Source organism: Pedobacter glucosidilyticus (assembly GCF_002483235.1).
Lineage (GTDB): Bacteria > Bacteroidota > Bacteroidia > Sphingobacteriales > Sphingobacteriaceae > Pseudopedobacter > Pseudopedobacter glucosidilyticum_B.
The window spans coordinates 1-57,671 of record NZ_DLHN01000024.1 but is presented as its reverse complement, the minus strand read 5'-3'; the positions used below and the strand labels follow the sequence as shown (position 1 = coordinate 57,671).

The following is a 57,671-nucleotide window of genomic DNA, read 5'->3' as shown; positions in this document are numbered from 1 at the left end:
TTCTCCTTTATGGGTTAAACCAGGTTCTCTAAAATGGACTTGGTCATCAATACAGCCTGGTAATAAATATTTACCTTCGGCATTAATTTCTTTAGCTTCTGGAGCGCTCAGCTGACTTCCAATTTTTGCTATTTTACCGTCTTTAATAAGAACATCGGCAACGGTTTGCTTGCCTTCGTTTACAAGTGTTGCTGCTTTGATAAGGATTGAATTTGCCATGCTGCTAAGTTAATTAAAATCTAAAATCGTATTCTAATAAATCGTAGCTAGATTTGTATTTTGTATCTTTGCCGCTATGTCCAAAACATTCGAGGATTTTAATTTCAATAAACAGGTTCTTAACGCTATTGCTGATGCAGGTTATGAAACACCAACACCCATTCAAATAAAAGCGATTCCGCCTATTTTAAACGGACAAGATGTTTTAGGAATAGCGCAAACCGGGACAGGGAAAACCGCAGCTTATGTTTTGCCTATGATTATGAAATTAAAATATGCACAAGGAAATGATGTTAGAGCTTTAATTGTTGCGCCAACCAGAGAATTGGCTATACAGATAGAAGAGAATGTTAAACTTTATGCTAAATATACCGATTTAAGAATTGTTGCACTTTATGGCGGTTTAGGGCCTAAAACACAAATAGAGCAACTGGCAAAGGGTTTAGATATTTTGATTACTACACCTGGCAGATTTACAGATTTATACCTCGAGGGGCATATTGCAACAAAGAAGCTACAAATATTAGTTTTGGATGAAGCTGATAAGATGATGGATATGGGCTTTATGCCACAAATCAATAAAATCTTAGAAGTAGTGCCTCAGAAAAGACAAAATTTACTTTTTTCTGCCACCATGAGTGCTAAAGTAGAGAAACTGTCAGAAAACTTTTTGCTTTGGCCTACAAAAGTAGAAGTAAGCTTACAAGCAACACCAGCAGAAACTGTTACACAGGAACTTTACTTTGTGCCTAATTTTAAAACTAAAATTAACTTATTAAAGATTTTTGTAGAGGACGACCCTAGTGTAGAGAAGCTTATTATATTTTGTAAGAGCAGGGCTAATGCAGAAAATGTTTATAAATTTCTTTTAAGAAGATTTAATGATAGCCATGTAAAGGTTCTACATGCCAATAAAGGACAAAATACACGTATAAATTCTATTAATGCGTTTAAAAACGAAGAAGTTAGAATTTTAGTAGCTACGGATGTTGCTGCCCGAGGTATCGATGTTAGTAATGTTACGCATGTCATAAACTTTGATGTACCCGTGGTGATAGAAGATTATGTACACCGTATTGGCAGAACCGGCAGAGCGTTAAAGGTTGGTAAAGCTATTACCTTTTGTAATCCGGCAGAAGAGCTTTATATCCGTAAGGTGGAGAACCTCATCAGACAAACCATACCTGTTTATGATATTCCAGAGAAGGTTTATATTGAAGAAACACCTTATGAGGAGCGCCAAAGCATAGCAAGGGAAATCGATGATCAAAAGAAACGTGAAAATCCAGATTTTAAAGGTGCTTTTCATGAGAAGAAAACGCAAAACCAAAAAGCTAAATTTAAAGCTCAGCGAGCTAAGGCTACAGGTAAAAGACCTGTTTCATCAAGCAAAAAAAGGAAAAGATGAAGAATTTGAAGTTTACACCTTTAACCTTAGTCATTGCTTGCTGTATCACCTACTCATGCTATATGTTTTTAGGTTTTGATGCCTCTAAAAATGCAGGAATAGGCGTAAATTCAAAAGTTTTTTTTACACTATTACTAGCCGTTATTCTTTGGCTTACCGATTTACTTTTTAGAAGATTTGTTCTTGATAAAAGATGGCTTTGGTTGATACAAGGCTCTTTTATCATACTTATAATATTAATGATTTTAATTTTTCAAACGATATGAAGAAAGCAGAAATAAAACTAACGATAGAGCTTGATGATAATAATGTTCCTGAAAATATTACTTGGGAATCTAGTGATGCAGAAAACAAAGAAGCTTTGGCAGTAAAATCAATGATGTTGGCCTTGTGGGATCATAATTTCAAAAACAGCTTAAGAATTGATTTGTGGACGAAAGATATGCCTGTAGATGAAATGAAGAGATTCTTTTATGAGACTTTACAAACCATGGCTGATAGTTTTTTAAGAGCTACTGGAGAAAAAAATATTGTTGAAGATTTAAGAGATTACTGTGCCCATTTTGCAGAAAAAATGGAAATCATGGAGAAATAATCAAAGATAAAAAGCAGACTGGATTAATCCATGTCTGCTTTTTCTAAATACATATCCTCAATAGCTTCGGCGTATTTTTTCTCAATCACTTTACGCTTTGCTTTCATGGTTGGTGTCATCTCGCCTTCTTCAATACTAAAAGGGTTTCTTTTAATTTTAAAGTTTTTGATACGCTCAAACTTGGCTAACTCATTAGAGAAACGCTTAATATCATCTTCAATCCATTTATGAATAGTTTCATCTTCAATAAATAAATCTGCTTGCTCAAAAAAGCTGTTATTTAGATTAAAGGTTTCTTGCATAGTTTCTCTGGCAGGGGTGATGATAGCTGTAACGTATTCTTTTTTATCGCCAATGAGGAAAACACTTTCAATTTTAGGACTTTTCAAATAGGTGTTTTCAACCGGGGTTGGATAAATGTTTTTACCGAAAGCATTTACCAGCATATTCTTTAACCTATCTGTAATTTGTAGGTTGCCTTTGTAAAATCTCCCAATATCTCCGGTGTGGAACCAGCCTTCAATATCAATAACTGACGCAGTTTCTAAAGGTTTATTCCAATAGCCCTGCATTACGCAATGTCCTCTTACGCAAATTTCCCCTTCTTCGCTGGTATAGTCCTCCTTAAAGGTATCATGGGTTTGAATGGTTATAAATTCTTTAGTTTCTACATCTTGTATACCAACTTCTATCCCCGGAATTACCCTGCCAACGGTGCCATAAACCTGACGGTGGTATTCTGTAACAGACATTACTGGTGAGGTTTCTGTTAAGCCAAAGCCTTCCAAAATTTTGATACCTAGGTTTCCGAAAAACTCGCCTACATTTTTAGGTAAAGCGGCACCACCAGAAATCATAAATTTTAAACGTCCGCCTGTTTTTTCTTTTATCTTGCTGAAAACCAGTTTCTCGGCAATATTTTGTTTTAATGATAACAGCAATCCTGGGGTTTTACCTGCTTCTAATACCATACGATGTGCTTGTCCAACTTCCAAAGCCCATAAAAATATTTTGGCTTTTGTGCCTCCAGCTGCCGTTCCACTTTTAATAGCTTTATCATGTATTTTCTCTAACAATCTTGGTACGCAAGACATTACCGTTGGTTTTACTTCTCCCATATTGCTGGCTAGAAGTTCTAGACTTTGCGCAAAAGCTATTTGGCAACCTACCGTACAGCAAACATGATAAGTTGCTGTTCTTTCAAAAACATGAGATAGGGGTAAGAAGGATAAAAATAAATCTGTTTTATCAATAACAGGAATTTGCTCTAAACAAACTTTAACATTTTCAACAAAGTTAGCGTGGCTAAGCATAACTCCTTTAGGGGTACCGGTTGTGCCTGATGTATAAATTAATGCAGATAAATCAGTAGGTAAAACAGCTGCTCTGGCTAAAGTTATTTCGGCTTGATTTTTATTTACAGATAAGCGTCCTTCCTGTATAAGTTCATCGAAACTGATTACACCAGCTTGTAAGTCGGCTTTTTCAATAATTTTATGATAATCGTCAAAGTTAGCTACGATTCTAATTAAGGAAGGGCAGTTATTCGCAATTTTTATAATTTTCTTTAATAAGAAATGAGTTCCTACCAAAAGAGTTTTTATACCCGAATCATTAATAATATACTCTATTTCATGTTCTGTAAGCGTAGGATAGATAGAAGTATTTATAGCACCTAGTTGTTGTAAGCCTTGGTCGAAAAATACATATTCTGGGCAGTTTTCTAGGATAAAACCAAGCCTGTCTCCCTTCTTAATTCCCATTTCTAAGAGGTAAGAAGATACTGCATCAGCATTTTCTAAGGTTTTTTGGTAAGATATTTCTTCCCAATAATCCTTTACCTTTCTTTTAAGAAAGGTACGGTCAGCAGGATGAATTTTATCCACAACATTTCTTAATAAATGTGGTATAGTAGTTTTCTCTGTTATTAAATTCATTTTAATAAAGACTTTTTATAACGGGTTGTTTAAAGACAATATTATGTTATTTAAAGTAATAAAACAACAAAAGGCATCCTTTATAGAATGCCTTTTAATATTGTAATATCAATAATACTTTATACAGAGAAACTTTCGCCACATCCGCAGGTTCTGCTAGCGTTTGGATTGATAAAGTTAAATCCTTTGCCATTTAAACCATCAGAAAAATCAAGTTCGGTGCCAGCTAAGTAAAGAAAAGATTTCATGTCTAAAACAATCTTAACTCCTTTATCTTCAAAAGCTTGATCTCCTTTTTGAGTTTCGTTATCAAAATCCATATTATAAGATAAACCAGAACAACCGCCACCTTTAACAGAAACTCTTAAAAAATAAGAACTATCCAAGTTAGCTTCTGACATCAGCTCCTCTACTTTTTGCTTTGCTTTATCTGTTATTGTAACCATATTTTTAAGTATTGGGTATTAAGTAATGAGTACTGCGAAGTCTCATTACGCAATACGTTAAACGCAATACAAATTAATGATGTGATTTTTCCAACTCTAAAGCTGGTAAACCATTTTTAACTCTGTAATCATTGATTGCAGACTTGATTGCATCTTCTGCTAAAACTGAGCAGTGAATTTTTACCGGAGGTAAAGCAAGTTCTTCTACAATATCCATGTTATCAATAGTGATAGCATCATCAATAGATTTACCTTTTAACCACTCTGTAGCTAAAGAAGAAGAAGCAATTGCAGAACCACAACCAAAAGTTTTAAACTTTGCATCGGTAATGATATTGTTTTCATCAACTTCAATCTGTAAGCGCATAACGTCGCCACACTCTGGTGCACCAACTAAACCTGTACCCACATTTTTTTTACTTTTATCCAAAGTACCCACGTTTCTTGGGTTACTGTAGTGGTCGATTACTTTATCTGAATATGCCATTTTATTTAAGATTTAAGATTTACGACTTTCAATCTAGAGCCGTAAATCAGTGTTTACATTTTTATGTTAATCTAATTTTAGGTTTCATAAGTGAAAATCTAAAATCGTAATTCATTTATTCGTAATTAAGATTAATGTTCTGCCCATTCAATAGAATCTAAGTCTATTCCTTCTTTAAACATTTCCCAAAGCGGAGAAAGTTCTCTTAAGTGGTTAACAGCTTTCTTAGTATTTTCTATTGCAAAATCAACTTCTTCTTCTGTTGTAAAGCGTCCTAATCCAAATCTGATAGAAGAGTGTGCTAAATCATCAGATAAACCAAGATTTTTTAATACATAAGAAGGTTCTAAAGATGCTGATGTACAAGCAGAACCAGAAGAAACTGCCATATCTTTCATGGCCATCATCAAACCTTCTCCTTCAACGTATTTGAAAGAGATGTTGGTTGTGTGTGGCAATCTGTTTGCTTTGTTACCATTAACGTAAGACTCTTCTAATTCTAATAAACTATTTTCTAGTTTATCTCTTAAAGCAGAAAGTCTTTTAGCGTCTTGTTCCATTTCTAACTGGCAAAGTTCGCAAGCTTTACCAAAGCCCACAATACCAGGAACATTTAATGTACCAGAACGCATACCTCTTTCATGGCCACCGCCATCCATTTGAGATGTTACCTTAACTCTTGGATTTTTTCTTCTTACGTAGAGTGCACCAACACCTTTTGGGCCGTACATTTTATGACCTGTAAAAGCCATCAAATCAATACCATCTTCATTTACATTAACAGGTATTTTACCTACTGCTTGTGTAGCATCAGAAAAAAATAAGGCTCCGTGTTTGTGTGCTATAGCAGATATTTCTTTTATAGGTTGGATAACACCAATTTCGTTATTTCCGTACATCACAGAAACTAAGATGGTTTGCGGAGTCATGGCAGCCTCTAATTTTTGTAAGTCAACTAAACCATCAGACTCTACTTCAAGGTAAGTAACCTGAGCGCCTAGTTTTTCTAAATGTTTACAGGTATCTAAAACAGCTTTGTGTTCTGTTGTTAAAGTAATGATATGATTACCCTTATCTTTATACATTTCGTAAACGCCTTTGATGGCTAAGTTGTCAGACTCTGTAGCACCAGAAGTGAAAATGATTTCTTTTTCTGAGGCACCAATCAATTTTGCAACTTGTTCACGAGCATAATCAACAGCCTCTTCTGCAACCCAACCAAATGGATGGTTTCTGCTGGCAGCATTTCCAAATTTTTGAGTAAAATAAGGTAGCATCGCTTCTAGTACCCTAGGGTCCATCGGCGTTGTTGCATTATTATCTAGATATATAGGTGTAGTTAACATCTTGTGTATTATTTAGAATTATTTTAAATCAACAACAAAGATAAGAAAAAAGTTTTGGAGAGGGTATATATATTGTCTATATAGCTATAGGTAAATTAGTCATAAAAATGCAATTTTGAGTATGAAGAAATTAGACCACGTAGGTATTGCAGTACGGAATTTGAAAGATGCTATCCCGGTTTTTGAAGCTGTCATGAATACGAAAGTTTACAAAGAGGAAGATGTGCCAGAACAACAAGTGAGAACTGTTTTTTTACAAGCCGGAGAAAGTAAAATTGAACTCTTGGAAGCATTAAGTGATGAAAGTGCTATTGCTAAATTCATAAATAAGAAAGGGGAGGGGGTGCATCATTTGGCTTTTGAAGTTGATGATATTTTTGAAGAGATTAAAAGACTGCAAGCTTTAGGTTATGAACTGATTAATCCTGAACCCAGAAAAGGTGCTGATGATAAATGGATTGCCTTCTTACATCCTAAAAATACTAAGGGTGTTTTGATAGAAATTTGCCAGCAAATAGGGTAATTCAAAAAAAAGTAGAATTCATTTGATTTTTCAGATAATAAATTAATATATTTGCCCCTCTTAAAAATGGGACTGAAAGGAACTGAAATATAATGAAAAAAGATTTGCATCCATCAAACTACAGATTAGTTGTTTTTAAAGATATGTCTAACGAATATGCTTTCTTAACTAAATCTTGTATCAATACAAACGAAACCGTTAAATGGGAAGACGGTAATGAGTATCCTCTAGTAAAATTAGAGATTTCTCATACTTCACACCCTTTTTACACTGGTAAAATGAAGTTGGTAGATACTGCCGGACGTATTGATAAATTCAAAAATCGTTACGCAAAAAAATAATTTTATAAAAAAGATATTTTTTATAAAGTCCCGGCTAATTTGTCGGGACTTTTTTGTTTTTTTGCAGCATGGCAGTCATTCTATTTGATGATCAATCCAGGGAAAGTTTATTCCCTTTGACATTTACCCGCCCAGTAGCAGACCTTAGAATTGGTATACTCACCATTTCAAAAAAATGGGAGCATTATCTACAACAAGAATCATCTTACTTAACCAAAGATTATCTTCAGATCAAATATCCAACTCTAATTCAAGCACAAAATATTTTTATTAATGGTTCTGTTCTTCCAAATAAATCTTTGTTAGAAGCCATTGATGCTTTAAAAGAGGCAGAGCTTTTAGTAAAAGACCATGTTGTTATTGCTATTAAATTAGCTGATACTGATGCAAAAGCTTTTAATCTTCATGATTTAGGCAAATACGCTCGGGTAAATTTTGAAAGTACTTTTACTAAATTGGTTTATCCTGAGGATATTTTTAAATATAATGCCCAGGAAATCAGTGCTGATTTTGATTTGTTAACCAAAAACAGAACATCGGCTACTTTAAGTAGTACCAATACCATTATAGGTGAGCATATTTTTGTTGAAGAAGGTGTGGAAGCAGAATGCTCTTCATTTAATACTAAAAATGGGCCTATATATTTGGGTAAAAATGCGCAGGTTTGGGAAGGTACACATATAAGAGGTAGTTTTGCCCTTTGTCATGATTCTCAGGTAAAAATGGGAGGTAAAATATACGGAGGTACAACTATTGGTCCTTATTGTAGAGTTGGTGGAGAAATTAATAATGCTGTTATCTGGGGGCGCTCATCAAAAGGGCATGATGGTTATTTAGGAAATGCTGTTGTAGGAGAGTGGTGTAACATAGGTGCGGATTCTAATAACTCTAATCTCAAAAATAATTACGACGAGGTAAAACTATGGGATTATAACAGCCAAAGATTTAGAAAAACTGGTTTGCAATTTTGCGGCTTAATCATGGCAGACCATTCCAAATGCGGTATCAATACCATGTTTAATACAGGAACTGTAGTGGGTGTTAGTGCTAATGTATTTGGTGCGGGTTTCCCTAGAAACTTTGTGCCGGATTTTGCCTGGGGTGGTGCACATGGTTTTGAGGTTTATCAATTAAAAAAAATGTTTATTACCGCAGAGGAAGTTTTTAAAAGAAGAGATCACATCTTTAATGATGTTGAAAAGGATATATTAACACATATTTTCAATTATACAGAAGCATACAGAAGATTTTAACATGAGAAAAAAAATAGTTGCAGGAAACTGGAAAATGAATAAAGATTATACCGAAGGAATGAGTTTATTTTCTGAGGTAGTAAATATGGTAAATGACGAGGTACAAGGTCAGCAAGAGGTTGTTGTTTGCGCACCTTATATCCATTTACATAGCTTAGTAGCTTTAGGTAAGGGTAATCAAAAGGTTGCTGTTGGTGCTCAAAACTGTCATCAGGAAGAGTCTGGGGCTTATACAGGAGAAATTTCTGCTGGTATGCTTACATCTATAGGCGTTCAGTATGTGATTTTAGGTCACTCAGAACGCAGACAGTATTTTGGTGAGGATAATGCGCTTTTAGCTAAGAAGACTGATATCGCATTAAAGAACAACATAAAACCTATATTTTGTATAGGAGAGACTTTAGAAGAACGCGAGAGTGGTAAGCATTTCGATATCATTAAATCACAGTTAGCGGAAGCAACTTTCCATTTATCAGCAGCAGATTTTTCTAAATTAGTGATTGCTTACGAGCCTGTTTGGGCTATCGGTACAGGTGTTACAGCTTCTTCTGAACAAGCACAAGAAGTCCATGCTTTTATTAGAAAAGAAATAGCTGCTAAATATGGTGAAGCTATTGCAGAGGCAACCACCATTTTGTACGGTGGCAGTTGTAATCCTAAAAATGCGGCTGAATTATTCTCCCAAACAGATATTGATGGTGGTTTAATTGGAGGGGCATCATTAAAATCCAGAGATTTTTTAGATATCGTAAAAGTTTTCAATCAATAATCTTCATCTTAAAATTTCAAAACTTACAGTATATTTATCAATAGCTGTAAGTTTTTTTTTGCCATAAACTCATCATCATGAACTATTACGAATTGGTATTTACCCTTATTTCTGCCGAAGATTTTCATCAAGATTTACTGATTAATGAGCTTGCAGGAATAGGTTTTGATACTTTTGAAGAAACAGATTTAGGCTTTAAAGCTTACATAAAATCGGTAGATTTTAATAAAGAGCAAATAGATCAGGCTTTAAAGGCTTACCATGAAATGTTTACTTTTAATTATGAAATCAATCTTATTCCTCAGAAGAACTGGAATGAAGTGTGGGAAAGCAATTTTTCTCCGATAGAATTAAAAGATCAGATTTACATTAGAGCAACTTTTCATGAGCCTAAGCCGCATTTTGCTTATGAGATTGTGATAGACCCAAAAATGGCTTTTGGTACTGGGCATCATCAAACTACAGTTTTAATGTTAGAATGGTTATTAGAAACGGAGTTGAAAGATAAAACTGTTTTAGATATGGGTTGCGGTACGGGTATTTTGGCTATTCTGGCTTCTAAACTAGGTGCAAAAGAAGTAGACGCTATAGATTACGATGAATTGAGTTATGATAGTGCTTTAGAAAATGCTGTCTTAAATGATATTCAAAATCTTACGGCCATTTGTGGTTCTAAAGAGGTTATTCCAAACAAAACTTATGATGTTATTTTGGCTAACATCAATAGAAATATTCTGCTAGACCAAATAGAGCGCTATGCTACTGCGTTAAAAGCAGGTGGAGAGTTGTTTATGAGTGGTTTTTATCAGGAACCAGATTTAGAAATCATTGTTGACGAAGCTAGAAAGTATGATTTGAAATTTATTTCGCATAAGGAGTTAAATAATTGGGTTTCAGCTAAATTTATAAAATAAAAAATTTTGAGAGTACATTTTATCGCCATTGGGGGTGCTGCTATGCATAATTTGGCTATTGCACTACATTTAAAAGGATTTAAGGTTACAGGTTCTGATGATGTTGTTTTTGAACCATCAAAATCCAGATTAGCGAAACATGGTTTGTTACCCGTGGCAGAAGGTTGGCATGAAACGAATATTAGCGCTGATCTTGACGCTGTTATTTTAGGGATGCATGCTAAAGCAGATAATCCTGAACTTTTGAAAGCTCAGGCCTTAAACATTCCTATTTATTCTTATCCTGAATATATTTATGAGCAATCAAAACAGAAGAAGCGTATTGTAGTTGGTGGCAGTCATGGTAAAACAACCATAACCTCCATGATTCTTCATGTATTAAAGTACCATAAAAAAGATTTTGATTATCTGGTAGGTGCACAAATAGAAGGTTTTGATAATATGGTTGGTTTATCTGATGCTCCATTGATCATTATTGAGGGAGATGAGTATTTAGCATCACCTATTGATAGAAGACCAAAGTTTCATTTGTATAAAGCGCATGTGGGTATAATCAGCGGTGTAGCCTGGGATCATATCAATGTGTTTCCCACTTTTGAGAATTATAAGGAGCAGTTTACGAAGTTTATAGATACGATAGAGCCTGATGGAACCTTAATTTATTGTGAAGATGATGCAGCTCTTAAAGCTTTGGTAAATAATTATAGCAATATCAAATCTTTAAAAATTCTTCCTTATGTGGCGCATGAAGCTATCATAAAATTTGGGAAAACATTTCTGTTGGATAGTGAGAAAGAGCAGTTACCCTTAGAAATATTTGGTGCGCATAATTTAATGAATTTAAACGCGGCTAAATTAGCATGTTTAGAAGCTGGAATTAATGAAAAGGAATTTTATGAGGCCATAAAATCTTTTAAAGGAGCAGCTAGAAGATTAGAAAAGCTAGCAGAAAATGATGATGCAGTAATTTATAAAGATTTTGCCCATTCGCCATCTAAGCTTAAAGCTACTGTTGAGGCTGTAAAACAACAATATCCAGAAAGAAAATTAATTGCATGTATAGAATTACATACTTTTTCTAGTTTAAACAGAAACTTTTTAAATGAATATGCGTATACATTAAACCATGCGGATGAGGCAATAGTCTTAATAGATGACAAAGTGTTAAAACAAAAAGGTATGGAGGCTTTTACAGAACAAGAAATCTTTGATGCTTTTAAATCAAAAGATATAAAGTTTTTTAATCAGCCTGAAAAAATAAAAGCCTACTTGTTAACGTTTGAGTTAAGAGATGCTAATTTATTGTTAATGAGCTCAGGTAATTTTGGAGGTATTGATTTAGTTACATTAGCAAAAAAATTGCTATACAATTAATTTTTATATTATTTTTGACACCTGTCAAATTTTTAATAAATTTAAAGGTTAAAAAAGTTTTTTAGTAAGGTTAAAGATGAAGTTATTAGGAAAAAAAATCAGATTATTAAGACACCAAAAAGGGTGGAGCCAGGAAGATGTTTCTAAGCAATTAGATATTTCTATTCCTGCTTTTTCAAAAATTGAAACAGGAATTACAGATGTAAATTTATCAAGACTAGAGCAAATATCTGCTTTATTTGATATGACTGTGGTTCAGTTATTAACTTACAATGATCCGGAGCAGGAATTAAAGTACGCATCTGATCTTGAAATGATTACTAAAAAGCTGCAAGAAAGAGAATCGGAAGTTATCGATCTTCAGAAAAAAGTAATAGAGCTTTATGAGGAGATTAGAAATATGAAATCTTTTGCATAAAATTTATAGAGAGGGCAATTAAGCCCTCTCTGTTTTTTTATGGGAATTTAAATCTCATTGTGGCGTGTCTTTTACCAAATGTAGCTCCGGTAGCTTCATGGATAGCCAACATTTTATCGTTAAAATCTCCTACCCATGATAGTTCTAACTCATCATACTGGTTTAATGGTAAAACATATTCTTTCAATTTTATAAAAAGAGCTGATTCTAATCCATGTTTCTGGAATTTTTCTTTTGTTCCCATTACAATAGCTCTCATTCTGTTTACCCCTTTTGTTTTATAATAAAGAAATTTAAGTTTTTCTATGAGTCCTAATTTACCTTTAAGGGGCTTAATCATGAGATTAGCATCTGGTAAAATAACCACAAAAGAGGCTGGTTCATCATTAACATAAGCAAACCAAATCAGTTTAGGGTCCATAATTAATTTCATTTTATTGAAACTTTCCAGAACTGTTTCGTATTTGATGGGAGAAAAGTTAGGGAAATTTTTCCAGGCATCATTATAAATTTCCATAAAATCTGATGCAAACTTTTCAAAGTTTTTGGTATCTAAATGCTTAAAGCTGTAACCATCTTTTTTTGCAACCCAATTTGCAATTTTTGTAAAGCGCTCTGGAAAAGGTTTTTTTACGGCTAAATGATTGGTGATTTGTTCATAAATTGTTTTAAAACCATAATCTTCAAAATGCTTTTTGTAATATGGTTTATGGTAATTCATGCCATAAGATGGATGTGAGAATCCTTCTATCAATAAGCCCCAAAAATTATCATTTTCACCAAAATTGATAGGGCCATCCATAGCTTCCATGCCATTGTTTTTTAACCAATTTTGAGCAGTATCAAACAATAGTTTAAAAGCTTCTGGATTATCAATACATTCTATAAATCCTATACCTCCAGTTGCTTGTTCAAAAGTATAGGCTTTTTTATCATTTATAAAAGCTGCTATTCTGCCAATACAAGTTTGGTTATCATCATATAAAAGCCAACGGATAACTTTACCATGGTTATGGAAATTGTTTTTCTTAGCATCAAATACTGCTTCAATATCCTGGTCTAATGGGCAAACCCAATGTTCATCATCTTTGTAAATAGCCTTTGCAACGTTTAAAAACTGTTGTTTATCTTTTATAGAGCTTACCTCTTTTATTAGCATTATGAAATATTAAGCAGAAATAAAAAAAGCATTCCATATAGAAATGCTTATAGAAATATTTAATTAATGAGGATTAAAAATCGTCATCGTCATCAAAATCATTAAAATCGTCTATTCCTCCCAAATCATCTATAGGAAGGTCAAACTCATCTTCTTCTTCATCCATGAATTTGTTGTTTGCTTTAGCATCTTCAGGTTTTTCTATGCCTGGATTCTCACTGTTCTTTGATAATGGTTTTTTAGGAGTTTTCATGAATTTAAATTTTACTCTTAGCTCTATTAAAGTTAATAAGATTTTATAAATATTTAAACAATAATTTTTTTGTTTTTGTTGCCAAACTGTAGCTCAAAAATAGAAGGAAATTCTAATTCCAAAAAATCAAAAGCATAAATTATTCATTTTTTTCTCCTATTTCTGAGGATTCTGTACTTTCTAAATCTTTCAACTGTGGTAGGTCTAATACAGAGTTTATACCGAAATAGTCTAAGAAATAAGTACTTAGGTTGTACAACAGTGGTCTGCCCGGGCTATTAGCTTTGCCTGCTATGGTAATAAAATCTTTTTCTAATAATTTTTGGATGGTATAATCGCAGCTTACTCCTCTTATTTGTTCTATTTCTAGTTTGGTTATAGGTTGTCTGTAGGCGATGATTGCTAAGGTTTCTAAAGCTGCCTGACTTAGCTTTTTCTTAGAACGTTGTATATAAAGTTGTTGTAAAATTGGTTGCGTTTCTTTTTTTGTTAGAAATTGGTAACCACCGCCTGTTTTAGCTAGCTCAATAGCAGATTCTTCTTGAGCATATCTATTCTGAATATTATTGATATGAGTAAGTACTTCTGCATCGCTAATATCTTCTTGTAAAGTTATTTGCAAACAAGCCAAAATCTCTTCTAAGCGGATGCTGGTATCAGAGGCGAAAATAAGTGCTTCGATATATTTTTCTGTCATACTCATGGGCTACAAAGAAAAATAAAATTAATAGTTAATTTCTTGCTGAAGGAAATCTTTTTCCTCCGTTCTCCATTCATATAACTGATTTCTTAGTTGTGGCTCAAAACCAGCTTCTTTAATAGCTTCTTTAATGCCATTTGATGTAAACCTATGTGGAGCACCAGCAGCACTTACAACGTTTTCTTCTATCATGATAGAGCCAAAATCGTTAGCACCTGCATGTAAGCATAATTGAGCAACTTGTTTGCCTACGGTTAACCATGATGCTTGAATGTTTTTAATATTAGGCAGCATAATTCTGCATAAAGCTATCATTCTGATGTATTCATCGCCAGTAACATCATTGGTAATACCTCTGATTTTTTTAAGCAAGGTACCATCATCCTGAAAAGGCCATGGAATAAAAGCGGTAAAACCATAATGTCCTTCGGGTTTTTCTGCTTGCACTTCTCTTATCCAAACCAAATGTTCAAAACGTTCTTCTATCGTTTCTATGTGGCCAAACATCATGGTTGCAGATGTTGCAATGTTTAGTTTATGAGCGGCTCGCATCACATCCAGCCATTCTTGGCCACCACATTTACCTTTAGAGATTAAGCGTCTTACCCTATCATTTAAAATCTCTGCACCAGCACCCGGTAGAGAATCTAAGCCGGATTCTTTTAAAACTTTTAGCACATCATAATGGCTCATGCTTTCTAGTTTAGCAACATGGGCAATTTCTGGGGGACCTAAAGCATGTAATCTTAATGTAGGATACAGTTCTTTCAATTGCTTAAATAAATCAGCATAAAATTGTAAACCCAAATCAGGATGATGCCCTCCTTGAAGCAGTAACTGATCTCCGCCTAAGCGAAAAGTTTCCTCTATCTTTATTTTGTAGGTTTCTATATCGGTGATATAACTTTCCTCGTGGCCTGGTCTTCTAAAAAAGTTACAAAACTTACAATTGGCAATGCAAACATTGGTGGTGTTAACATTACGGTCTATTTGCCAGGTAACTTTGCCATGCGGAACTTGTTTTTTTCTTAGTTCGTTAGCTACATACATGAGCTCTGGAGTGCTTGCATGATGATATAAGTAAACCCCTTCCTGTAGCGATAAAAACTCAAAGTTTAACGCTCTGCTTAATAATTCAGCAACATTCATATACAAAAATACTTTATTCAGTTTGATTTGTTTTAGAAATCATTAAGTTTAAACTTTGTTGACTATGTCTTGACAACAAATCCACCAGATATACACAATTTTGCTGTTTGTTTATAAATTCTTTTATGATTCATTTTGAGCGATTTACTTTAGAAAACGGTTTAAAAGTTTTGGTACATGAAGACCATACCACACCTATGGCTGTTTTAAATATTTTATATGATGTAGGAGCTAGGGATGAGCATCCGGATAAAACGGGTTTTGCCCATTTATTTGAGCATTTGATGTTTGGCGGTTCTATTCATATACCTTCTTATGATGAGCCTTTGCAGCGTGTTGGAGGCGAAAACAACGCCTTTACCAGTAACGATATCACCAACTACTACATTACTTTGCCAGCTGTAAATTTAGAAACCGCTTTTTGGCTAGAATCAGATAGGATGCTGAGTTTGGCATTTTCTGAAAAAAGCTTAGAGGTGCAAAAAAATGTAGTTTGCGAGGAGTTTAAACAGCGTTATTTAAATCAACCTTATGGCGATGTTTGGTTGAAACTGCGTCCGTTGGTATATAAAAAACACTCGTACCAATGGCCAACGATAGGTAAAGAGCTATCTCATATAGAAAATGCAGAAATGGCTGATGTGAAAGCTTTTTTCAAAAAGCATTATAACCCACAAAATGCAATTTTGGTAGTAGGTGGTGCAGTTGATAAAGCAAAAGTTAAAGAGCTGGCAGAGAAATGGTTTGGGCCCATCCCAGCAGGAGAAAAATACTTGAGAAACTTGCCAGAAGAACCTAAGCAATTAGCAGAAGTTAAAGAAACTGTTTTTGCTGATGTTCCTTTAAATGCTATTTATAAAGTCTTTAAAATGCCGGGAAAAATGGATGAACGTTACCCTGCTATAGATTTAATTTCTGATATTTTATCGCAAGGAAAATCATCCAGATTATACCGTAATCTGGTTAAAGAACAACAGCTGTTTAGTGATGTTAACGCTTATAATTATGGAAGTTTGGATACGGGTATGTTCATTGTAGAGGGTAGATTAAACCCAGGTATCGGTGTAGAAACTGCTGATGAAGCTATCTGGGCAGAGTTAGAGCAACTTAAAAATCAATTAGTTAATGATGATGAATTAACTAAAGTGAAAAATAAGTTTGAGTCTACCTTAACTTTCTCTGAAATGAGTTTGTTAGACCGAGCCATGAATATTGCTTTTTATGAATTGATGGGAGATGCTTCACTTTTTAACGCCGAAGTTGATAAGTATTTAGGTGTTACTGCAGCACATATCCAAGAGCAAGCACAGCAATTGTTTACCAAAGAACAAGCCACTACGTTATATTATTTAGCTAAATAAAGCACCATGTTAGATAGAACCACAGCACCTCAGTTTAAAAATATTGAGGATATAAATTTTATACAAGCCAGCAAACATCAATTAGCTAATGAGATTCCTGTTTTCATCATCAATGCTGGTGAGCAAGAATTGGTAAGGATAGAGTTTATTTTTAAAAATGTTAATTGGGATATTCAAAAACCACTTTTATCATTAGCTGCTAATACCATGTTAAATGATGGTACCAGTAATTTAAGCGGAGCAGAGATTGCTAATAAAATAGATTATTATGGAGCGTTTTTTCAAACGGAATTTGGCTTAGACCGCTCTGCAGTTGTACTGTATTCTTTAAATAAGCATTTATCTAATACCTTACCGATTATTAAAGAAGTCTTAACAGATTCTGTTTATCCTGAAAAGGAAGTGAATACTTTTATCAATAACCAAAAGCAAAAGTTAAAAGTAAGCTTAGAAAAGAACGATTTTTTAGCAAGAAGACAGTTTAGCAAGGCTATTTTTGGCGATACCATTTATGGTTTTTCATCAAATTTGGAGGATTATGATGCTTTAAATCAAGCAGATTTAAGAGTGCATTTTGAGCAAATTTATCATCCTGCAAATTGCACCATATTGGTTTCTGGTAAAGTAAATGATGATATTTTAACACTTTTGGATAGCCTTTTTGGTGATTGGAAAAGCGAGATTACTTTTAAACCTAACACGGTTGAGTTTAAAGCTGCTGATGAGAAATATCATTATATAGAAAAAGCACAAGCTTTACAATCAGCTATAAGAATCGGGATACCTTCTATCAACAGAAAGCATAAAGATTTTCCGGCTTTGCAAGTGCTAAACACGGTTTTAGGAGGATATTTTGGTAGCAGATTGATGGCTAATATCAGAGAAGATAAAGGTTATACCTACGGAATAGGCTCTGCAAATGTATCGTTAGAACAAGCCGGATACTTTTTTATAGCTTCTGAGGTAGGTACTGATGTTTGTGCTGATACTTTGGTGCAAATAGAAAAGGAAATTAATATACTTAAAACCGAGTTGATAGGAGAGGAAGAACTAGCCTTGGTTAAAAATTATCTTTTAGGAAGTCTATTAGGCAGCTTAGAGAATGCTTTTTCACATGCTGATAAGTTTAAGAATATTTACTTCTTCAATCAGGATTACACGTATTACACCAATTATATCAATACCATTAAAACCATAAATGCTTCACAATTATTAGAGCTAGCCAATAAATATTGGGATTTTGACCAATTTTATAAGGTAATTGTGGGGAAGGTTTAGGTACCTAACTAAAGGTGATGATTCATTTAATCACCTTTAGTTAAATTATTTCTTCCAATCCCAAAAAAATAATCTACCTTTGTGCGGCAAATAAAGCACCCTAATTTATTTGCTATGCAATTAGATCCACATAAATTTTTAGCCGAAGGTTTAACCTATGATGATGTACTTTTGGTACCGGCTTATTCAGAAGTTTTACCACGTGAAGTTGATACCTCAACCTACCTCACCAAAAAAATAAAGCTTAATGTTCCTATTGTTTCTGCGGCTATGGATACCGTTACAGACGCTAACCTTGCTATTGCTATAGCACAGGCAGGGGGAATTGGTATTCTACACAAAAACATGAGTATTGAAGCTCAGGCTGATGAAGTGCGTAAGGTTAAAAGATCAGAAAGTGGGATGATACAAGACCCTGTTACTTTACAAGAAGATGCTAAAGTTGCAGATGCTTTTAAAATTATGAAAGAATATCAGATTGGTGGTATTCCGGTAGTTTCTGTTGATAATGTTTTGGTAGGTATCATCACCAATCGCGATTTACGCTTCCAGAAAGACATGAATCGTAACATTACAGAAGTGATGACAAAAGATAATCTAGTAACAGCGCCAGAAGGTACAACTTTGGGGCAGGCCGAAATCATTTTGCAAGATTATAAAATTGAGAAGCTTCCGGTTATTAGTAAAGATGGTAAACTAAGCGGACTAATCACTTTCAAAGACATCCAAAAATTTAAAAATTTCCCTAAAGCTTGTAAAGATGAGCATGGCCGTTTACGTGTAGGTGCAGCAGTAGGTGTTACGCCTGATGCTTTAGACCGTGTTAGAGCCCTTGTGAAATCTGGTGTTGATGTTATTGCGATTGATACAGCTCATGGCCACTCTAAAGGTGTTATCGATAAATTAAAGGAAGTTAAAGCTGTTTTTCCCGATTTACAAATTATAGCAGGTAATGTGGCTACCGCAGAAGGCGCTAAAGCTTTAGCTGATGCTGGTGCCGATGCTGTAAAAGTTGGTATTGGGCCGGGTTCTATTTGTACCACCAGAATTATTGCTGGGGTGGGTGTACCACAATTATATGCCGTTTACGAGGCAGCAAAAGGTCTAGCGGGAACTGGTGTTCCTGTTATCGCAGATGGTGGTATCAAACATACTGGAGATATAGCCAAAGCCATTGCAGCAGGAGCGGGTTCTATTATGGCCGGGTCTTTATTTGCAGGGGTAGAAGAATCGCCAGGCGAAACCATCATTTACGAAGGACGTAAGTTTAAATCTTACCGTGGTATGGGTTCTGTTGAGGCTATGGAACAAGGTTCTAAAGACAGGTATTTCCAAGATGTGGAAGATGATATTAAGAAGTTAGTACCAGAAGGTATTGTGGGCCGAGTGCCTTATAAAGGAACTTTGATGGAAGTAATGCATCAATACGTGGGTGGTTTAAGGGCAAGTATGGGTTATTGCGGTGCTAAAGATATCGAGACTTTACAAAAAGCAAAATTTGTGAAAATTACAGCTTCAGGTATCAGAGAATCACACCCTCATGATATTACGATTACAAAAGAAGCACCTAATTATAGTAGGTAATTTTTTTAGTCCATGGACTATTGACTATAGTCCATGGACTTTTTATAAACCTTTTAACATTTCTTTCTCTCTTCTTACTAAATCAGCAACACTGGTATTATCCATGATGCCTACAGTAGCTTCTCTTACTTTTTGCATCATTTCGCGTATACTGCAAGTAACTTCATCTTTACACTCTTCGCAGCGCTGATAAAAATTTAAGCTTACGCAAGGTAATAGTGCAATAGGACCATCTAATATTCTGATAATGGATGATACCATAATTTCTGATGCTGGCTTCATTAAAAAATAACCGCCACCAGCACCCATTCTGCTCCCTAAAATTTGTCCGCGTTTTAAATCCAACAAAATAGCTTCTAAAAATCTTTTGGGTAAACCTTCATTTTTTGCAATTTCTGCAATCAACATGGGTTTGTTATCCTCGTTTCTGGCTAAAGCAATAAGTGCTTTTACCGCATATTTAGTTTTTTTTGTGAGCAAGAGTATACAATTAAAGGATTGAACTAAATTGATTTTTATTGCCATAAAACTACTAAAATAGAAGATGATAAAGAAAATTTGTTTACATCAAACTTTAGGTGTTTAAGTATTTATGGCAGATACCTTTTTTTATTCTGGAGGTTGCTATAAAGAATTATTGCAAAGTATAAAATAAAGGAGAAGGAGTACTGAAATTATTTAAAGAAATTTTAGAGTAAAGGGGGGCTTAGTGTATTCTTTTAACAAAATAACTGATTTTTGACCCTCGTTTAAACGCTGGAAACGCACTTTTTTAAATAAACTTTCTGTAGGGTAGCTGTAAGGTAGCCGTAAGGTTGCTGTAAGCAAGCGGTAAGTAAGGGGGCTTAGTGTATTATTGTATCAAATTTTGGAGTGAGATTTTTTGTCTTTTTGATATAGAATTTAGAGATTTTATAAGGTGTAATTCATTAGTTTTTTAGACTGATTTTAGAATTGCTATTATACTTGTATACACTCGTTTTTTTGAGATATTTTTATTTAACTATATAATCTATAAAATTTGTAGATTATTAGATTTGTTATATATTTGCATCATGAAATTAAAAAAATGGTGTTTAAAAATGTTAGGAGGAAATGTAAGATGATGTGTTGATACATAAAACAAAAAAGGGGAAGATGATAACATATTCCCCCTAGCTTAAACTTAATCATGCAGGTTCTCAATTGGCGTTGTCGCCTGCATAAATGTTCATTAAACTTTAGTAAAAGTATGCAAAATTATGAAAAAGCTATACAGTCTTTTAATGTTATAGCTTTGTCCAAAAAAATCATATTATCTCTTTTTATTTTATTTACATCGAGTTATTTAAAAGCTCAAGTACAAACAAAGCCTCTTATAAATGCAACCTTAAGCGGTGTGGTTGTAGATGCTCAAACTAAAGAGCCTTTGCCAGGGGCGTTGGTTCAACTAGAAGGGGTTACCCATAATGCCCAAACTGATGCAGCGGGTAGGTTTAATTTTGTAACTGGTCAGAAACTTCCGGTAACACTTATTATTAGTTATCTAGGTTATCAGAAACTAAGATTAGTAGCTACCACAACACCAATAACCATTGAATTACAAGAAGATAGAAGACAACTGAGTGATGTTGTGGTTGTTGGATATGCTACACAAAACAGAAAAGACTTAATAGGTTCTGTTTCAAAGATTAATCCTGCTGATGTTAAGACTATTCCGGAAGTAAGTTTTGATGCGCAGTTGCAGGGTAAAGCAGCCGGAGTGCAAATCAGCAGTAATACAGGAGTTCCTGGTTCTGATATTTTCATCAGGGTGAGAGGAGCTACTTCTATTAATGCCAGTAACGACCCTCTTTATGTGATAGACGGTGTATTTGTTAATAATGTAAGTCTTCAAAATATAGCACAAGATAGAGGAACATCGCCTTTGGCAGATTTAAATCCGGCTGATATAGAAAGTATAGAGATTTTAAAGGATGCCACAGCAACAGCTATTTATGGTTCTAGAGGGGCTAATGGAGTAGTTATTGTTACTACAAAACGAGGTAATTACAGGCAAAAGCCAAGTATCTCTTTTAATGCTTCTGAAGGTTTGGGATGGGCTCCGGCTGATAGGGTTTGGAAAACCACTACAGGCGAGCAACATGCAATTTTAGTGAATGAATACAGCAGAAATGCAGGTTTACCAGAACCATTCAGGCCTGTTAATCAAATCATCAATAATGTACCGGGAAGAGGTTTACCTCAAGAGCAACCCACTTTTGATAGGATGGCTTATTTAAATCGTACAGCTAATTTACGTAACTATGATTTATCCATTAACGGTGGTTCAGAAAAAACGAGATACTATTTAGGTGCTGGGTTTACAGATCAAGAATCTATTTGGAAACCTATGGGTTTTGATAGGGCGAGTTTTAAAGTAAATTTAGATCAAAAAGTAAATGATAAAATTACCATAGGTACAAGTAACAGCTTATCTAAAAGCCAACGAGACCAAGCCCGACCAGCAAACGGAGGTAATGGAACGCTATTACAAGCATCTCTTAATATCCCTACTTATTTACCCATTTTTGCAGCAGATGGCTCACCTTTAAGATGGGTTAATTTTGATAACATCGATGTTTTAACAAATACGGTAAATCTTTGGTCTAATAGCTATCACTATGTAGGAAATGTTTATTTAGATTATGATATCACACCAAAAATTAAGTTTCGTTCTACATTTGGTGCCGATTATAATAACTATGAAGAGAATGAATATTGGGATACCAGAACCATTTTAGGCGCCAGTGGAGGTAGGGGTACACAAAGTATCACCCAATCTACCACTGTTATTAACGAGCAAACCCTCTCTTATCGTAATCAATTAAATCAGCATAGTTTTGGGGTTTTAATTGGTAATACCTTACAAAGTGCAGAAATCAAAAACGTAGTAGCTACCGGAACAAATTTTCCAAATAATTCTTACACACAAATATCATCGGCTGCTATACAAACGGCATCTCAGTTTACTACAAATAGTACTTTAGCATCGTTCTTTTCTAGAGCCGATTATAATTTTAAAAGAAAGTATTATTTCGAATTTACCATCAGGGCAGATGGTTCATCAAGGTTTGGAGAAAATAACAGATGGGGATATTTCCCTTCTGTTGGTGGTGCTTGGCGTATTCATGAAGAAAATTTCTTGAAAGATTTAAGCACACTTTCTAATCTAAAATTAAGGGTAAGCTATGGAACAACTGGTAACCAAGGAGGGATAAATGATTTTGCCTCTAATGGATTATGGACAGGTGGTTTTGGCTATGCCGATGCTTTAGGCGGTGCTGAATTACCTGGAACTGCTCCTTTGCAAATTGCCAACCCGAATTTAAAATGGGAAACAACAAGTCAGTTTAGCACTGGACTTGATATTGGGTTGTTAAATGATAGAATTAACATCGAGTTTAACTATTATAACAAATATACCAGAGATGCCTTGCTATTGGTTGCTACTCCTGCTACATCTGGCTTTTCATCTTACATCACCAATTTCGGCGAAATTAGTAATAAAGGTTTCGAGTTAGGCATCAATTCTACCAACGTTAAGATTAAAAACTTTACTTGGAAAACCGATTTAAATCTAGCTCAGAATAAAAATACGATAGAAAGAATTCCAGCCGATATCCCTTTTGCAGGAAGAGATTTAATAAGGCTACAACAAGGAAAAGAGTTATACTCATATTGGTTGTATAAACAGCTTTATGTAGACCCAAATACTGGCGATGCTGTTTTTGATGATTTTAATAAGGATGGTAGAATTACAGCTGATGATAGACAAATATTAGGCAGCACATGGCCAAAATTATTTGGAGGGATTACCAATAACTTTAATTATAAGACCTTTGATTTAGGTGTATTCTTCACCTTTTCTTACGGAAATAATTTATGGAACCATAATAGAATGTTAGGCGAAACAGGCGGTACTTTAGATGCTAATCGTGTTTTGTTAGCAAGTCAGCTAAACCGTTGGACAGCCCCAGGACAAGTTACCGATGTACCTAGATTAACAGCTGCTAATTATGCCAGACAAGAAAACAGTAGGTTTTTTGAGGATGCTTCTTTTTTAAGGTTACGTTCTCTAACCTTAGGATATACGCTGCCTAAAACACTTACTGCAAAAGCTAAAATAGATAAATTAAGATTTTATGTAACAGGTAATAATTTGCTTCTGTTTACGAAGTATACTGGTGCCGACCCTGAATCTAACCTAGGAACAGGAAATATCCAAGGTTATGATTATGGTACACCTCCTCAGCCACGTACCGTTCAGTTTGGTTTAAATCTTACCCTTTAAATTTTATCATCATGAAACATTTAAAATATATACTACTCTCGTTTTCTATTATATTTTCTTCTTGCGAGAAGTTTTTAGAAACAGAACCCTTAAATGCTGTATCAGATTTAGATCCTATTTTTGATAAAGGTTCTAGTGAAACAGCTTTAAGAGGGGTTTACAGACAATTAAGCTCATCTGGTTATTACGGAGAAACTTATGTTACACTTGGCTTTTTTCCAAGTGCAGATATCAGAAATTTAACAACCGGAGGAGCTGCAAATCTCGTTAATATCAATTTCCGTACTGATGAGGTATTGTTTAACACAGCTTGGTCTGCCATTTATAATACCATAAACAGAGCTAATCATGTTATCACTAAAGTGCCAGCGGTACAAGACCCTACACTTACCAATAGCTTAAAAAATCAAATTATAGGTGAAGCTAAATTTATAAGAGCATTAGCCTATTTTGATTTAGCTAGAGCTTGGGGTGGCGTTCAATTATTTTTAGAACCAACGGTTTCTTTACAAGAACGTCCAAATATTAGAAGAAGTACTTTAGCTCAAACCTATGCGCAGGTATTAGCAGATTTACAAGATGCAGAAACATTATTACCAGATGCAGTGAATAGAATAAGAGCTACAAAAAGAACCGTTTGGGCCTTAAGAGCAAGATTACACCTCTACAAAAAAGAATGGGCATTAGCCGAAGAATACGCTACAAAACTGATTGAAAAATCGGCAGATTATACGCTTATTAAACCTTATAGCGCTTGGTTTGCCAATAATGTTGTGGGTACCAGAGAGTCTATTTTTGAACTGCAATATAGTGCTATTAACCCCAATGCTACTAGGGCGCAAATGCAGCATCCTACCAGAGGTGGTACTTACCGATATGCCCCTAACGATAGATTTGTTTCACTTCTTAATAACCCCGCTATTGGTGGCGGTAGAAGCGCTTTGATAAGTAGTGTAGTACAAAATAATACCCGTATTTGGTTTGGTAATTTATATTATAGACTACCAGCAACAGACCCTGCTTACATTTTTAGAATTTCAGAAATGTATTTGATAAGAGCTGAGGCAAGGGCTCAACAAAATAACTTAAGTATTACCAATGGTGCTTTAGCAGATTTAAATCTGATAAGAGATAGGGCAGAGCTTTTACCCGCAACAGCAGTTACTCAACAAGAAATCTTACAAGCTATTGAGGAAGAACGCAGGTACGAGTTTGCTTTTGAACCACACCGCTGGTTTGATTTAGCCAGAACTGGTAGAGCTAAAGTAGTTTTAGAAGCTTTAGATAGTAATATTGAAGTAGAAGAGCATGAATATATTTTTCCAATACCTGTAGCTCAAATTCAATTAGATAAAAATCTTGAACAAAACCCTGACTATTAACTATAAGAACCTATGAGTTTTCTAAATATTTCAAATCATGATTCATCCGAGTGGAAGGATTATGAAAAAATGCTCCTAAGATTTTTCTTTATCTACTTCTTTATTTTGGTTGTACCCATAGATTGGAAGTTTTATCAAGAATTTTTCAATATCAATTGGGTAAATTTTAACTTCTATAGCCTATTTAGTTTAACCAAATATACCCCACAATTTTTTGGGCTAACGGGTTATCAGAATTGGTTATTTGCTGGTTTGATAGCTGCCGCAGGTACTGTAATTTGGACTTTAAGTAAAACCAATTGCAATTACGATGGCTTATATTATTGGTTAAGGGTAATCTTGCGTTATCGTTTAGCTGTAGGTATCATCGCTTATGGTTTTTTAAAGGTTTTTCCGCTACAAATGCCATTTCCTTCGCTAAGTAATATGCATACCAATTATGGCGATTTCTTAGCTTGGAAAATATATTTTCATACAGTTGGTATTACGCAAGGATATGAGATTTTCCTTGGAGCTATAGAAGTTACTGCGGGTTTATTGCTCTTATTTAGAAGAACTACCACCTTTGGCGCAGGTATTATAGCAGGGTTTACCGGAAATATTTTTGCAGCTAACATCGCTTACGATGCAGGTGAAGAAATATACAGCGCATATTTAGTTGTTATCGCTTTATTCTTATTGGTTTATGATGCTAAAAGGCTTTACAGCTTATTGGTTTTAGAGCAATATACGGTAGCCAGTAAGTTTGAACCTATTTATCATCATTTGGGACTTAAAAGAGCAAGACAAGCATTAAAAGCTACAGTATTTATTTTTTTAATTGTACTTGGAGTAGCTACTTATGTTAACTATGCTCGAGAGCCTTATAAAATACCCAAAACTGATGGTTTAAAAGGAACTTACGGATATTATAACGTAAGAGAGTTTAGGTTTAATGGTAAAGTTATTCCTTATTCTACCACAGATGCTCATAGATGGCAAAACGTTGTTTTTGAAAAATGGGCTACCATAAGTATTAAAATAGCTAAGCCTATAAAAATAGATACCTCTTTCGGAGATGTTTATCAAACCAATGATATAGATAGAAATTTTGAATCTGCTGGTGTTGGTGGTCGACATTACTTTGCTTATCAGGCAGATACTCTTAATAAAAAGCTCTCTTTACAGCATAAAAACAAAAACCACGCATCAGAAAAATTCCATTTGAGTTATCGTTTTTTAAATGATTCTACTTTGATTTTAAGTGGTGTAAATGAGAAGAAAGATTCTGTTTATGCGGTCTTAGATAAAATTAACAGGAAGTATATGTTATTAGAAGGCAGAAGAAAATCTGTTAAACTATAATCTCAACATCAATCAAAAATGAATACAACAGATACAATTTTAGACAATAAAGAGCCTGTATGGTCTGCCTTTGAAAAATGGGCTTTCAGGGTGTCTTTTATATTTTTCTTCTTATTGATAGTGCCTTTAGAGCTAGATTATTATAAAGGATGGTTCACAACAGATTGGGTCAATTTACATATCAGAGATATTGGCAGGTTAAGTGGTTCATCTTTTAATCCCATCAAAATAAAACCCCTTTTTGATGGCGCAGCAGACAAAGGCTCTATCAAAGATGCCAATACTTCTTTCTTAACCATAACTGCTAAAGACGGAATCTATGGATTAGCAAGTTATATCAACTGGTTTTTAGCGCTTGGTATTGGCATTGTAGGTGCTTTTATTTGGGGCTTTTTTGATCAAAAGCGGAGGAATTACAGAAAACTATACTATTTTTTACTCGTAGGTGTAAGTTATGCGATGCTAATTAAGCTGCAAGGTTTAACTTTTTCCAAGGTTTTCCCTACGCAAATGCCAGATTTAGCTTTAACGCAATTAAATACTCCTTTCGGAGATTTTACCGCTCAAAAGCTGTATTGGATACAATTTAGCTTTGTACATGGTTACGAAGTTTTCGCAGGTTTAGCAGAACTTTTAATCATGTTATTTCTGCTTTTTAAACCTACCAGAGCGGTGGGAGCAGCCTTATCTTTAGCCATGATTGGTAATATAACCTTTGCTAATCATACTTATGACGGAGGAATACATTTAGCAGCAGCTTTTTTTACGCTAGGCGGAGCTTTTGTGTTGTGGCCATATCTTAAAAATATTTGGACATTAATTGTGCTTCAAAAAGATGTTAAACTCAATTTGTATTACTACGATTTTAAGACGCCACAACAAAAGTATTTTAGAATAGCATTTAAGAGTTTTGTATTCCTATTCTTTTTTGTTTTGAGTGCTTATTTACACTGGCATAATTATCAGTACGATTCTTATAAAGTGCCTTCAAGGCCAGGTTTAGCAGGTTCTAGAGGTTTGTATGATGTTACAGAGTTTAAGGTTAACAACAAAGTAATTCCTTATTCGCCGGTTGATTCAATAAGATGGCAAAATGTAACCTTTGAAAAATGGTCTACCATGTCTTATACTGTTTTTAATACCTTTTTAATTCATGGTGAAGCAGGCAGGGGAAAGCAATTTAAAGATATTGATAGAACCTATGAGTCTGCCGGAACAGGCGGAGGCAGAAGACATTTTTATTATGAAGCCGATACGATTAAAAAGACCATAACTTTTCAGAGCAAGAACAAAGTGTATAAGGATGAAAATTTTACACTTCATTACCAAAGACCATCAGCAAATAGAATCATTTTATGGGGTAAAAATCAATATCAAGATTCTATTTATGTGGTTTTAGATAAAAGAGATAAAATTTATCCACTTTATGTGGGTAGAAAAGAAAATTTGGTTGTAACACCTTAATCCGTAAGATGAAATATGATGCTATTATAGTTGGTTCGGGGCCCAATGGTTTAGCTGCAGCAATAACGCTGCAGCAAGCCGGGGTTTCGGTATTGCTATTAGAAGGTAAAGATAACATAGGCGGTGGCATGCGTACACAAGAATTAACTTTGCCAGGTTTTAAACACGATGTTTGCTCTGCCATTCATCCCATGGCCATGGGTTCGCCTTTCTTTTCCAATTTACCGTTAGCACAACACGGACTGGAGTTTATTCATGCTCCGTTAGCTGCGGCTCATCCTTTTGATGATGGAAATGCAGCTTTTTTATCAAAATCGATAACAGAAACCGCATCTTATTTGGGTAAGGATAAAGAAACTTATCTTAAACTTATTCAGCCCGTTGTTAACCATTGGGATGAAATTGCAGAAGACACGATGGGGCCTTTGAGCTTTCCTTCGCATCCTTTTTTATTGGCTCAATTTGGTTTAAATGCCATCAGATCTGCCAATGCTATAGCTGCTAAATTTAAAACTAAGGAGGCAAAAGGTTTATGGGGCGGTATGTCTGCACATGCTATACAACCCTTAAGCAATTGGGCATCGGCGGCTATAGGATTAATTTTATCTGCCGTAGGGCATAAGCATGGTTGGCCTATTCCTAAAGGCGGCTCGCAAGCTATTGCACATGCTTTGGCTTCTTATTTTATTTCTTTAGGAGGCAAAATAGAAACAGGTTTTATGGTTAAAAATATCAAGGAATTACCACCACACAAAGTTGTATTGTTTGATGTTACGCCCAAGCAACTTTTAAAAATTGCAGGCGAAGAATTTTCTGGTCTTTACAAATGGCAATTAGAACGTTACCGACATGGTATGGGTGTTTTTAAGGTAGATTGGGCTTTAAGTGAGCCAACGCCATTTATTGCCGAAGCTTGTAAAAAAGCTGCCACTGTACATTTAGGTAATACTTATCAAGAGATTGAAAGTTCTGAGCTAAGCTCTTCTCAAGGTATTCATCCAGAAAAACCGTTTGTTTTATTCTCTCAGCAAAGTTTATTTGATAATAGCAGAGCACCAGAAGGAAAGCATACCGCATGGGCTTATTGCCACGTTCCGCATGGTTCTACTCAAGATATGACGGGTGCTATAGAAAATCAGATAGAACGTTTTGCACCTGGATTTAAAGAAACTATTTTAGCAAAGCATAGTATGAATACCATACAAATGGAAGCATATAATCCTAATTATATTGGTGGAGATATTAATGGCGGAATTATTGATTTGGCTCAGTTATACACCAGACCAGCTTTAAGAATTTCTCCTTATCGTACATCATCAAAAAGAATTTATATATGCTCATCCTCAACTCCGCCCGGCGGAGGTGTACATGGAATGTGTGGTTACCATGCTGCAAAAACTGTTTTAAACGATATTTTTAAAATCAATTTATCATAATATATGTCATCAATAAAAAAAGAATGGGTTCATGAAGATTGGGCTGTCGTTATTTTAGGAGCAAGCATTATCCTCATTTCGTTGCTTGGCTTTTTATTACCGGTACCTAATTTTAATTGGGAATCTTTATCAGCATTAAATGCAGATGTACTTAACTCTTCTAATATAGAAAAACTGTTCATCCAATTTATATTGGTGATGGTGATTGCTGTACTAGGCGCTTTCCTCACAGGTAAATCTATCAAACATTTGTTCATTGTCTTTCCGGTAGTGTACATATTAACTACACTAGCACTTTTATTAGCCGGAAATGATTTTGTAAAGTCTATTAACCTAGAAGCCGTAATTTTTAGTTTAAGCATAGGATTACTTATTGGGAATTTCTTTAAAATTCCGGTTTGGTTTAGAGCAGCTTTAGCTACCGAGCTTTATGTAAAAATTGGTTTAGTTTTATTGGGAACCAGTGTTATCTTTTCTGATATTCTTAAAGCAGGTTCTTTAGGATTGATTCAAGCTTTGTTAGTGGTATTATCCGTTTGGTATTTTGCTTTCTGGCTGTGTAAAAAGCTTAAAATTGATAACGAATTAACCATGATGATATCCAGTGCCGTATCTATTTGTGGGGTATCGGCAGCTATTGCAACATCAGGAGCTATACAGGGTAATTCTAAAAAACTATCTTATGTGATTTCTATGGTATTAATCACCGCTATCCCTATGATGATTTTTATGCCATACTTGGCGCAATATCTAGGTTTATCTCAAGAAGTAACAGGTGCTTGGCTAGGCGGAAGCATTGATACTACAGGTGCAGTTGTTGCATCGGGTTCTTTAGTAGGGGAAGAAGCTCTAAAAATAAGTACTATAGTGAAGTTCTCTCAGAATGTATTGCTTGGCTTAGCCGCTTTTGCCATTAGTATTTACTGGTCTTTAATACAAACTAAACATGATGAGGCTGGAAGACCAGAAAAGCCAACTTTAAAAATTATTTGGGATAGGTTCCCAAAATTTGTGATAGGTTTTATAGCTGCATCTTTACTTTTCTCTTTTATAATTCCAACAGAAACCGTTGCTGAAGTTAAGGGAAGTTTAAAAAATCTTCAAGGTTTATGGTTTGCTTTGGCTTTTACCAGCATAGGATTAGAAACAAATTTTAAAGACCTATTTGCCGAAAATAGTAAGCAACCATTTTATGCTTTTTTAATAGCACAAGCCTTTAATGTATTGGTAACATTAGTGATTGCATACTTTTTATTTGGATAAATTTTATAAAGCCGGGTGGCCGAGTGGTGAGGTAGAGGTCTGCAAAACCTTGTACAGCGGTTCGAATCCGCTCCCGGCGTCTTTTCAAAACTCTGATAATTAATATTTTGTGTATTTTTAAAATAAAATCTACAAATTCTATAGATTTTATTTGCATAGTTTAAAAGTTTGTTTTAATATTGTCGACCAAATCAGTAGGATTTATTGTTTATGTAAATTATATCAATCAAGATGATGTTAAAAAGGTGTTGTTGTTAGCAGAGCTAACTCCAAAAAAAGAAAAATAAATGTTAAAAGAATTAAAAATCAGTAATGAATAAACTATATACCACTATCATACTTTTACTGCTAATTATAGGCAGTGTAGAAAAAATATCAGCTCAAGGAAATAACTTTATTGTTATATCGGGTACTGTACTTGGGCAGGACGATAAATTACCTCTTCCGGGCGTAACTGTAACCATAAAAAATACTGTTTCTGGAACATCTACAAATTCTGCCGGTTTGTTTGAGCTAAGAACAAGAGCTAAATTTCCTTTTACCTTAGTTATTTCTAGTGTTGGTTTTCAAACTCAGGAATTTCTTATAGAAAATGCAGATTCTAAACTTAATATAGAGCTTGTTACCCAAACTCAATTAGGTAAAGAGGTTGTCGTAACAGCATCAAGGGTAGAAGAAAGTATCTTGAAATCTCCGGTAGCTATTGAGAAGTTAGATATCAGAGCCATAAGAGAATCTCCGGCACCAAGTTTTTACGATGCTTTAGAAAATGTTAAAGGTGTACAAATGACTACCTCAAGTATCACTTTTAAAGTTCCAAACACCAGAGGATTTAATATCCCTAATAACTTCCGTTTTGTACAATTGGTAGATGGTGTGGATATGCAAGCGGGTACTTTAGGTGTGCCACTGGGTAATGCTATCGGGCCAACAGAATTGGATATTGCTAGTGTTGAGATTACTCCGGGTGCAGCATCAGCTCTTTACGGGATGAATGCTATCAACGGTATGGCCAACTTAATAACCAAGAGTCCTTTCCTATATCAAGGTTTAAGTGTTTATCAAAAAAGTGGTTTAAACCATTTAGGAGGTACCGGAAGAGAACTTAGCAATCTTTCAGAAACAGCTATTCGTTATGCTAAAGCTTTTAATAACAAGTTTGCCTTCAAGGTAAATTTAAGTTATATGAGAGGTACAGATTGGGTTTCTGATACACGTACCAACCAAAATCCAAATAATTTAAATACGGCAAATCCTTCTTTTCCAGAGCTTAACGCTGATGCTGATAACCCTGCTTATGATGCATGGAATAAATACGGAGATGATAACGGAAGTAATGCCGTAACGCTTACAGGTTTAAACATACCAGGTAGAACCGGAAACCAAAGTATCATTGTAAGAAGAACAGGTTATTTTGAAAAAGACGTGGTACAACCTACCGTTGATAATTTAAAATTTGATGCTGCTTTACATTACAGATTTAGCGATAATGCCGAGCTTTCTTATGGTTACCGTTTTGGTAAACTAGATGGTTTATTTCAACGTGGTAACAAAATACAAATGGATAATGTAAATGTACAAAATCACAAATTAGAGCTTAAAGGATCTAATTATTTTATCAAATCTTATTTATCTGTAGAAAACACAGGCGATTCTTACAATATCAAACCTTTGGTAGATAATTTAGATATTACCAGTGGCGGAACAAATAGTGTATGGGGAGCAAAATACAGAACAGCTTTACAAAATGCGCTAAACAATGGTATACCACTGGCAGAGGCTTTGCGTGTAGGTAGAGCAGCAGCAGATGCTGGTAGGGTAGAGCCAGGTACCCCACAATTTAACGCTTTAAAAAGTCAGATTATCAAAATCAACAATTGGGATCATGGTGCAGTTATACCAGGTGCACCAGCAACCGGAGGGGCATTTTTAACGCAGAGAAGTCGTACTTACCATACCGATGCGCAGTGGGATTTATCAGAAAAAGTAAAAATATTTGATTTATTAATAGGTGCTGATGCTCGTGTTTACGAGGTAATTCCTGATGGTAATAACTTTGTTGATTTCTCTAGACCAATAGCAGAAAGAACTACTCCTTTGGCCGATGGAAGCTTTGGAGACAATGTTTACTACAAGAAGTTTGGAACGTTTGCTCAAGCAACAAAAACTTTCTTTGATGAAAAATTGAAGCTATTTGGTTCGGTAAGGTTAGACTACAATCCAGAGTTTGACCCTAAATTAAACCCGCGTATAGCTGCTGTTTATACCTTAGCACAAAAGCATAATTTTAGAGCGTCTTTCCAAAATGGATACCGCTTCCCTGCCTTGTTTGAGGCTATTTCTTATGTAAATAATGGTAATATCAGAAGGGTAGGAGGTTTATCTTACATCAATAATGGTTTAAATTATTTAGATAATTCTTACACTTTAGCCTCTATAAATGCATTTAATGCGGCAGTAAACAGAAGTGTAGCAGGTGGGGCTACTACCAATGCAGCAGCATTGCAAAATAGAGATCTTTTAGAGGTTACCAATTTAGGTGAAACTCGCCCAGAGCGTATTAACTCTTTTGAGGTAGGTTATAAAAGTGTTTTATTAGAAAATAAATTAGTTGTTGATATTGATGCTTACATCAATGAGTACGACGGTTTCTTGGGTCAGGTTGAGGTGGCTGTGCCTTACAGAGCGGGTTCTAATTTAACAGAACAAGTAACTGTTGGTACAGATGAAGCTGTTTTAGCCTCGGTACAAACCAACCGTAACAATCAACAAATACGTTATAGGGTGTACACAAATGCGAAGAATCGTTACACGAATTATGGTTCTGCACTAGGTTTAACCTATAACTTCTATCAAAAATTTACTATTGCCGGAAACATCAATTATAATGATATCACAGAAAATAAGAACAGAGATATTTTTGTAACTGGTTTTAATACACCTAATTGGGCAACAAATTTATCCTTCGGTAACAGGGAGATTGTTAAAAACTTAGGCTTTAATATTGGATGGAGATGGCAAGAGTCTTTCTTGTGGGAAAGTCCTCTAGTAAACGGCACTGTGCCAGCTTTCCATTCTTTTGATGCCCAGGTAACTTATAAAGTTCCTCAAGCAAAAGCAAATATCAAACTAGGAGGTACTAATATATTTAACAGAAATTATGTGCAATATGCAGGCGGACCAACACTAGGTGGCTTGTACTATTTAGCATTAACTTTTGATGGACTTTTAAACTAAAAAATATTATTAACACGCTGGTGAATCTGGTTTCTGTTTTTGAATAAAAACAGGGCCAGATTTTTTCCATTTATACAATTCAGAATGACAGATCAAAAAACAACGCAAACAAAAACGAACTTACCCAAGACAGAAGAACGAAAATGGAGGAACATTGCTACACTTAGCTTAGGTCTATTAGCTTTGGTTATAGTGGGGGTAAGTGTAGTAGAATATTTTACTTTTAACGAGGTTAAAGACTATATAGTTAAGCAGGTAGATAAGCAATTTTTATTTATGGTTGCGGTTGGTTTTTTTGCTCAGATGGTAGACGGAGCATTAGGGATGGGTTATGGTGTAATTTCTACAACATTATTACTATCCGGCGGATTAAACCCAGCTGTTATTTCTGGAAGTATACATACGGCAGAGATGTTTTCAAGTGGTGCATCAGGCTTTAGCCATTACAGGTTTGGCAATGTAAATATGAAGCTGTTTAAAACGCTTTTAATTCCCGGTGTTATTGGTGCAATAGTAGGCGCTTTATTATTAACCACTTTGGGCGAAGAAAACTCTAAATGGGTGCGTCCTGTGCTTTCTGTTTATACCTTTATTTTAGGAGTTAGAATTTTAACTAATGCCTTCAAAACAGATATCAAACCTAAAAAAGTAAAAAGAGCAGGTTGGCTGGCGGGTGCTGGGGGCTTTTTAGACTCTTTTGGTGGCGGTGGCTGGGGGCCTTTAGTTACCAGTACTTTAATTTCTAAAGGAAGAAGTCCTAAATATGTTATTGGCTCTGTTAGTTTAACCGAGTTTTTTGTAACCATGGCTAGTGCGGTAACTTTCTTTATCATGTTAGGTACAAGCCATATAGAAACCATTATAGGTTTAATTTTAGGAGGGTTATTAGCTGCACCTATAGCAGCCAGATTGGTAGGAAAACTCCCTGTAAAGAAAATGTTTATTGGTGTAGGTTTAATTGTATTAATTTCTAGTATTCGGGTTATTTGGAATTCTATAGATAAGTTGTTGTAGGTAAGCAATAGATAGGAGATGTTATTTGAAGATATGAATTAAAGTTATATTTAAAATGATTTTAATTTATATCTTTAAATTTCGAGCTGTTAAACCTATGCGAATAATTTACCTTCTTGGCTTTATTTTATGTAGTCCCTATATCTTAAGGGCTCAACATCTTCAATATCAAAAATCATCATCAATAGATTACCAAATAGCTAATCATGAGCTGATTTTTGTTGAGGTTCATCATCCTTCCTATAAAAATCAGCCAGAAAAACTGCAAAAATATGCGCTAAAAGATTCGGCATTAATTGCTTATTATCATAAAAACTTAAAAAGTTATCAATTTTATGCTTCAGATACTGCAGTTAGCGAGCTTACTAAAATATATCGTTCGCCTTATTTTCCAAGCTATTATTTCCTCGATAAAAATGGAAAAGTAGTTTATACTTTTAATAAGTACCGCAGTAATCAGAAAGCTTATATCTCTTTAGCAGATACAGCTTTTAAAAGATTAGAGAGTAAGCATACTATTGCAAATTATGAAAGTAAGTTTAATAATAATGTTATAACTAAACAGGAATTAATAGCTTACATTAATCTAAGAACAGAGTTTCAAGTTTTTGAAAATGCTCATTTAGCTGAAAAGCTAGTAGAAATAATGAGCGATGAAGACTTTAATAATGCCTATTTTTTGTTAACATTATTTAAATGCGGACCTGTATTGTATAGCAATGCACATAGAAAATTATATACTAATAAGGAATTAGTATCAGAAGTATTTAAGCAGCACAATCCAAAACATATTCCAAACTTTAATAGAAGAATAGCTGAAAATTCGCTTTTAAAAGCTGTAGCAACAAAAGATGAACAATTGGCTAATTTTACGGCGGGCTTTTATCAACAAAGGTTTAATAGTAAAGATTTTAAGACAGAAACCCTATCTCCATATATTTTAATGCGCTATTACAATGCAATTAAAGATACAAGTAAATATCTTACTCAGGTGGTAAAGTATTATGATAGGTATTTATCAATTACTAAAGATTCTGCCTTAAAATACGAGCAAAAGATGCGGAATAGCCAGTCAGAACGCTTTCGTCAGCTCAGTTTAAACCAAGTTAAAGAGAGACAAGACACTACAAATCTATCCGTTATTTATACTGCTGTTAGTTATAAAAATTATTTCGCAAGAAGATTATATCAAGGAGCTTTTATCATATTTAAAAGCAATATAAAAGATCCTGCATATTTATATAAAGGAATAGATTGGTGCAGAAAGTCATTAGAACTTGCGCCCGATATCCATTATGTCTATGTGCTTTTAGCGAGATTTTACCAAGCTTCTGGATTTACGGAAGAGGCAGAAAAAAGCTTAAAACAAGCTGTTATTTTGGCTCAAAAAGATAACCTAGATGTCTCCCAATTGAATAAAGAATTGGGAAAAATGTCAGAAATTCCACTTGATTAATCAGTATCTAAACCTTAAATATCTCATGAAAAACAAAATTTTTACGCTACTACTAGTAATGCTGGTATCTAAAGTATTTTCGCAAAATCATCTGACAGATATCTATTATAAAATAGATTCTCTAGAATCAATCGGGCAGCCAGATGCTGCACTTAAAGAAATCAATAAGTTAGATAAAGCTGAGTACAAACAAAGTTTAGCAGTTAAAAATCTGATTTATAAAATCAGATTGATGGCTTACATGAAAAAGGATGCTATGGCGGATATTTTAAACCTGCTAAAATCAGAGATTGAAAAAGCAAAATTTCCCGAGAAACAGATTTTTGAATCTTTATTAGGCAGTTTCTATTTCCAGTATTATAAAGTTAATTTTTATAGCATCAACCAAAGGAATTTCACTGATTATGAAAATACAGATTTTACTTTTTGGAATGGTAAGAGAATATTAAATGAGGCAGAGAAATACTATATAAGCTCTTTATCTCCCAAAGAACAACTTTTTGCCATACCTGTAGAACAACTGAGCGAGATGTTAAATGGTGATAGTAAAAATAGGGTGTTAAGACCTCAGTTATATGATTTGTTACTACACAGGGCGCTAGATTTTTATTTGTCTCAAGATGTTAATCATCATCATGTGTTTGTACCTGATATTCTTAAAGATTCATCTGTTTATGTTACTGATAAAGATTTTGTGGCTGTAAAATTTAAACAAGATGACCATCCTTATATCAAAGGATTTATGCTTTTGCAAGAAGCTTCAAAACTACACCAAGAAAAAGCAAATTTTATAGCTGTTGCAGATTTAGATGTCAGGAGGTTAAAGTTTCTTAAAAGCATAAATTTTGGCTTAGATAAGTACTATACCAACTCACTAGAAAAAATAGCGAAGCTAAAAGAAGCGGGTATTATACAGGCAGACGCCTTACATTTACTTGCAGAATTAAATTATCAAATCCAAGACTATAAAAATGCTTCTAGATATTATAAAAGTATAATTGAGAAATTTCCAGAAAGTGGAAATAAACTTGAAGCTGTTAAAGAATTACAAAAATTGAGTCAAGTTACGGTTAGTACTACTTTAGAGGAATATCAATTACCAAATGAGCCTATTCTTTTCTTGCTTAAGTATAGAAATATTAAGCGGTTTAAAGTGTCTATTTATAAATCTGATATAGAGCTTAAATTAAAACAATTATTAGAGAATCCGAAATTAAGAGCCGAAGCTTTAAGCTATATGAAAAAGATGTCGGTTTTTAAGACTCAGTTTTTAGAAATACCCATTTATAATGATTATGAGACCAGAAGTACAGAGTTCATGTTAGAGCCTCTTCCGCTGGGGCAATATATTTTGGTAGTAGAAAATGCTAATAATCCAGATAGTGTTTTAAGTTTTAATCATTTATCAATAAGCAATTTATCAGTATTACACCATGCAAATACAAATAATTATAATTTTTTGGTCTTAAACAGAAAGACTGGTTTAGCAGTAGCTAATGCAAATATTAGTGTTAAACAAATAAATCCCCAAAACAATCAAATTTTAAATACTATAAATGGTATAAGTCAAAAAGACGGCAATCTTACTTTAAAAAGAAAAAGCGAAGCAAGCAATTCTATGATTAGTGTTACAGCAGCTCTAGGTCAAGACACTATATTTATGAATAGAATTTATACTTATGCGCCATTTCAAAGAAGCAATTCTTCATCTGTAGAAGAAGGATACAGGATTACTATCTTTACAGATAAGCCAATTTATAGACCTGGGCAAACGGTTTATTACAAAGGGGTAGTTATTAACTCAAAAAAAGTTAAGGATAATCTAGTTCAAAATTATAAAAATGAGCTTAGGTTAAGAATTAATAATCAAGATATACATAGAGATACGTTTATAACGAATGATTATGGTTCATTTAGCGGCAGTTTTAAGCTACCCGATAATATTCAAATTAAAGAAGCATTAATCATAACTACCGATAGAAGGTTTCAACAACTTCTACAAATAGCAGAATATAAAAAGCCAAGTTTTCAAATATTTGTATCGCCACAAAAGCCATATTATAAATATTTAGATACTGTTGTTTATAAAGGAGTGATTAAAAATTATGCAGGTTTTGGTGTTTCTAATACAAAAATCATTTATGATATCAAACAGTCTGATATCTATATAAATAGAATTTCAAACATGGGGCATGTTAAAAGAGATAGTAAGGATACCTTAATAGCCAACGCCTTAGGAGAATTTGAAATAAAGTTTTTAGCAAAGCATCAAAATCCATCAGCAGATACTGAACTTAATTATTCACAATTTTTTATAAAGATAAAAGCAACAGATATAGCTGGAGAAACTCATGAAAAAAATGAGTCGTTAGTTATTGCTCCTGAGCCTTTAAGTTTACGTTTAGATATCAAAGATGTCATAACAAAGGATATGTCTGAGGAATCAAAATTTTTTGTGTACAGCAAAAGTGGATATTCCATAAAGGCTAAATTAAGGACAGAGCTTTATCTACTTCAATCTCCAAAATCATACACAAGAGAACGTTATTGGATACATGATAATTTTTTTAAGCCAACTTTATCAGAAGAAGGATTTCTAAAGTATTTCCCTAATTATAGCTATCCTAGTAAAACTAATGAGCTGTTAGTGAAAGATTTAGTAGAGAGAACAAATTACCCAGATGAATTATCAGAAGGTATTATTAATCTTAAATCATTCGATCATCTTAAAACAGGATATTACGAAATTAGAGTAATAGCTAAAACTAGTAGCGGCGATAGCGTCACGACAAAAAGTCAGTTTTACTACTTAAATAAGCAAGAGTTAGCCGTAAGCCCAAACCATTGGATTATTGCTGAAAATGTAGAAATGATGCCTGGTAAAAAAGCTAAGTTTTCTCTTAATCTTTCTAATAGTAACGTATGGATGACAATTTATAAAAATGGCGACTTTGTTAGTAAAGAACTTATTGAAGTTAAAGATAAGCCGCAAATAATTTATTTAGAAGCGAGTAAGATAGATCAAGTAGTTGTTGATTTTTTAATGGTTCATGATAATAGAGTTTATAAAAAGGAATATAATCTTACTTATAAAAAGCAAAGTTTAAATCTTAAAGCAGAAATCCTTGATATAAACGAAGAGATGCAAGCAGGTAAACCCCAAAGCATACGAGCTAAGATTATCAATGATAAAGGAAGGCCGCAGGTTACCGAAGTGCTAGCCGTTTTATTTGACGCGTCTTTAGGTCAATTAGCACCTGCATCTAACTGGCTACAGAGTTTTAATAGAGCTAAAAGGTATAATTATTCTAGAAATACACCTTCATGGAATACCTTTCATTTTAATTCTTTAAAAGATTACCATACCAATAACTTTTATCATTACCCTAAACCACTATTAAGGAATTACGAAAGCATACATTTAGGTAAATACAACTATTATGGCGATTTTAATGGTATGTTTGAGGAATATCTCCGTAACAATAAGCAGAATAAGATGAATAAACTTCAAGATTCTCTTATTCAAGCACAGTACCTTTCTAACCTGAAGAAGTATAAAAATGGATTTGATTATAGCGGAAGAATTGTTGCTGATAATAGGGGATTGGCAGGAGTTATCATTTCTGTTAAAGGCACAAAAATAAACGCAATTTCTAACTCGTTCGGATATTTTAAAGTGAGATTGCCAGAGAAAGGAACTTTGATTTTTTCCTATAAAGGTGAGAAATTCAAAGAGTTAAGTGTCAATGAGCCTCAAAAGTACCAGATTATTCACCATACAGCGTTAAAGAAATTTGAAACAATGTATAAAAAGGATATTTCAGGCGCTATTTCTAGTTTAGATGAGGTTGTTGTTCCAAGTTATGGCTCACCACGTGGAAATGAAGAAATTAATATTAGAGGAACTGCTTCAATAAGTAACGAGTTTGTAAAGGAGGATGTTTCAAATTATATCTTTACAAGTGTAGCTGATGTCCCAGTAAGACGTTTTTTTAATGAAACTGCCTTTTTTTACCCTCATTTAAAAACCAATAAAAAAGGAGAACTAGGTATAGATTTTACACTTCCTGAGTCTTTAACTACTTGGAAACTAAAGCTTTTCGCTCTACATAAAACTGGTGAAGCTACTGTATTAGAAAAGGATATTGTAAGCAGTAAAAAACTTATGATTATACCTCAAATGCCACGTTTTTTAAGAGTAGGAGATACCACAAACATCAGTATCAGAGTAATTAATCAGCATAATTTTCCTGTTGAAGCATCTTTTAATTGGGATTTTTATGGTCAAGATCAAGTATCTTTAAATCATTTGGTTATACATCCGCCAAAAGCCAATTTATCATTAAAGCCCAATATTGTTGATACAATACAAGTAAAAATAGTTGTAAACGAGGCTATTGCTGCCTTAAAGTACAAATTTACTATTCAAAGTAAAGATGAGAGTGATGGTTTAGAAGAACAAATTCCGGTACTATCTAATAAAGTGTTAGTAACAGAGGTCATGCCAATTTTAACATACCCACAAGAAGATGCAACTTTTACCTTTCAGAAATTTATTCAACAAAATAGTAATACGCTAGAGCATCAAAATTTTATATTCGAATATGCTCATCATCCTAGTTGGCAGGTTCTAGAGAGCTTACCTTATAGTAAATCTATTAATGAGGGCTGTCCGGAAAATGTTTTTAGTGCTTTGGTGATGAATAGGTTGTCTTCTAGTATTGTTAAAGCAAATCCTAGGTTAAGAGATACTTTAAAAGTGTGGGCAACTGCTGTAGATAAGGCCTCACTAATAAATGGTATCTTAAAACAAGAAAATCAACATCTAGCCATAGCTAATGAGCATCAGCGTAAAGCTGTCTTAGGCAGTTTAGCCGATGAAAAATCCTTAGAGGAGCAATACAAAGACTTATTAAATAAATTAAAAGACGCTCAACTTCCTGATGGTGGTTTCCCTTGGTTAACAGGTTTAAGAAGTGATGTCTTTATTTCGCAACATGTTTTGGTTGGTTTAGGAAAACTATTAAACAGAAAGCAGATGATCTTATCTGATGTTAGTACAATTTTAGCTAAGCTAAAACCTTTTGTTCAGCAGCAAGTTTTAAATAATAAACCTTTACATCTTCAAGTACATGCTTGGTACGCTTTAAGTTTTTTAAACTCAGATGTATCTCCTAGTATCAAAACCGCTAAAGAAAATTATTTAAAGCATGTTAAAGAGCATTGGTTAAAATATAACCTTTACCAGCAAGCATTAATTTCTACTACCGCTTACAGGGAGGGAGATAAAGAGTTATCAAAGCTGATTAATGCTTCTATTAAAGATAGGGCTATTAGAGATAAGGAAAATGGGGTTTATTGGGCAAATATTAATTTTGGTTGTTTTTGGTACGAGTTACCCATAGAAACTCAATCTGTATTAATCTCTTTATTTGAAGAAACAGAGCCAAACTTAGCTTTGATTAAAGATATGAAGCTATGGCTATTAAAGCATAAGCAAGTAAACCATTGGGGCAACACCAAAGCTACTGCCGAAGCTTGTTTTGCTTTATTAAATCGTACTGATTTAATGGATGATAAATTGCCTAATATTAAAATTGCAGGTTCTACTATACAATCTCTAAAACCAACACTTAATACCAGTTTCGGACATTTAGCTATTAACTTTCAAAAAGAAGATATCAAACCTGATTTAGGTAAAATAGAGATTTCAAACGTACAACAAGCTTCTTGGGGAGCCATGTATTGGCAGTATTTAGAAGATGCAAGTAAAATTTCATCAGGCGCTAGGGGATTAAGCATTCAGCGTAAATATTTTGTACTTGGTTCAAAAGGTTCTTTTGAAGAAGTATTGCCTCAAACAAAATTAAAAGTAGGTGATGTTTTAAAAGTAGTTTTATACTTAAAAGCAGATAGAGATTTTGATTATGTACGCATCAATGATTTAAGACCTGCCAATACAGAACCTCAAGATGTTTTATCTAAATATCTTTACAAAGGTTCTTTGTTTTATTATCAGGTAACGAAAGATAAAGAAACCAATTTTTATATCAGTTATCTACATAAAGGGAGTTATGTGATAGATTATCAGTTAAATATTTCCCAAAGTGGAGTTTTTAATACCGGTATTGCTTCAATCGAAAGTGCTTACGCTCCTGATTTTAGAGGACATAGCATCAGTAAGACCATAAGTGTAAAATAATTCTTATTGGGTAGCTTTACAATAAGACATAAAAAAGCCCGAAATTTCACCAATTTCGGGCTTTTTGAACTTAGTTTTTAAACTGTATTTTATAAGTGGTAACCTGCCAGTTTGGAAGTTTCGTTGGTTTCTGGATAACCAACTTACCATTTTCTTGTTTCCAATTTAGTTTTTCTTTGCTTCCCAATAACTCTATAGAAGCAATGTCCTTGGTATTATATTTTGTGTTTTTACCTAATGCTTGAATGCTAATCTCATTTTGAGGATTTTTCATGCAGAAAGCATATAATGTTTCGCCTTTGGTAGTGAATCTGATATCGGTAGATTCAAAAGAGCGCTCATCGCTAACACCACCAAATTTACCTTCAGGTTTATTAGAACTGGTTGATGGTCCTTCGCCATAAATTTTCCAAGGTCTAGATCCATAAATAGCTTCTCCATTTACTGGTGTCCAAGCGGCAATTTCCTCTAATATATTTAAAACATCAGGTTCTAAATCTCCTTCAGGTGTTTGTACTACGTTAATCAGTAAGTTTCCGTTTTTACTTACAATATCAACTAACATTTGCAAAATTTGTGTTCCACTACGGTATTTTTGACCAGTGCGGTAAAACCAATCTCCAATAGAAGTATCGGTTTGCCATGGGAACGGACTGATAGAATCCATCACACCACGTTCTATATCTTGCACCCAACGTCCCTCAGATGGTCTTCTTTTACTATTATAAACGGCTTCTAATTTTCCGTTATTTTTAGCTATATCTTGATTGTAAAAATGCGCTAGCATTTCATGCCCTGTTTTACCAAAAGGCAACTCACTATCAGAATATAATAAATCTGGTTGGTAGAGGTCTATCAATTCTTTAACGCTTTTTAACCAATGAGCATGATTTTTTGGGTCGGTAGTTAACCATGCTTTTTCATCAGATTTAGCATAATATAAATCTTCATACTGTGGGTCGTTGCCATCATAAGGAACTCCAGCTAAAGGACCAGTTTTATCGGCACCTTTATTCGTTTGAAACCAGTTATAACTAGCACCTAAATGTTCTGAAACGCCAAACTTTAAACCTTCTTTTTTAGCCGCTTGTTGCCAAAGACTAACAACATCTTTTTTAGGGCCTATGTTTACCGAGTTCCATCTATGGATTTTAGAATTCCATAAAAAGAAATTGTCATGATGCACCGCCATACTAACAAAATATCTAGCTCCAACTCTTTTAAATAGAGCCATTAATTCATTCGGATTCCATCTCTCTGCTTTCCATAGAGGAAGTAAATCTTTATAACCAAATTTTGATGGATGACCGTAGGTTTTTACATGATAAAGGTAAGCAGGATGCGGTTTACCAGTATATTCATTCTTTTTTCTGTCATAATAATCACTTTGATACATATCGCGGGCGTACCAATCTCCTTGTCTGGGTACAGCCTGCGGCCCCCAATGAGACCAAATACCAAATTTTGCATCTCTAAACCAGTCGGGATATTGATATTGTTTAAAAGATTCAAGATTGGCTTCAAATTTTTGCGCTTTTAAATCGTTAGCGAACGATACCAAGAAGAGCAGCAAAGCTAACACTCCTGTAATTTTACAGTTTAATCTGGTCATCATAACTTATATATTATCTTTTTAAAATTGGTTTTTAGGAATTTTAAATGTAGCTATTTTTTTTAAAATCAACTAAAAAATAAATTTTATAAAGTGTTGTAAATGAATATTTAACAAAAATTGAAATCGATTTTTTTTATTTTATTACTTTACAGCGTAAATTAATAACCTGCCAAAAATGTGTTTTAAGAACATGGCTGAGTAATTTATAGCTTAACCATATCAAAGATTATAAAGTATGGTTGAGACTTCGATAGAGGATACAGAAAACATTATGTAATTTCAAAATTATAAAAACCAAGAATTCGTAATGATTAAAGAAAATAAGTATAACAGTTTTGATCTGTAAATCAACATACTAGTGATGAATAAACATTAATCTTTAGCTTTTCTCGTTTCATATAGCGCAAAAAAAAGAGGGTAACAAAATTACCCTCTCCTTAAATATGAAATTTTTCTTATTTACTTCAATTTTGCTAAAGCAGCTGTAATTTTGCTACAAGCTTCTTTTAGTTCTTCTTCAGATGCCGCGTAAGAAATACGAATACAATCAGGATTACCAAAAGCTTCGCCAGTTACAGTTGATACATGTGCTTCGTTTAAGATATAAATACAAAGGTCATCAGCATTGCTTATAACTTCACCTTCTGCTGTTTTCTTGCCAAAGAAAGAAGAAACATCAGGGAAGAAATAGAAGGCACCTTCTGGTAAGTTTACCTTAACACCTGGTATTTGAGAAAGTAAACCAAAAACTAAATCGCGTCTTGTTAAGAAGGCATCACGCATTTGGTGTACAGTTTCTAAACCGCCTAATAAAGCCGCTAAACCTGCTTTTTGCGTGATAGAACAAGTTCCAGAAGTGGTTTGGCCTTGTAATTTATCTGTAGCAGCAGCAATTTCTTTACTAGCAGCTAAGTAACCTAATCTCCAACCTGTCATAGCGAAGCCTTTAGAGAAACCGTTTACAACAATTACTCTTTCTTTTACAGAAGGAAATTCTGCTATAGAAGCGTGGCCACCAACAAAGTTGATGTGCTCATAAATTTCGTCAGAAAGGATATAAACCTGAGGGTGTTTTTCAAAAACTTTAACTAAACCTGCTAACTCTTCTTTGCTGTAAACACTACCCGTAGGGTTACAAGGCGAAGAGAACATGAATAATTTTGTTTTTGGCGTAATAGCAGCTTCTAGTTGCTCTGGCGTAATTTTATAGTTGTTTTCTACCGTAGCATTAATGAAAACCGATTCGCCTTCTGCTAATTTCACCATTTCAGAGTAGCTTACCCAATATGGAGTAGGAATAATAACCTCTTCACCCGGGTTAATTAAGCATAATAATGCATTAGCTAGCGCTTGTTTAGCACCTGTAGAAACTACGATTTGCTCTGGTGCAAAATCAAGGTTATTTTCTCTTTTTAATTTGTCTGATATAGCTTTTCTTAAATCAGGATAACCTGAAACAGGAGAGTAATACGTAAAGTTTTTTTCCATTGCATCTACAGCAGCATCTTTAATATACTGTGGCGTATGGAAATCTGGCTCACCAAAACTTAAGTTAATAACCTTAACGCCTTTGGCAGCAAGTTCGCGGCCTAATTTGGCCATTTTAATAGTCTGTGACTCTGTTAAATTCTGAATTCTGGTTGATAAAATTGTCATGATTTAAGCTTTGGGCGCAAATATAGGAATAGTTTTTTCTTTAGGGCAATAGCAAATTGTCTAAGTTTGTAAAAAATCATCAAGGTGAAGTCAAAAAAGCAACTCATATTTCTATCGCTTGCCATTGGCCTTTTGTTAATGCTGGTAAAATTCACCGCTTATTTTATCACACAGTCTAATGCCATTTTAACTGATGCCGCAGAAAGCATTGTGAATGTTATCGCAAGTGCATTTGCTTTTTATAGTATTTACTTATCCTCGCAACCAAAAGACCAAAATCACCCTTATGGACATGGCAAGGTCGAGTTTTTTTCTGCTTTTGTAGAAGGTGTTTTAATCATTATAGCAGGTATCATCATCTTTTTTAAAAGTATTTACAACGCTTTTTATCCTCAAGAAATTAAAGATTTGTTTGATGGTTCTTTGTTGATAGGGCTTACCGGTTTAGTTAACGGGCTTCTTGGTTTTTATTTAGTTAACCGCGGAAAGGTCTTAAACTCTTTAACCTTGCATGCTGATGGTAAACATCTTATAACCGATGCTGTTAGCAGCTTTGGGCTGATGATAGGTTTGTTAGTGATGGCTTTTACAGGCTTAAACTGGTTAGATAGCCTTATTTCTATAGGTTTAGCTTTGTACATCATTTCAAATGGTTATAAATTAATGCGACTTTCTGTAGGTGGTTTAATGGATGAATCTGATGTAAATGTTGTTGAAAATGTGATCAAACAGCTTTCTAAAAATAGACGAACAGCTTGGATAGATGTTCATAACCTACGCATACAACGCTATGGCGATGCTATACATATAGATTGCCATGTTACTTTACCTTATTATTTTGATTTGAATAAGGTACATGCCGAGATTACTGATATCGATAAAATTATCAATGAAAATGTAGCCAACACCGAGCTTTTTATCCATACAGATCCCTGTGTTTTCCAATGTTGCCATTATTGTAACGTAGCAAATTGCCCGGTAAGACAAGAACCTAAAACCAAAGAAATAGCCTGGGATATTGATAATGTCACCAAAAACCACAAACATTTTGAAGTAATTTAAGTCATACTGATATGAATAAGTTTAATGTGAGGGTTTATGGTTTGTTAATAAATCAAGAGCAAAAGGTTTTAATTACTGATGAACAGCTAGGCGACTTTAAATTCACCAAATTCCCAGGTGGCGGTTTAGAAAAAGGAGAAGGTCTTATTGATGCCCTCAAAAGAGAATTTATAGAAGAGTGCAATTTAGAAATAGAAGTTCTTGCACATTATTATACTACTGATTTTTTTGTTCAATCTTTATTTTCTGATGAACAATTGATAGCCGTTTATTATTTGGTGAAACCTAAAAGCAACTTCAACATACCTTTAGTATCAACAGCTTTTGATTTTGATGAGCAAAATTCTTGTAAACAATGTTTCCGACTGGTAGATTTGAAAACTTTATCAACCGAAGATTTAACCTTTCCGGTTGATAAACACGTACTCAAATTAATGAAGGAGCAGTTTATATGATAGATTTAGTTGCAGAAGACCAAAAGAATATATGGCATCCTTATACCCAAATGAAAAATGCTTTACCACCCATCCCAATTGTGAGGGGAGAAGGTGCGCATCTCTTTAAAGAAAACGGCGAAAAGCTTATAGATGCAGTTTCATCTTGGTGGGTAAATATTCATGGGCATAGCCATCCTTACATTGCAAACGAAGTTTTTAAGCAGTTAAATACGCTAGAACATGTGATTTTTGCTGGTTTTACACATCCAAAAGCTGTAGAACTTTCTACTAAATTACTCAGTATTTTACCGTCTAATCAGGCTAAAGTTTTTTTCTCAGACAATGGCTCAACGGCTGTTGAAGTTGCCATTAAAATGTGTTTACAATTTTGGTTTAACCAAGATGTAAAGCGTAAAAAAGTTTTGGCTTTCGCCGATGCTTATCATGGTGATACTTTTGGTGCGATGGCCGTAAGTGGCAGAAGTGCTTTTACCCGCCCTTTTGATACTTTACTTTTTGATGTTGAGTTTATTGAATTACCCACAAAACACAATTTACAAAATCTAAAATCTAAAATCTCCAGTCTCAAATCTGAATTGGCTTGTTTTATTTTTGAGCCTTTGGTTTTAGGTGCCGGAGGAATGTTGATGTATGAAGCTCAGCATTTGGATGAACTTATTGCTCATTGTAAAAAAGAACAAGTTTTAACCATTGCTGATGAAGTGATGACAGGTTTCGGACGTACAGGCAAATACTTCGCAACAGACCATTTGCAGCATAAAGCAGATTTAATGTGCTTTTCTAAAGGTATAACCGGCGGTACCATGCCTTTGGGTTTAACAACATGTACTTTAGATATTTACAATGCTTTTTTGTCTGATGATAAACTGAAAACGCTATTCCACGGACATTCCTTTACTGCAAATCCTGTGGCTTGTGCTGCGGCTTGTGCCAGTTTTGATATTTTGACTCAGCCAGAGACAATGGCTAATATCAATAGGGTAGCACAAAATCATCAAAAGTTTAAAGATAAAATCCAACATCATCCCAAACTTAAAGAGGTTAGACAAACAGGTACTATCATCGCTTTAGAATGGTTAAATGATTCTAAAACATCTTATTTTAATAATCTGAGAGATAAATTGTATCATTTCTTTTTAGATAAAGGTATCATTTTGCGGCCTTTAGGAAATATCCTTTATATTTTACCTCCTTATTGCATAAGTGATGATGACCTGCATTATATTTACCAACAAATTGAATTAGCGTTAGAAGAATTTTAGAGATATGGCTTTACAAAAAATATTAAATAAAGTAGTAGCAAACCCTACAACACATGCTAAATGGTTAAATACGCTTTCTTTCATGGAAAATGCCGGAGCTAGAAAAATATCGGCTTCAGAAGATAAGAAAAACGTTAGTTTAATTATTTTAAAACATGCTGCGGAAGAACACAGACACGCTTATTATCTTAAAAAACAAATAGATAAAATTGCTACAGATCTTTGTCCAAATTATCACGACCAATATTTATTAGCTCCAGTAGCAAGTAAATATTATTTAGGCTTATTGGATGTTAAAGTTTGTAAATACCTAAAAGATACTTTAAACCTAAAAGGGCAAGATTTAAAGTTTGCAGCTTATTTACTGGTAACTTACGCTATTGAAGTAAGGGCCGATGAAATTTATCCGATTTACCAAAACGAGTTGAGCGCTGCTGGAAGCAAAGTAAACGTAAAGTCTATTATTGCAGAAGAAGAAGGGCACTTAGAAGAAATGCTAGCACAATTAAAAACTTTCTCTACAGATTGGGAAGTTCACGCCAAAAAAGCAGTAGAAATAGAACAAGAGTTATTTAATAATTGGGTCAACCAACTAAACTTGGAGTTAGCAAGTTAATCATAACAAAGTTTTAAATAGATATTAAGTTTTCATAGTCTTTAACAAATCCAAAGGCTATGAAAATTTCTAACTACCCAACCATCTAACAAACCAACCACCTAACCATCTAACAAACCAACAACCTAACCACCTAACAAACTAACCATCTAACAAACTAACCACCTAACCACCTAGATAAAACAAAAGATTTCATACGAGTGATAATTTTAAATTAATTTTTATTCACCTTTATGGCCTCTAAACTATATCATGGAAGCCACAAAAGAAGAAGTATTTAATGCTTGTATAGCTTTATTAAACTTAAAAATTAATGATATTAAAAGCAGTATAGAAAGCGTTAAAGAATCATCAAAAAACGACACCAAGAGCAGCATGGGCGATAAATATGAAACCAGCAGAGAAATGTTGCAACAAGAAATTAACCGTTTAGAGAAGCAATTGGCAGATGCAAATCAGCAGTTGTTTACACTCAAAAATATTGCTGTAAATAAAAAATCAGATAAAATTACATCTGGCAGTTATGTTAAAACCTCTATGGGTAATTTTTTTATCGCCGTAGCATTAGGAGAATTAAATATCAATAACTCAAAAATATTTGTTATTTCTCCAGTAGCTCCGCTAGGTAAAAATCTTCAAGCTAAAAAAATGAATGATACCTTTGTGATGAATAACAAAGAGATTAAAATCTTAAACGTTTATTAAAACATGGAGTTTACCTTAACTACACCAGCACTGTTGTTTTCTGCTATTTCATTGCTTTTATTAGCTTATACCAATAGATTTTTAGCTTTGGCTAGTTTAGTAAGAAGTATGAAAACTATTTATTTAGAAAACAAAAGCGAGAATTTATTAGCTCAGCTTGTAAATCTTAGAAAACGCATTTTTCTCATTCGTAATATGCAAGGTTTTGGTATTTTAAGCTTTTTCTTTTGCGTTTTGTGTATGTTCCTTATTTATTACAACCTAACGGTTTTAGCGCAATATGTTTTTGGTTTAAGTTTATTTCTACTCATGATTTCTTTGTTTTTGTCTTTCAGAGAGATACAAATCTCTGCAAATGCGCTAAAACTAGAACTTATGGATTTAGAAAACATCAATAACAAGCAGAAATAAATTTTTCTTAAAACTGTATGCCTTTTTTTTAGTTATCAATGAAAATTATTTGCCCCTTAAATATGTATTTTAAAAATATTGCATTTACCATACTCTTATTATTTTTCGCCATTTCTGCTTCTGCACAGAAAATATATAGCTTAAATGGTGTTATTACTGATACTCAAACTGGAGAAACCCTAATAGGAGCAAGTGTTAAATTAAGCGGTGTTAAACAGGCAGGTACCACAACCAATGCTTACGGTTATTTCTCTATTTCTTTGCCACAAGGTACTTATGATTTAGCTATTACTTATGTAGGTTATAAAGCTATCATCAAAAAAATAGATTTAAACGCCAATCTAAAACTCGATTTTAGTTTAGAACCAGCAGCGCAACTAGAAGAAATTGTTGTAAGCTCAGTAAAAAGAAATGATAATGTAACCAACCCACAAATGGGAGTAGAAAAACTAGATGTTAAAGACATCAAAAGTATCCCTGTTTTGTTTGGCGAAAGAGATATCTTAAAAACGTTACAACTATTACCTGGGATTAAGCCTGCTGGCGATGGGAATTCTGGCTTTTATGTTCGTGGTGGTGCTATTGATCAAAATTTAATTCTGTTAGATGAGGCACCTGTTTACAATGCTTCGCACCTTTTAGGTTTTTTTTCAACTTTTAATTCTGATGCTATTAAGGATGTTACTGTTTATAAAGGAGGTATGCCAGCACAGTATGGCGGAAGATTATCCTCTGTTTTAGACATCAGGATGAATGATGGTAATAAAAATAACTTCACCGCAGAAGGTGGAATTGGCTTAATTTCATCACGTTTAAAAGTAGAAGGTCCTATCCAAAAAGAAAAAAGTTCTTTTATGATTAGCGGAAGAAGAACCTATGCTGATGCTTTTTTAGCTTTCGCACCTGATACATCTCTAAGAGGTAATACCTTATTCTTTTACGATTTAAACGCCAAAACCAATTTTAAACTTAATGATAAAAATACCCTTTACTTATCTGGTTATTTTGGTAGAGATAAATTAGGTTTAAACCAAGCTTTTGGTTTTGATTGGGGAAATACTACAGCTACACTACGTTGGAGCCATATTTTTTCTAACAGATTGTTCTCTAATACCTCTCTCATTTATTCTAATTATGATTATGTTATCGAAAATCAATTAGAAGGTAATGATTTTAAAGTAAGCTCTATCATCAGAGATTTTAACCTCAAGCAAGATTTTCAATACTCACTTAATAATCACGATATCCGCTTTGGGATCAATGCCATTCATCATACGATAGAACCAGGAAGAATAACGGCTACTCAAAATTCAAGCGTAAACCCAGCCACGGTAGAAAACAGAAGAGGAATAGAAACTGCCATTTATGTTTCCGACGAATGGAAAGCATCAGATAATTTTAATTTAGCCTATGGTTTAAGGTTGAGTTCTTTTGCTTTACTTGGTGCAGGTAATTTTAAAGAATATGATAGAGATGGAAATGAAGTGAGCTCTACATTTTTTAGTGCAGGAGAGGTTGTGCAATCATACCTCAATCTAGAACCTCGTGTTTCTGCAAGTTATCAGTTTAACGAAACTAAATCTGTTAAAGGTTCTTATACCAGAAATACACAGAATTTGCATCTCATGTCTAACTCAACGGCAACTTCTCCAACAGATATTTATATTTTAAGTAGTAACAACACCAGACCAGAAATTGCCGATCAAGTTGCTTTAGGATATTTCAGTAATTTTAAAGATAATACTTACGAGTTCTCCGCTGAGGTTTATTATAAATGGATGCAAAACCAAATCGAGTATAGGAATGGTACCGATTTAAGAGGAAATCAAAACGTAGAAGCAGATTTATTATATGGAGATGGTAGAGCTTATGGTATAGAGCTTTTCCTGAAAAAGCGATTTGGAGATTTTAACGGTTGGATAGGTTATACTTTATCAAAAACAGAAAGACAATTTGATCAAATCAATAACGGAAAATGGTTTAACGCATTTCAAGACCGTACTCATGATATTTCTTTGGTAGGTATTTATAAAGCAAGTAAACGTTGGACACTTTCCTCAACTTTTGTTTACAACACAGGTAACGCCATAACAGTTCCAGAAGGCAAATATCAATTAGGGGGTACAACCGTATTTTATTATTCAGAACGAAATGCGTACAGAGCGCCAGATTATCACCGATTGGATTTTTCTGCAACTTTAGAAGGTAAGCCGGGTAAAAAATATCAATCTAGCTGGTCTTTTGGTATTTATAATGTATACAACAGGAAGAATGTTTTCTCATTAAGTTATGAAGAAAACCCAAATAATCCAGCTCAAACCCAAATAGTTAAAACCGCATTATTTGGTATTATCCCATCTGTAACCTGGAATTTTAAATTTTAAAATCATGAGAAACAATATATTCATCTTAGGTTTTGTAAGCATATTAGCATTTACTTCTTGTGAAGAAGTTATTGAAATAGAGACAAATGAGCAAGAACCAGCTGTAGTTATAGAAGCCGCAATAACGGATAGAACAGAGCGGCAAACCATAAATTTATCGCAAACAGTACCTTTTAATCTGTCATTTCAAACAGTACCATTAAGAAATGCAACAGTTACAGTAACAGAAACAGGTGGTCCAACTTTAACCTTTACAGAAGATCAACCAGGTGTTTACCGCTCTACAACCTTCAGGGGAAGCTATGGTAAAACTTATAATTTAAGAGTAACAGTAAATGGTAATACTTATACGGCAAGTTCAAAAATGCCAAATAAAGTCCCTTTAGATTCTTTGTCTGTTTCAGAAGTTACTTTTTTTGGAGAAACCAGAAAATATGTTAAAGTACATTACCAAGACCCAGCCCAAGAAACAAATGCTTATAATTATGTCATCAGTATAAACGGCAAAAAAATCAATAGTTTTTATGTTGATAATGATAGGTTTAATAATGGTAATTATATTAACAATACCATCTTTACTGATGATCCTGAGATTGTTTCAGGCGATGAAATTATGATTGATTTTCAAAACATTACGCCAGAAATATATCGATACTTTTTTGCTATCACACAGATAGGAGGCAATGGAGGTCCGCCAGTAGCACCATCAAATCCAGACACTAATCTAAGTAACGGAGCTTTAGGTTATTTCAGTACCCATACTTCAGATAAAAGAGTGTTTAGGGTAAGATAAAAATATGAAAACCATAAAAAAGCAGCGTTTTATCAATAAAACGCTGCTTTTTAACTTTTAACTTTTGAATTTTAACTTTTTACTTTTGAATTTTAACTTTCTACTTTCAATTCCTCTTTTCAGAAAAAGAATTTACCATACTGTTATGTAAAGTTTTAGCACTCCAAAAACCACTAGCAATTATTCTTCTTATGGTATACAAAGGGTCTTGTTCATCTCTAGAAGTTGATAAAATAAATGCCGCTTTCATACCTCTTTTCTTTAATTCAGGAATAGCTTCTTTATTCCATAAACCAAAAGGATAAGCAAAATAGGTAATCTCTTTTCCAGTTATTTCTTTCAAAGTTTTAGTTGGTTTTTCAATTTGCGTAACCCAATCTTCACCTTGGTATTTTTTAACATTCTGATGGTCATAAGTATGGCTACCAATAGTATTACCTTCATCAGCCAATTGTTTAATTTGAGCCTTATCCATATATTTCACCTTACCACGTTTGCCAATAGCAACCGTCATAATAAAATAAACACCTTTAAATCCATATTTATCCAATGTTTTCTTTCCAACTTCAAACTGGTCTAAATCAGTATCATCAAAAGTTATCATTACTGGTTTTTTAGGCAAAGCATCACCATAAACCAAATAATTGTACAGTTGTTCGGGTAAAATACTGGTATAGCCACTATCAGCTAACATTTTAATATGTTCTTTAAAAGTAGCTACCGGCGTTATATAATCTCTTGCAGATTGAGAATCAGTTGCTTTCCAGTCTCTAATTTGGTGATAACACAAGATAGGAACTTGCTTTCTTGCTAAAATGGTTTTTGCATCAGCGGGTTTACGCTCTTTCTTTGCCGGTTCTGTATCCACTGTTTCATTAATTACAGAGGTTTGCTCAGTAGCAGAAGAATCTGTAGATAAACCCTTCGGAGTTGTAGAGTTACAGTTTGAAAACAAAGTAGCCGCTAAAAGTCCAATCAGACCTAGTTTTATATTCATAATATGATGATTTTTTTTACGAAAGTAAATCATTTTACAACTAAATATCAATCAATAGTATTTTTAAATTTTAAACATTTGTGCTTCCTACATAATAAGACTATATTTTACTTTCCACTTTTTATAAATTTTCAACATATATTAAAGGCACAACATACTTTTATAACTTAGCAAATTGATAAAAGCTAGCAAATTGGCAACAAAAAGTATAAAAGAAACTCCTTTAATGACTCAATACAACCAGATAAAGGCAAAATATCCGGGTGCATTATTGTTATTTAGAGTAGGAGATTTTTATGAAACCTTCGGAGAAGATGCAGTAAAAGCAGCTCAAATACTGGGTATTGTACTCACCAAAAGAGCAAATGGCTCTGCTTCACACATAGAATTAGCTGGTTTTCCACATCACTCCATAGAAACTTATCTACCTAAATTGGTAAGGGCTGGTCAGCGTGTAGCTATTTGCGATCAACTAGAAGATCCTAAATCCGTAAAAGGAATTGTTAAAAGAGGTGTAACAGAGCTTATCACCCCTGGAGTAGCTTATAGTGATAATATCGTTCAGCAGAAATCTAATAACTTTTTAGCCACTCTTCATTTTGATAAGCAAACTATAGGTGTCGCATTTTTAGATATTTCTACTGGCGAGTTTTTAACAGCGCAAGGTAATGCAGAATATATAGATAAACTTTTACAAGGATATAAACCAAATGAAATCATCTTTGCAAAAAGTAAACAAAAAGAATTTAAAGAGCTCTTTGGCGATAGGTATTATACCTACGCACTTGATGAATGGGCTTTTACTTTAGATTATACTCAAGAAACATTACTAAAGCATTTTGAAGTTAAATCGCTTAAAGGTTTTGGTATAGAAAAGCTCAATTTCGGTATTATAGCAGCAGGTGTCTGTTTACATTATTTGAATGAAACAGAGCATAGGCAGCTTCAACATATTACCAACATTTCTAGAATAGAGGAAGACCGGTATATGTGGTTAGATAGATTTACAGTAAGAAACCTTGAGCTTATAGGTTCATCTAATGATAATGCACAAACTTTAATAGATGTCTTAGATCAAACCTCATGTGCTATGGGGGCTCGCATGCTAAAAAACTGGGTAGTCATGCCACTCAAAAACAAAAAACCTATTGAAGAAAGGCTTAACGTAGTTCAATATTTTTATGATAACCCTGAACTTAGAGAAAAATTACAAACTTTTATCCGTCAAATCGGCGATTTAGAAAGACTAATTTCTAAAATAGGTTTACAAAAAGCCAACCCAAGAGAAATTGTTCAGCTTAAAAGAGCTTTAACAGCAATTCAAGAAGTTAAAAATATTTGTGAACAAACCCCTCAAGAGTCTGTTAAAAGAATAGCCGAACAAATAAATACATGTTCTTCAATCAAAGAAAAAATAGAAAGAGAACTTCAAGAAGATCCTCCTGTTCTTATTTCAAAAGGTAAAGTCATGGCCGACGGCTTAAATGAAGAACTAGATAAACTACGTAAAATATCTTATGGAGGTAAAGATTATCTATTACAATTACAAAAGAAAGAAGCAGAAATAACGGGAATATCATCACTTAAAATAGCTTTTAATAATGTTTTTGGATATTATTTAGAGGTTAGCAATACACATAAAGACAAAGTCCCGCAAGAATGGATTAGAAAACAAACACTAGTAAACGCAGAAAGATACATTACCCCCGAGCTAAAAGAATATGAAGATCAAATTCTGGGTGCAGAAGAAAAAATACATGTTCTAGAAACGCAACTTTTTAATGAACTTCTAGTCACAGTTACAGAATATATTAAACCTATACAGTTAAATGCGCACCTAATAGCTCAATTAGATGTATTACTTTGTTTTGCTACAATTTCCCAGAAATATTATTATAACCGCCCTGTAATCAATGACTCTAAAATCTTAGACATTAAAGGAGGCAGACATCCCGTTATAGAAAATAAGTTACCTCTAGGAGAAGAGTATATTACCAATAACGTCTACCTAGATGATGAAACTCAGCAAATCATTATCATAACAGGACCCAACATGTCCGGTAAATCAGCATTATTAAGACAAACGGGTATTATTGTACTTATGGCACAAATGGGATGCTTTGTCCCTGCTAAAGAAGCTTCCATTGGTATAGTAGATAAAATATTTACCAGAGTAGGCGCTTCAGATAACTTATCTTCTGGCGAGTCTACTTTTATGGTAGAAATGAATGAAACTGCCAGTATTTTAAATAATTTATCCGATAGAAGCCTTATTCTTTTAGATGAAATAGGTCGCGGTACATCTACTTATGATGGTATTTCTATCGCCTGGGCAATTGCAGAATATTTACATAATCATCCTTCTTGTAAAGCAAAAACACTTTTCGCTACGCATTATCACGAGTTAAACGAGTTAACTAATTCTTTTAACCGAGTAAAAAACTATAATGTAACTGTCAAAGAAGTAGGTAATAAAGTCATTTTTTTAAGGAAGCTTGTTCCAGGTGGAAGCGAGCATAGTTTTGGTATTCATGTAGCTAAAATGGCAGGTATGCCCCCAAAAGTTTTAAACAGGGCTAATGAAATTTTAAAAAGATTAGAAAACGAACGTACAGGAGGCGAGCATATAAAAGCCAGTATTATGAAAATGCAGAAACAAGCTGTACAACTACAAATGTTTGCTTTAGAAGATCCAGTGCTTATCAAAATAAGAGATGTACTTAATAATCTAGACGTCAATACACTTACCCCAGTTGAAGCTTTAATGAAACTTGATGAAATTCAGCGTGTTCTGAAAAATTCATGATTTTTTCACTTTTTTATTTGCATACTCCAATAAAATACCACACCTTTGCATCCGCTTTCGCGATGAAGGTGATACTTTGAAAACTGTTACGCTTATACTTTAAACCGGTTTTTTCGTGTTAAATGTTAAGAAAGAATGTTGATAAGTTTTAATGAAATCAATTTGCAGATTGAAAAAATATTTTCACCTTTGCAATCCCAAACAAATAGTGTTTAAGGAAAATTTAAAAGGTAGTAAATAGATTAATTTTTACAACTAAAATTATTTTCAAAAACATTTTGG

45 protein-coding genes and 1 tRNA gene (1 of these 46 running past the window's edge) are annotated in these 57,671 nt (G+C 34.0%); 33 read left to right on the top strand and 13 right to left on the bottom strand.

What is annotated here, in order from left to right; translation table 11 throughout:
• On the bottom strand, positions 1 to 219 hold the beginning of the coding sequence (locus B2745_RS09615; protein WP_304065824.1) for a dihydroorotase. It extends 1,119 nt beyond the left edge of the window; only the first 219 of its 1,338 coding nucleotides appear in the window; its start codon is at positions 217 to 219; the stop codon falls past the left edge of the window.
• Between the two features lie 76 nt (positions 220 to 295).
• On the opposite strand from B2745_RS09615, the gene B2745_RS09610 reads away from it, so the two are divergent.
• Genes B2745_RS09610 through gldC form a run of 3 tightly spaced genes read left to right on the top strand, consistent with a single transcriptional unit; the run spans position 296 to position 2,222 of the window.
• Positions 296 to 1,627, top strand: a complete 1,332-nt coding sequence (locus B2745_RS09610) for a DEAD/DEAH box helicase (RefSeq protein WP_304065821.1) — start codon at positions 296 to 298, stop codon at positions 1,625 to 1,627.
• Positions 1,624 to 1,893: a hypothetical protein gene (locus tag B2745_RS09605; RefSeq protein WP_304065818.1), complete on the top strand. Its 270-nt coding sequence runs from the start codon at positions 1,624 to 1,626 to the stop codon at positions 1,891 to 1,893. Before B2745_RS09610 ends, B2745_RS09605 begins: the two co-directional genes overlap by 4 nt.
• Positions 1,890 to 2,222 carry a gliding motility protein GldC gene (gene gldC, locus B2745_RS09600; protein ID WP_026903651.1) on the top strand — a complete coding sequence of 111 codons (333 nt, stop codon included), beginning with the start codon at positions 1,890 to 1,892 and terminating at the stop codon, positions 2,220 to 2,222. Before B2745_RS09605 ends, gldC begins: the two co-directional genes overlap by 4 nt.
• A 23-nt stretch (positions 2,223 to 2,245) precedes the next feature.
• Here the strand turns inward: gldC and B2745_RS09595 are convergent, their stop codons facing one another.
• The 4 genes from B2745_RS09595 to B2745_RS09580 form a co-directional block, all read right to left on the bottom strand.
• Positions 2,246 to 4,159 (bottom strand): AMP-dependent synthetase/ligase, encoded by a 1,914-nt coding sequence (locus B2745_RS09595; RefSeq protein ID WP_304065815.1) that lies wholly within the window; start codon positions 4,157 to 4,159, stop codon positions 2,246 to 2,248.
• A gap of 119 nt (positions 4,160 to 4,278) precedes the next feature.
• A complete protein-coding gene (locus B2745_RS09590; protein WP_304065812.1) occupies positions 4,279 to 4,605 on the bottom strand; it encodes a HesB/IscA family protein in 327 nt (108 codons plus the stop codon).
• Positions 4,606 to 4,678: 73 nt separating this feature from the next.
• The gene (gene iscU / locus B2745_RS09585) at positions 4,679 to 5,092 is read right to left on the bottom strand and encodes a Fe-S cluster assembly scaffold IscU (RefSeq protein ID WP_026903654.1); all 414 of its coding nucleotides are present in this window, start codon (positions 5,090 to 5,092) and stop codon (positions 4,679 to 4,681) included.
• Between the two features lie 131 nt (positions 5,093 to 5,223).
• Positions 5,224 to 6,438 (bottom strand): IscS subfamily cysteine desulfurase, encoded by a 1,215-nt coding sequence (locus tag B2745_RS09580; protein WP_304065810.1) that lies wholly within the window; start codon positions 6,436 to 6,438, stop codon positions 5,224 to 5,226.
• Between the two features lie 121 nt (positions 6,439 to 6,559).
• Between B2745_RS09580 and mce the strand changes: the two genes are divergently transcribed.
• From mce to B2745_RS09545, 7 genes are all read left to right on the top strand, one after another.
• The gene (gene mce / locus B2745_RS09575; protein WP_304065807.1) at positions 6,560 to 6,961 is read left to right on the top strand and encodes a methylmalonyl-CoA epimerase; all 402 of its coding nucleotides are present in this window, start codon (positions 6,560 to 6,562) and stop codon (positions 6,959 to 6,961) included.
• Positions 6,962 to 7,053: 92 nt separating this feature from the next.
• Positions 7,054 to 7,302, top strand: coding sequence for a type B 50S ribosomal protein L31 (locus tag B2745_RS09570; RefSeq protein ID WP_026903657.1), 249 nt, complete (start codon positions 7,054 to 7,056; stop codon positions 7,300 to 7,302).
• A 68-nt stretch (positions 7,303 to 7,370) separates the two neighbouring features.
• The gene (locus tag B2745_RS09565) at positions 7,371 to 8,555 is read left to right on the top strand and encodes a GlmU family protein (RefSeq protein ID WP_304065805.1); all 1,185 of its coding nucleotides are present in this window, start codon (positions 7,371 to 7,373) and stop codon (positions 8,553 to 8,555) included.
• A 1-nt stretch (position 8,556) separates the two neighbouring features.
• The gene (gene tpiA / locus B2745_RS09560; protein ID WP_304065803.1) at positions 8,557 to 9,324 is read left to right on the top strand and encodes a triose-phosphate isomerase; all 768 of its coding nucleotides are present in this window, start codon (positions 8,557 to 8,559) and stop codon (positions 9,322 to 9,324) included.
• 77 nt (positions 9,325 to 9,401) lie between these two features.
• Entirely contained in the window at positions 9,402 to 10,238 is an 837-nt protein-coding gene (gene prmA / locus B2745_RS09555; protein ID WP_304065801.1) for a 50S ribosomal protein L11 methyltransferase, read from the top strand.
• A gap of 6 nt (positions 10,239 to 10,244) precedes the next feature.
• Positions 10,245 to 11,612: a UDP-N-acetylmuramate--L-alanine ligase gene (locus B2745_RS09550; protein ID WP_304065799.1), complete on the top strand. Its 1,368-nt coding sequence runs from the start codon at positions 10,245 to 10,247 to the stop codon at positions 11,610 to 11,612.
• Between the two features lie 76 nt (positions 11,613 to 11,688).
• A complete protein-coding gene (locus B2745_RS09545) occupies positions 11,689 to 12,030 on the top strand; it encodes a helix-turn-helix domain-containing protein (protein ID WP_026903662.1) in 342 nt (113 codons plus the stop codon).
• A 37-nt stretch (positions 12,031 to 12,067) separates the two neighbouring features.
• Here the strand turns inward: B2745_RS09545 and B2745_RS09540 are convergent, their stop codons facing one another.
• From B2745_RS09540 to B2745_RS09525, 4 genes are all read right to left on the bottom strand, one after another.
• Entirely contained in the window at positions 12,068 to 13,189 is a 1,122-nt protein-coding gene (locus B2745_RS09540; protein WP_304065797.1) for a GNAT family N-acetyltransferase, read from the bottom strand.
• Positions 13,190 to 13,262: 73 nt separating this feature from the next.
• On the bottom strand, positions 13,263 to 13,442 hold the full coding sequence (locus B2745_RS09535) for a hypothetical protein (protein ID WP_026903664.1): 180 nt from the start codon (positions 13,440 to 13,442) through the stop codon (positions 13,263 to 13,265).
• A gap of 139 nt (positions 13,443 to 13,581) precedes the next feature.
• On the bottom strand, positions 13,582 to 14,145 hold the full coding sequence (scpB, locus tag B2745_RS09530; protein ID WP_304065794.1) for an SMC-Scp complex subunit ScpB: 564 nt from the start codon (positions 14,143 to 14,145) through the stop codon (positions 13,582 to 13,584).
• 21 nt (positions 14,146 to 14,166) lie between these two features.
• The gene (locus B2745_RS09525) at positions 14,167 to 15,291 is read right to left on the bottom strand and encodes a CofH family radical SAM protein (RefSeq protein WP_304065791.1); all 1,125 of its coding nucleotides are present in this window, start codon (positions 15,289 to 15,291) and stop codon (positions 14,167 to 14,169) included.
• A 125-nt stretch (positions 15,292 to 15,416) separates the two neighbouring features.
• Between B2745_RS09525 and B2745_RS09520 the strand changes: the two genes are divergently transcribed.
• From B2745_RS09520 to guaB, 3 genes are all read left to right on the top strand, one after another.
• Entirely contained in the window at positions 15,417 to 16,652 is a 1,236-nt protein-coding gene (locus B2745_RS09520; protein WP_304065788.1) for a M16 family metallopeptidase, read from the top strand.
• A gap of 6 nt (positions 16,653 to 16,658) precedes the next feature.
• Positions 16,659 to 17,930 carry a M16 family metallopeptidase gene (locus tag B2745_RS09515; protein ID WP_304065785.1) on the top strand — a complete coding sequence of 424 codons (1,272 nt, stop codon included), beginning with the start codon at positions 16,659 to 16,661 and terminating at the stop codon, positions 17,928 to 17,930.
• Positions 17,931 to 18,044: 114 nt separating this feature from the next.
• Complete coding sequence (gene guaB, locus B2745_RS09510) at positions 18,045 to 19,514, top strand: IMP dehydrogenase (RefSeq protein WP_304065783.1); 1,470 nt, start codon at positions 18,045 to 18,047, stop codon at positions 19,512 to 19,514.
• A 42-nt stretch (positions 19,515 to 19,556) separates the two neighbouring features.
• On the opposite strand, the gene B2745_RS09505 is transcribed toward guaB, so the two are convergent.
• Positions 19,557 to 19,994 carry an RrF2 family transcriptional regulator gene (locus B2745_RS09505; protein ID WP_304065780.1) on the bottom strand — a complete coding sequence of 146 codons (438 nt, stop codon included), beginning with the start codon at positions 19,992 to 19,994 and terminating at the stop codon, positions 19,557 to 19,559.
• A gap of 751 nt (positions 19,995 to 20,745) precedes the next feature.
• On the opposite strand from B2745_RS09505, the gene B2745_RS09500 reads away from it, so the two are divergent.
• The 11 genes from B2745_RS09500 (at position 20,746) to B2745_RS09450 (ending at position 42,624) form a co-directional block, all read left to right on the top strand.
• Positions 20,746 to 23,826 (top strand): SusC/RagA family TonB-linked outer membrane protein, encoded by a 3,081-nt coding sequence (locus tag B2745_RS09500; protein WP_304065777.1) that lies wholly within the window; start codon positions 20,746 to 20,748, stop codon positions 23,824 to 23,826.
• A gap of 11 nt (positions 23,827 to 23,837) precedes the next feature.
• Positions 23,838 to 25,208 carry a RagB/SusD family nutrient uptake outer membrane protein gene (locus B2745_RS09495; RefSeq protein ID WP_304065774.1) on the top strand — a complete coding sequence of 457 codons (1,371 nt, stop codon included), beginning with the start codon at positions 23,838 to 23,840 and terminating at the stop codon, positions 25,206 to 25,208.
• A gap of 12 nt (positions 25,209 to 25,220) precedes the next feature.
• The gene (locus B2745_RS09490; RefSeq protein WP_304065772.1) at positions 25,221 to 26,552 is read left to right on the top strand and encodes a DoxX family protein; all 1,332 of its coding nucleotides are present in this window, start codon (positions 25,221 to 25,223) and stop codon (positions 26,550 to 26,552) included.
• 18 nt (positions 26,553 to 26,570) lie between these two features.
• Positions 26,571 to 28,016, top strand: a complete 1,446-nt coding sequence (locus tag B2745_RS09485; protein ID WP_304065769.1) for a YrzE family protein — start codon at positions 26,571 to 26,573, stop codon at positions 28,014 to 28,016.
• 8 nt (positions 28,017 to 28,024) lie between these two features.
• Positions 28,025 to 29,452, top strand: coding sequence for a phytoene desaturase family protein (locus B2745_RS09480; RefSeq protein WP_414691928.1), 1,428 nt, complete (start codon positions 28,025 to 28,027; stop codon positions 29,450 to 29,452).
• Positions 29,453 to 29,455: 3 nt separating this feature from the next.
• The gene (locus B2745_RS09475) at positions 29,456 to 30,715 is read left to right on the top strand and encodes a YeiH family protein (RefSeq protein ID WP_304065768.1); all 1,260 of its coding nucleotides are present in this window, start codon (positions 29,456 to 29,458) and stop codon (positions 30,713 to 30,715) included.
• A 9-nt stretch (positions 30,716 to 30,724) separates the two neighbouring features.
• Positions 30,725 to 30,795 (top strand) — tRNA-Cys (locus tag B2745_RS09470).
• Between the two features lie 232 nt (positions 30,796 to 31,027).
• Positions 31,028 to 33,952: a TonB-dependent receptor gene (locus B2745_RS09465; protein WP_304065765.1), complete on the top strand. Its 2,925-nt coding sequence runs from the start codon at positions 31,028 to 31,030 to the stop codon at positions 33,950 to 33,952.
• 84 nt (positions 33,953 to 34,036) lie between these two features.
• On the top strand, positions 34,037 to 34,966 hold the full coding sequence (locus tag B2745_RS09460; protein WP_304065762.1) for a sulfite exporter TauE/SafE family protein: 930 nt from the start codon (positions 34,037 to 34,039) through the stop codon (positions 34,964 to 34,966).
• A 97-nt stretch (positions 34,967 to 35,063) separates the two neighbouring features.
• Entirely contained in the window at positions 35,064 to 36,422 is a 1,359-nt protein-coding gene (locus B2745_RS09455; protein ID WP_304065760.1) for a hypothetical protein, read from the top strand.
• A 25-nt stretch (positions 36,423 to 36,447) separates the two neighbouring features.
• Positions 36,448 to 42,624: an alpha-2-macroglobulin family protein gene (locus B2745_RS09450; RefSeq protein ID WP_304065758.1), complete on the top strand. Its 6,177-nt coding sequence runs from the start codon at positions 36,448 to 36,450 to the stop codon at positions 42,622 to 42,624.
• Between the two features lie 70 nt (positions 42,625 to 42,694).
• On the opposite strand, the gene B2745_RS09445 is transcribed toward B2745_RS09450, so the two are convergent.
• A complete protein-coding gene (locus B2745_RS09445; protein ID WP_304065755.1) occupies positions 42,695 to 44,239 on the bottom strand; it encodes an alpha-L-fucosidase in 1,545 nt (514 codons plus the stop codon).
• A gap of 459 nt (positions 44,240 to 44,698) precedes the next feature.
• Complete coding sequence (locus B2745_RS09440; protein ID WP_304065752.1) at positions 44,699 to 45,895, bottom strand: pyridoxal phosphate-dependent aminotransferase; 1,197 nt, start codon at positions 45,893 to 45,895, stop codon at positions 44,699 to 44,701.
• An 84-nt stretch (positions 45,896 to 45,979) separates the two neighbouring features.
• Between B2745_RS09440 and B2745_RS09435 the strand changes: the two genes are divergently transcribed.
• The 8 genes from B2745_RS09435 (at position 45,980) to B2745_RS09400 (ending at position 53,586) form a co-directional block, all read left to right on the top strand.
• Positions 45,980 to 46,957, top strand: a complete 978-nt coding sequence (locus B2745_RS09435) for a cation diffusion facilitator family transporter (RefSeq protein ID WP_026903682.1) — start codon at positions 45,980 to 45,982, stop codon at positions 46,955 to 46,957.
• Positions 46,958 to 46,968: 11 nt separating this feature from the next.
• Complete coding sequence (locus B2745_RS09430; RefSeq protein ID WP_304065750.1) at positions 46,969 to 47,412, top strand: NUDIX domain-containing protein; 444 nt, start codon at positions 46,969 to 46,971, stop codon at positions 47,410 to 47,412.
• Positions 47,409 to 48,677 (top strand): adenosylmethionine--8-amino-7-oxononanoate transaminase, encoded by a 1,269-nt coding sequence (gene bioA, locus B2745_RS09425; protein WP_304065747.1) that lies wholly within the window; start codon positions 47,409 to 47,411, stop codon positions 48,675 to 48,677. Before B2745_RS09430 ends, bioA begins: the two co-directional genes overlap by 4 nt.
• Positions 48,678 to 48,681: 4 nt before the next feature.
• The gene (locus tag B2745_RS09420) at positions 48,682 to 49,293 is read left to right on the top strand and encodes a hypothetical protein (RefSeq protein ID WP_304065744.1); all 612 of its coding nucleotides are present in this window, start codon (positions 48,682 to 48,684) and stop codon (positions 49,291 to 49,293) included.
• Positions 49,294 to 49,545: 252 nt separating this feature from the next.
• Positions 49,546 to 49,998: a hypothetical protein gene (locus B2745_RS09415; RefSeq protein ID WP_304065741.1), complete on the top strand. Its 453-nt coding sequence runs from the start codon at positions 49,546 to 49,548 to the stop codon at positions 49,996 to 49,998.
• Positions 49,999 to 50,001: 3 nt separating this feature from the next.
• Positions 50,002 to 50,409: a DUF2721 domain-containing protein gene (locus tag B2745_RS09410; protein ID WP_304065738.1), complete on the top strand. Its 408-nt coding sequence runs from the start codon at positions 50,002 to 50,004 to the stop codon at positions 50,407 to 50,409.
• Between the two features lie 62 nt (positions 50,410 to 50,471).
• Complete coding sequence (locus B2745_RS09405; RefSeq protein WP_304065735.1) at positions 50,472 to 52,793, top strand: TonB-dependent receptor; 2,322 nt, start codon at positions 50,472 to 50,474, stop codon at positions 52,791 to 52,793.
• Positions 52,794 to 52,797: 4 nt separating this feature from the next.
• Positions 52,798 to 53,586 carry a DUF4249 domain-containing protein gene (locus B2745_RS09400; protein WP_304065732.1) on the top strand — a complete coding sequence of 263 codons (789 nt, stop codon included), beginning with the start codon at positions 52,798 to 52,800 and terminating at the stop codon, positions 53,584 to 53,586.
• Between the two features lie 106 nt (positions 53,587 to 53,692).
• On the opposite strand, the gene B2745_RS09395 is transcribed toward B2745_RS09400, so the two are convergent.
• Entirely contained in the window at positions 53,693 to 54,583 is an 891-nt protein-coding gene (locus B2745_RS09395; protein ID WP_304065729.1) for a polysaccharide deacetylase family protein, read from the bottom strand.
• Positions 54,584 to 54,809: 226 nt separating this feature from the next.
• On the opposite strand from B2745_RS09395, the gene mutS reads away from it, so the two are divergent.
• The gene (gene mutS / locus B2745_RS09390) at positions 54,810 to 57,389 is read left to right on the top strand and encodes a DNA mismatch repair protein MutS (RefSeq protein ID WP_414691929.1); all 2,580 of its coding nucleotides are present in this window, start codon (positions 54,810 to 54,812) and stop codon (positions 57,387 to 57,389) included.
• The last annotated feature ends 282 nt before the right edge of the window (positions 57,390 to 57,671 follow it).

Bases quoted from the DNA above. Each gene is read 5' to 3' on its own strand.
- B2745_RS09610 (WP_304065821.1), top strand. From the start codon at position 296: ATGTCCAAAACATTCGAGGATTTTAATTTCAATAAACAGGTTCTTAAC.
- B2745_RS09605 (WP_304065818.1), top strand. From the start codon at position 1,624: ATGAAGAATTTGAAGTTTACACCTTTAACCTTAGTCATTGCTTGCTGT.
- gldC (WP_026903651.1), top strand. From the start codon at position 1,890: ATGAAGAAAGCAGAAATAAAACTAACGATAGAGCTTGATGATAATAAT.
- B2745_RS09595 (WP_304065815.1), bottom strand. From the start codon at position 4,159: ATGAATTTAATAACAGAGAAAACTACTATACCACATTTATTAAGAAAT.
- B2745_RS09590 (WP_304065812.1), bottom strand. From the start codon at position 4,605: ATGGTTACAATAACAGATAAAGCAAAGCAAAAAGTAGAGGAGCTGATG.
- iscU (WP_026903654.1), bottom strand. From the start codon at position 5,092: ATGGCATATTCAGATAAAGTAATCGACCACTACAGTAACCCAAGAAAC.
- B2745_RS09580 (WP_304065810.1), bottom strand. From the start codon at position 6,438: ATGTTAACTACACCTATATATCTAGATAATAATGCAACAACGCCGATG.
- mce (WP_304065807.1), top strand. From the start codon at position 6,560: ATGAAGAAATTAGACCACGTAGGTATTGCAGTACGGAATTTGAAAGAT.
- B2745_RS09570 (WP_026903657.1), top strand. From the start codon at position 7,054: ATGAAAAAAGATTTGCATCCATCAAACTACAGATTAGTTGTTTTTAAA.
- B2745_RS09565 (WP_304065805.1), top strand. From the start codon at position 7,371: ATGGCAGTCATTCTATTTGATGATCAATCCAGGGAAAGTTTATTCCCT.
- tpiA (WP_304065803.1), top strand. From the start codon at position 8,557: ATGAGAAAAAAAATAGTTGCAGGAAACTGGAAAATGAATAAAGATTAT.
- prmA (WP_304065801.1), top strand. From the start codon at position 9,402: ATGAACTATTACGAATTGGTATTTACCCTTATTTCTGCCGAAGATTTT.
- B2745_RS09545 (WP_026903662.1), top strand. From the start codon at position 11,689: ATGAAGTTATTAGGAAAAAAAATCAGATTATTAAGACACCAAAAAGGG.
- B2745_RS09540 (WP_304065797.1), bottom strand. From the start codon at position 13,189: ATGCTAATAAAAGAGGTAAGCTCTATAAAAGATAAACAACAGTTTTTA.
- B2745_RS09535 (WP_026903664.1), bottom strand. From the start codon at position 13,442: ATGAAAACTCCTAAAAAACCATTATCAAAGAACAGTGAGAATCCAGGC.
- scpB (WP_304065794.1), bottom strand. From the start codon at position 14,145: ATGAGTATGACAGAAAAATATATCGAAGCACTTATTTTCGCCTCTGAT.
- B2745_RS09525 (WP_304065791.1), bottom strand. From the start codon at position 15,291: ATGAATGTTGCTGAATTATTAAGCAGAGCGTTAAACTTTGAGTTTTTA.
- B2745_RS09520 (WP_304065788.1), top strand. From the start codon at position 15,417: ATGATTCATTTTGAGCGATTTACTTTAGAAAACGGTTTAAAAGTTTTG.
- B2745_RS09515 (WP_304065785.1), top strand. From the start codon at position 16,659: ATGTTAGATAGAACCACAGCACCTCAGTTTAAAAATATTGAGGATATA.
- guaB (WP_304065783.1), top strand. From the start codon at position 18,045: ATGCAATTAGATCCACATAAATTTTTAGCCGAAGGTTTAACCTATGAT.
- B2745_RS09500 (WP_304065777.1), top strand. From the start codon at position 20,746: ATGCAAAATTATGAAAAAGCTATACAGTCTTTTAATGTTATAGCTTTG.
- B2745_RS09495 (WP_304065774.1), top strand. From the start codon at position 23,838: ATGAAACATTTAAAATATATACTACTCTCGTTTTCTATTATATTTTCT.
- B2745_RS09490 (WP_304065772.1), top strand. From the start codon at position 25,221: ATGAGTTTTCTAAATATTTCAAATCATGATTCATCCGAGTGGAAGGAT.
- B2745_RS09485 (WP_304065769.1), top strand. From the start codon at position 26,571: ATGAATACAACAGATACAATTTTAGACAATAAAGAGCCTGTATGGTCT.
- B2745_RS09480 (WP_414691928.1), top strand. From the start codon at position 28,025: ATGAAATATGATGCTATTATAGTTGGTTCGGGGCCCAATGGTTTAGCT.
- B2745_RS09475 (WP_304065768.1), top strand. From the start codon at position 29,456: ATGTCATCAATAAAAAAAGAATGGGTTCATGAAGATTGGGCTGTCGTT.
- B2745_RS09465 (WP_304065765.1), top strand. From the start codon at position 31,028: ATGAATAAACTATATACCACTATCATACTTTTACTGCTAATTATAGGC.
- B2745_RS09460 (WP_304065762.1), top strand. From the start codon at position 34,037: ATGACAGATCAAAAAACAACGCAAACAAAAACGAACTTACCCAAGACA.
- B2745_RS09455 (WP_304065760.1), top strand. From the start codon at position 35,064: ATGCGAATAATTTACCTTCTTGGCTTTATTTTATGTAGTCCCTATATC.
- B2745_RS09450 (WP_304065758.1), top strand. From the start codon at position 36,448: ATGAAAAACAAAATTTTTACGCTACTACTAGTAATGCTGGTATCTAAA.
- B2745_RS09445 (WP_304065755.1), bottom strand. From the start codon at position 44,239: ATGATGACCAGATTAAACTGTAAAATTACAGGAGTGTTAGCTTTGCTG.
- B2745_RS09440 (WP_304065752.1), bottom strand. From the start codon at position 45,895: ATGACAATTTTATCAACCAGAATTCAGAATTTAACAGAGTCACAGACT.
- B2745_RS09430 (WP_304065750.1), top strand. From the start codon at position 46,969: ATGAATAAGTTTAATGTGAGGGTTTATGGTTTGTTAATAAATCAAGAG.
- bioA (WP_304065747.1), top strand. From the start codon at position 47,409: ATGATAGATTTAGTTGCAGAAGACCAAAAGAATATATGGCATCCTTAT.
- B2745_RS09420 (WP_304065744.1), top strand. From the start codon at position 48,682: ATGGCTTTACAAAAAATATTAAATAAAGTAGTAGCAAACCCTACAACA.
- B2745_RS09415 (WP_304065741.1), top strand. From the start codon at position 49,546: ATGGAAGCCACAAAAGAAGAAGTATTTAATGCTTGTATAGCTTTATTA.
- B2745_RS09410 (WP_304065738.1), top strand. From the start codon at position 50,002: ATGGAGTTTACCTTAACTACACCAGCACTGTTGTTTTCTGCTATTTCA.
- B2745_RS09405 (WP_304065735.1), top strand. From the start codon at position 50,472: ATGTATTTTAAAAATATTGCATTTACCATACTCTTATTATTTTTCGCC.
- B2745_RS09400 (WP_304065732.1), top strand. From the start codon at position 52,798: ATGAGAAACAATATATTCATCTTAGGTTTTGTAAGCATATTAGCATTT.
- B2745_RS09395 (WP_304065729.1), bottom strand. From the start codon at position 54,583: ATGAATATAAAACTAGGTCTGATTGGACTTTTAGCGGCTACTTTGTTT.
- mutS (WP_414691929.1), top strand. From the start codon at position 54,810: ATGACTCAATACAACCAGATAAAGGCAAAATATCCGGGTGCATTATTG.